The sequence below is a fragment of the Kocuria sp. UBA5001 genome, from assembly GCF_002398425.1.
GTDB classification, from domain to species: domain Bacteria; phylum Actinomycetota; class Actinomycetes; order Actinomycetales; family Micrococcaceae; genus Kocuria; species Kocuria salsicia.
In genome coordinates, this window is sequence record NZ_DGYR01000001.1 from 1 (window position 1) to 48,083 (window position 48,083).

Annotated in this window: 46 protein-coding genes and 2 pseudogenes; 6 read left to right on the forward strand and 42 right to left on the reverse strand. The window is 70.3% G+C overall.

The annotated features are described in order from the left end of the window. Nucleotides 1-60 precede the first annotated feature (60 nt). The 10 genes and pseudogenes from B3G12_RS00005 to infC form a co-directional block, all read right to left on the reverse strand. Nucleotides 61-351 (reverse strand): annotated as a pseudogene (locus B3G12_RS00005) (transcriptional regulator); the annotation flags it as partial. Between the two features lie 239 nt (nucleotides 352-590). Then, complete coding sequence (locus tag B3G12_RS00010) at nucleotides 591-1,199, reverse strand: hypothetical protein (RefSeq protein ID WP_290498478.1); 609 nt, start codon at nucleotides 1,197-1,199, stop codon at nucleotides 591-593. Between the two features lie 39 nt (nucleotides 1,200-1,238). Continuing rightward, a complete protein-coding gene (gene pheT, locus B3G12_RS00015) occupies nucleotides 1,239-3,791 on the reverse strand; it encodes a phenylalanine--tRNA ligase subunit beta (protein WP_290498480.1) in 2,553 nt (850 codons plus the stop codon). Between the two features lie 4 nt (nucleotides 3,792-3,795). Beyond that, nucleotides 3,796-4,854 (reverse strand): phenylalanine--tRNA ligase subunit alpha, encoded by a 1,059-nt coding sequence (gene pheS / locus B3G12_RS00020; protein ID WP_144942235.1) that lies wholly within the window; start codon nucleotides 4,852-4,854, stop codon nucleotides 3,796-3,798. A 182-nt stretch (nucleotides 4,855-5,036) separates the two neighbouring features. Beyond that, the gene (locus tag B3G12_RS00025) at nucleotides 5,037-6,545 is read right to left on the reverse strand and encodes a DHA2 family efflux MFS transporter permease subunit (RefSeq protein WP_414672718.1); all 1,509 of its coding nucleotides are present in this window, start codon (nucleotides 6,543-6,545) and stop codon (nucleotides 5,037-5,039) included. A gap of 287 nt (nucleotides 6,546-6,832) precedes the next feature. After that, a complete protein-coding gene (locus tag B3G12_RS00030) occupies nucleotides 6,833-7,336 on the reverse strand; it encodes an NUDIX domain-containing protein (RefSeq protein WP_290498485.1) in 504 nt (167 codons plus the stop codon). Nucleotides 7,337-7,413: 77 nt separating this feature from the next. Further along, nucleotides 7,414-8,424 (reverse strand): TrmH family RNA methyltransferase, encoded by a 1,011-nt coding sequence (locus tag B3G12_RS00035; protein ID WP_290498487.1) that lies wholly within the window; start codon nucleotides 8,422-8,424, stop codon nucleotides 7,414-7,416. An 8-nt stretch (nucleotides 8,425-8,432) separates the two neighbouring features. Continuing rightward, entirely contained in the window at nucleotides 8,433-8,819 is a 387-nt protein-coding gene (gene rplT, locus B3G12_RS00040) for a 50S ribosomal protein L20 (RefSeq protein WP_055085659.1), read from the reverse strand. Nucleotides 8,820-8,912: 93 nt separating this feature from the next. Then, the gene (gene rpmI, locus B3G12_RS00045; protein WP_144942238.1) at nucleotides 8,913-9,110 is read right to left on the reverse strand and encodes a 50S ribosomal protein L35; all 198 of its coding nucleotides are present in this window, start codon (nucleotides 9,108-9,110) and stop codon (nucleotides 8,913-8,915) included. 117 nt (nucleotides 9,111-9,227) lie between these two features. Then, entirely contained in the window at nucleotides 9,228-10,259 is a 1,032-nt protein-coding gene (gene infC, locus B3G12_RS00050) for a translation initiation factor IF-3 (RefSeq protein WP_290498740.1), read from the reverse strand. A gap of 541 nt (nucleotides 10,260-10,800) precedes the next feature. On the opposite strand from infC, the gene B3G12_RS00055 reads away from it, so the two are divergent. Next, a complete protein-coding gene (locus B3G12_RS00055; RefSeq protein ID WP_290498742.1) occupies nucleotides 10,801-11,121 on the forward strand; it encodes a DUF1844 domain-containing protein in 321 nt (106 codons plus the stop codon). A 93-nt stretch (nucleotides 11,122-11,214) separates the two neighbouring features. On the opposite strand, the gene B3G12_RS00060 is transcribed toward B3G12_RS00055, so the two are convergent. The 7 genes from B3G12_RS00060 to B3G12_RS00090 all read right to left on the reverse strand — a co-directional run bounded on the left by B3G12_RS00060 (nucleotide 11,215) and on the right by B3G12_RS00090 (nucleotide 16,321). Beyond that, on the reverse strand, nucleotides 11,215-12,075 hold the full coding sequence (locus tag B3G12_RS00060; protein ID WP_290498489.1) for an SseB family protein: 861 nt from the start codon (nucleotides 12,073-12,075) through the stop codon (nucleotides 11,215-11,217). Beyond that, entirely contained in the window at nucleotides 12,068-12,817 is a 750-nt protein-coding gene (priA, locus tag B3G12_RS00065) for a bifunctional 1-(5-phosphoribosyl)-5-((5-phosphoribosylamino)methylideneamino)imidazole-4-carboxamide isomerase/phosphoribosylanthranilate isomerase PriA (protein WP_144942242.1), read from the reverse strand. Before priA ends, B3G12_RS00060 begins: the two co-directional genes overlap by 8 nt. Nucleotides 12,818-12,893: 76 nt before the next feature. Next, nucleotides 12,894-13,055, reverse strand: coding sequence for a hypothetical protein (locus tag B3G12_RS00070; protein ID WP_186366700.1), 162 nt, complete (start codon nucleotides 13,053-13,055; stop codon nucleotides 12,894-12,896). Further along, complete coding sequence (hisH, locus tag B3G12_RS00075) at nucleotides 13,052-13,768, reverse strand: imidazole glycerol phosphate synthase subunit HisH (protein ID WP_414672711.1); 717 nt, start codon at nucleotides 13,766-13,768, stop codon at nucleotides 13,052-13,054. Before hisH ends, B3G12_RS00070 begins: the two co-directional genes overlap by 4 nt. Continuing rightward, nucleotides 13,765-14,382 (reverse strand): imidazoleglycerol-phosphate dehydratase HisB, encoded by a 618-nt coding sequence (gene hisB / locus B3G12_RS00080; protein WP_144942244.1) that lies wholly within the window; start codon nucleotides 14,380-14,382, stop codon nucleotides 13,765-13,767. Before hisB ends, hisH begins: the two co-directional genes overlap by 4 nt. Before the next feature lie 207 nt (nucleotides 14,383-14,589). Beyond that, nucleotides 14,590-15,693, reverse strand: coding sequence for a histidinol-phosphate transaminase (locus B3G12_RS00085; RefSeq protein WP_144942245.1), 1,104 nt, complete (start codon nucleotides 15,691-15,693; stop codon nucleotides 14,590-14,592). A 127-nt stretch (nucleotides 15,694-15,820) separates the two neighbouring features. Then, entirely contained in the window at nucleotides 15,821-16,321 is a 501-nt protein-coding gene (locus B3G12_RS00090) for a LysM peptidoglycan-binding domain-containing protein (RefSeq protein WP_244944759.1), read from the reverse strand. Nucleotides 16,322-16,613: 292 nt separating this feature from the next. On the opposite strand from B3G12_RS00090, the gene lexA reads away from it, so the two are divergent. Further along, nucleotides 16,614-17,378 carry a transcriptional repressor LexA gene (gene lexA / locus B3G12_RS00095; RefSeq protein ID WP_144942246.1) on the forward strand — a complete coding sequence of 255 codons (765 nt, stop codon included), beginning with the start codon at nucleotides 16,614-16,616 and terminating at the stop codon, nucleotides 17,376-17,378. Nucleotides 17,379-17,599: 221 nt separating this feature from the next. Here the strand turns inward: lexA and B3G12_RS00100 are convergent, their stop codons facing one another. Continuing rightward, entirely contained in the window at nucleotides 17,600-19,663 is a 2,064-nt protein-coding gene (locus B3G12_RS00100) for an ATP-dependent DNA helicase (protein WP_290498495.1), read from the reverse strand. Continuing rightward, nucleotides 19,660-21,312: a GTPase HflX gene (gene hflX, locus B3G12_RS00105; RefSeq protein ID WP_144942248.1), complete on the reverse strand. Its 1,653-nt coding sequence runs from the start codon at nucleotides 21,310-21,312 to the stop codon at nucleotides 19,660-19,662. The genes B3G12_RS00100 and hflX overlap by 4 nt, the downstream gene beginning before the upstream one ends. A gap of 88 nt (nucleotides 21,313-21,400) precedes the next feature. Between hflX and B3G12_RS00110 the strand changes: the two genes are divergently transcribed. Next, nucleotides 21,401-22,018 carry a class I SAM-dependent methyltransferase gene (locus B3G12_RS00110; RefSeq protein ID WP_144942249.1) on the forward strand — a complete coding sequence of 206 codons (618 nt, stop codon included), beginning with the start codon at nucleotides 21,401-21,403 and terminating at the stop codon, nucleotides 22,016-22,018. Between the two features lie 180 nt (nucleotides 22,019-22,198). Here the strand turns inward: B3G12_RS00110 and dapF are convergent, their stop codons facing one another. The 17 genes from dapF to rpsO form a co-directional block, all read right to left on the reverse strand. Beyond that, a complete protein-coding gene (gene dapF, locus B3G12_RS00115) occupies nucleotides 22,199-23,143 on the reverse strand; it encodes a diaminopimelate epimerase (protein ID WP_144942250.1) in 945 nt (314 codons plus the stop codon). A 5-nt stretch (nucleotides 23,144-23,148) separates the two neighbouring features. Next, nucleotides 23,149-24,096 (reverse strand): tRNA (adenosine(37)-N6)-dimethylallyltransferase MiaA, encoded by a 948-nt coding sequence (miaA, locus tag B3G12_RS00120; RefSeq protein WP_144942443.1) that lies wholly within the window; start codon nucleotides 24,094-24,096, stop codon nucleotides 23,149-23,151. A gap of 39 nt (nucleotides 24,097-24,135) precedes the next feature. After that, nucleotides 24,136-25,674, reverse strand: coding sequence for a tRNA (N6-isopentenyl adenosine(37)-C2)-methylthiotransferase MiaB (gene miaB / locus B3G12_RS00125; protein ID WP_244944785.1), 1,539 nt, complete (start codon nucleotides 25,672-25,674; stop codon nucleotides 24,136-24,138). Nucleotides 25,675-25,804: 130 nt separating this feature from the next. After that, nucleotides 25,805-26,605: a regulatory protein RecX gene (locus B3G12_RS00130; RefSeq protein ID WP_222126489.1), complete on the reverse strand. Its 801-nt coding sequence runs from the start codon at nucleotides 26,603-26,605 to the stop codon at nucleotides 25,805-25,807. Between the two features lie 17 nt (nucleotides 26,606-26,622). After that, the gene (gene recA / locus B3G12_RS00135; RefSeq protein WP_144942251.1) at nucleotides 26,623-27,768 is read right to left on the reverse strand and encodes a recombinase RecA; all 1,146 of its coding nucleotides are present in this window, start codon (nucleotides 27,766-27,768) and stop codon (nucleotides 26,623-26,625) included. A 165-nt stretch (nucleotides 27,769-27,933) separates the two neighbouring features. After that, a complete protein-coding gene (locus B3G12_RS00140) occupies nucleotides 27,934-28,155 on the reverse strand; it encodes a DUF3046 domain-containing protein (RefSeq protein ID WP_144942445.1) in 222 nt (73 codons plus the stop codon). 202 nt (nucleotides 28,156-28,357) lie between these two features. Beyond that, on the reverse strand, nucleotides 28,358-28,783 hold the full coding sequence (locus B3G12_RS00145) for a helix-turn-helix domain-containing protein (RefSeq protein WP_144942252.1): 426 nt from the start codon (nucleotides 28,781-28,783) through the stop codon (nucleotides 28,358-28,360). A gap of 154 nt (nucleotides 28,784-28,937) precedes the next feature. Next, nucleotides 28,938-29,507, reverse strand: a complete 570-nt coding sequence (locus tag B3G12_RS00150) for a CinA family protein (RefSeq protein WP_244944760.1) — start codon at nucleotides 29,505-29,507, stop codon at nucleotides 28,938-28,940. Then, complete coding sequence (pgsA, locus tag B3G12_RS00155) at nucleotides 29,504-30,136, reverse strand: CDP-diacylglycerol--glycerol-3-phosphate 3-phosphatidyltransferase (RefSeq protein ID WP_144942253.1); 633 nt, start codon at nucleotides 30,134-30,136, stop codon at nucleotides 29,504-29,506. The genes B3G12_RS00150 and pgsA overlap by 4 nt, the downstream gene beginning before the upstream one ends. Beyond that, a complete protein-coding gene (locus tag B3G12_RS00160; protein WP_144942254.1) occupies nucleotides 30,133-33,096 on the reverse strand; it encodes an FtsK/SpoIIIE family DNA translocase in 2,964 nt (987 codons plus the stop codon). Before B3G12_RS00160 ends, pgsA begins: the two co-directional genes overlap by 4 nt. 84 nt (nucleotides 33,097-33,180) lie before the next feature. After that, nucleotides 33,181-34,875, reverse strand: coding sequence for a ribonuclease J (locus B3G12_RS00165; protein WP_144942255.1), 1,695 nt, complete (start codon nucleotides 34,873-34,875; stop codon nucleotides 33,181-33,183). A gap of 15 nt (nucleotides 34,876-34,890) precedes the next feature. Next, entirely contained in the window at nucleotides 34,891-35,826 is a 936-nt protein-coding gene (gene dapA / locus B3G12_RS00170; protein WP_144942256.1) for a 4-hydroxy-tetrahydrodipicolinate synthase, read from the reverse strand. A 9-nt stretch (nucleotides 35,827-35,835) separates the two neighbouring features. Next, a complete protein-coding gene (locus B3G12_RS00175) occupies nucleotides 35,836-36,471 on the reverse strand; it encodes a hypothetical protein (protein WP_144942257.1) in 636 nt (211 codons plus the stop codon). Beyond that, nucleotides 36,468-37,226, reverse strand: coding sequence for a 4-hydroxy-tetrahydrodipicolinate reductase (dapB, locus tag B3G12_RS00180; protein ID WP_144942258.1), 759 nt, complete (start codon nucleotides 37,224-37,226; stop codon nucleotides 36,468-36,470). The genes B3G12_RS00175 and dapB overlap by 4 nt, the downstream gene beginning before the upstream one ends. Nucleotides 37,227-37,242: 16 nt before the next feature. Next, nucleotides 37,243-38,646 carry a M16 family metallopeptidase gene (locus tag B3G12_RS00185; protein WP_126874824.1) on the reverse strand — a complete coding sequence of 468 codons (1,404 nt, stop codon included), beginning with the start codon at nucleotides 38,644-38,646 and terminating at the stop codon, nucleotides 37,243-37,245. Nucleotides 38,647-38,667: 21 nt separating this feature from the next. Continuing rightward, nucleotides 38,668-40,923, reverse strand: coding sequence for a polyribonucleotide nucleotidyltransferase (locus B3G12_RS00190; RefSeq protein ID WP_290498506.1), 2,256 nt, complete (start codon nucleotides 40,921-40,923; stop codon nucleotides 38,668-38,670). Between the two features lie 277 nt (nucleotides 40,924-41,200). Then, a complete protein-coding gene (gene rpsO / locus B3G12_RS00195; RefSeq protein ID WP_055083941.1) occupies nucleotides 41,201-41,470 on the reverse strand; it encodes a 30S ribosomal protein S15 in 270 nt (89 codons plus the stop codon). A 192-nt stretch (nucleotides 41,471-41,662) separates the two neighbouring features. Here rpsO and B3G12_RS00200 point away from each other — a divergent pair, with 192 nt between their 5' ends. From B3G12_RS00200 to B3G12_RS00210, 3 genes are all read left to right on the forward strand, one after another. Then, nucleotides 41,663-42,121 (forward strand): S-ribosylhomocysteine lyase, encoded by a 459-nt coding sequence (locus B3G12_RS00200; RefSeq protein ID WP_290498509.1) that lies wholly within the window; start codon nucleotides 41,663-41,665, stop codon nucleotides 42,119-42,121. Further along, a complete protein-coding gene (mtnN, locus tag B3G12_RS00205; RefSeq protein ID WP_260983331.1) occupies nucleotides 42,118-42,855 on the forward strand; it encodes a 5'-methylthioadenosine/S-adenosylhomocysteine nucleosidase in 738 nt (245 codons plus the stop codon). The genes B3G12_RS00200 and mtnN overlap by 4 nt, the downstream gene beginning before the upstream one ends. Nucleotides 42,856-42,992: 137 nt before the next feature. Continuing rightward, entirely contained in the window at nucleotides 42,993-43,865 is an 873-nt protein-coding gene (locus tag B3G12_RS00210) for an aldo/keto reductase (protein ID WP_144942263.1), read from the forward strand. A 26-nt stretch (nucleotides 43,866-43,891) separates the two neighbouring features. Here the strand turns inward: B3G12_RS00210 and B3G12_RS00215 are convergent, their stop codons facing one another. From B3G12_RS00215 to B3G12_RS00240, 6 genes and pseudogenes are all read right to left on the reverse strand, one after another. Beyond that, a complete protein-coding gene (locus B3G12_RS00215; protein ID WP_144942264.1) occupies nucleotides 43,892-44,905 on the reverse strand; it encodes a bifunctional riboflavin kinase/FAD synthetase in 1,014 nt (337 codons plus the stop codon). Nucleotides 44,906-44,950: 45 nt separating this feature from the next. Further along, nucleotides 44,951-45,418 carry a hypothetical protein gene (locus B3G12_RS00220; protein WP_290498512.1) on the reverse strand — a complete coding sequence of 156 codons (468 nt, stop codon included), beginning with the start codon at nucleotides 45,416-45,418 and terminating at the stop codon, nucleotides 44,951-44,953. A 79-nt stretch (nucleotides 45,419-45,497) separates the two neighbouring features. Continuing rightward, entirely contained in the window at nucleotides 45,498-45,869 is a 372-nt protein-coding gene (locus B3G12_RS00225) for a hypothetical protein (protein ID WP_144942266.1), read from the reverse strand. Beyond that, the gene (gene truB / locus B3G12_RS00230) at nucleotides 45,869-46,918 is read right to left on the reverse strand and encodes a tRNA pseudouridine(55) synthase TruB (RefSeq protein ID WP_414672712.1); all 1,050 of its coding nucleotides are present in this window, start codon (nucleotides 46,916-46,918) and stop codon (nucleotides 45,869-45,871) included. The genes B3G12_RS00225 and truB overlap by 1 nt, the downstream gene beginning before the upstream one ends. A gap of 5 nt (nucleotides 46,919-46,923) precedes the next feature. After that, nucleotides 46,924-47,388 (reverse strand): 30S ribosome-binding factor RbfA, encoded by a 465-nt coding sequence (gene rbfA / locus B3G12_RS00235; protein WP_290498517.1) that lies wholly within the window; start codon nucleotides 47,386-47,388, stop codon nucleotides 46,924-46,926. A gap of 200 nt (nucleotides 47,389-47,588) precedes the next feature. Continuing rightward, nucleotides 47,589-48,083 (reverse strand): annotated as a pseudogene (locus B3G12_RS00240) (translation initiation factor IF-2); the annotation flags it as partial.

Consider the following 48,083-nt stretch of genomic DNA (forward strand, 5'->3'; position numbering starts at 1 on the left):
TTAATGACGCGCGACACTAGACCGCGGGTGCGGCCGGGGCGGGGGTGAGGGTGGTCCGTGCTACGGGGTCGCGGTGGGCGGCTGATTGGCTGCAGCGTTGGTCACTGACGGATCGCTGTGCTCGGAGCTCCAGCTGGCGAGGATGCGCAGCTTCTCCAGGTCGGTGTCGGTCCTGCCGGCGTAGACGAACAGGACTTGGTCGGGATCTCCGGGCAGAGTGAGGGCTTCGTAGGTGATATCCAGACGCCCGGCAAGGGGGTGATCGAACCGCTTAGTGCCCCAGGTCCGCTCCACGACGGTGCGCTCGGACCAGCAGGTGCGGAACTCGGGGCTGATCGAGCCAGCTCGTCGACGAAGTCGGCGAGCTGATCATCGTGCGGGTGACGCCCGGCCTCGGCGCGTAGGACCCCGTTACCTTGTGAGCACCCCCGGTGGTCGGAGGTGCTCACAAGGTAACGGGGGCGTTATGGAGCGTCGTCGCTGCGGGCGCCGCAGGTCGCGCAGATACTGGGTCTCCGCCTGGCTCAGCTGCAGTGCTTCAGCGATGGAGAGGATGACACCCTCGGAAGCGCTGGTGAGCCGACCCTGCTCTAGGTGTCTGCCCGCACCCCGCGGTGCACGCGGCGCGCACCCCAGGCCGTGAGGCCGATGCAGAACAGCGCGCCCACCCCGAGTACCGCGGCGCGGATCCGCTGGCCGGTGATCATCGAGTCCGTCACGCCGCTGTCCCCGTAGGAGCCGGGCTCGCCCGTCTCCACAACCGTCAAGTGACCGTTCTGCTCCGCGAGCAGGGCGTCCACTTCCCGCGGAAAGTCGGAGTCCTGCACACCCGTCTGGGTGCCACGGAACGTGATCTGGTCACCCTCGGACTTCTTCACCGGGTCGTTGAGCTGGTTGTCGAACGGATACTCATCCACCAGCTCGTTCTTCGGCATGACCCCGGTGTAGATCCCGTTGTACTCCTTGGTCACGAGGTCGTTCGTGAGGGTCTGGTACGTCCCGGAGACCACCATGGACCGGCCTGCCCAGTCGTCCAGCCGGGAAGCCTTCTCGAACGACAGCGCGGAGCAGATCCCCAGGACCAGGGTCAGCACCGCCCCCGCGAGGACGATGAGCACGATCAGCCATCCGCGCGAGCCGCGCGTTCGCTCCTCCTCCTGCTCGTGGAAGTCGATGAGTTCGGGGGAATCGGGGGACACGGTGCTCCTTGCGCCTTGGCGTTGCTGCGGGGGTGGGGGTCAGCTGCGGATCTCGGCTCCGTGCTCCCTGCGGGCCGCAGCCACCGCGTTCTCACGGGCCTGGGAAGCCTCGTCCGCGGTGAGAGTGCGGTCTGGGGCACGGAAGCGCAGCGCGATGGCCACGGACTTCTTCCCCTGGGGGATCCCGGTGCCCGCGTACACGTCGAAGACCTCGGCGGTCTCGAGCAGCTCGCCGGCACCGCGGCGCACTGTGGCCAGCAGCTCCGCGGCGGGGACGTCCGCGTCCACCACGAGGGCCACGTCCTGGGTGGCCGCGGGATAGCCCGAGATGGTCTCCGCCGTGACGGCCGCGGACTCGTGGTCGAGCAGAGCCGAGAGGTCCAGCTCCACGGCGCACGTTCGCTCAGGCAGGCCCTGGGCGGCCACGAGCTGGGGGTGCAGCTCACCGGCCACACCGATGTCCACACCGTCGGAGGTGCTCAGCCGCGCCGTGCGCCCCGGGTGGAACGCGTGGTGGGAGCCCTGCGCGACCGTCAGCTCCACGCCCACTGCACGCGCCGCGAGCTCGGCGACGTCCAGGGCGTCCTGCCAGTCCAGTGCGCGGGGGGTGACCCACGGACCGGCGGGCGCGTCGTTGCCGGCCAGCACGGCCGCGAGCTTCCGCGGCTGGTCGGGCACGGCCGCATTGAGGCGTTCCAGCTCCTGGTCCCCGGGACGCACGCCCAGCGGGGGCACGGGCTGGGTGTCCGCGACGACGCCGTCGGCCAGGAACACGTGGCCAATCTCGTACAGCGCAAGGTCACGGAAGCCCCGGGAACGGTTGCGCTTGAGGACCTCCACGAGCCCGGGCAGCACGCTCGCCCGCAGCATGGGCTGGGCCTCGCTGATGGGGTTCGCGAGCTTCACGGAGGGCACGTGCTCGCCCGTGGGGCTGGCCCACAGGTCGTTGTCCGCCTGCGAGACGAACGGGTAGCTCAGCACCTCGGTGAGCCCAGCGGCAGCGAGCGTGGTGGCCACGCGTCGTCGGGCGGCCTGCGAGCGCGTGAAGCCGCGGCCGGGAGGAGCCACCGGGAGGCGTTCCGGGATCCGGTCGTAGCCGTCCAGGCGCGCGACCTCCTCGACGAGGTCCTCCTTATCGAGCAGATCCGGGCGCCACGACGGAGGGACCACGGTCCAGCCGTCCGCGGTCTCCGTGACCTCGGCGCCGATGGCCACGAGGCTGCGCTCGACGACCTCCGGAGAGTAGTCCACTCCAACGCGCGCCGCAGGGTAGCCCGCGGGCAGCTCGATCGCGGCGGGGCGGTCCGTGTGGTCCACGTCCGTGACCCGCCCGGTGTCGGTGCCGCCGGCCAGCTCCACGAGGAGGTCGACGACGCGCTGGGCGGCCACCGGAGCAAGCTGCGGGTCCACGCCGCGCTCGTAGCGCTTGGACGCCTCCGAGGGCAGCTTGTGGCGGCGGGCGGTGCGGGCCACCGAGACCTCGTCGAAGCGGGCAGCCTCGACGAGCACTCGGGTGGTGGAGTCCCCCACTTCAGTGCTCGCGCCGCCCATGACCCCGGCGAGTCCCACGGGCCCGGACTCGTCCGTGATCACGAGGTCACCGGCGTCGAGCTCGCGCGCCTTCCCGTCCAGCGTGGTGAGCCTCTCCCCCGCACTGGCGCGGCGGACGGTGATCCCGCCTTGCAGCGTGTCCGCGTCGTAGGTGTGGATGGGCTGCCCGTACTCGAGCATCACGTAGTTGGACACATCCACCGGCAAGCTCACGGAGCGGACGCCCGCAAGCCGCAGGCGCGAGACGAGCCACGGCGGCGTGGGGACGGTCGGGTCGATGCCCTCGACCACCCGGACCGCGAAACGGTTGCAGCCGGCGCGGCCGTGGATGGGAGCGTCGTCGGCAATCGTCACGGGGAAGCCGTCCGCGGTGGGCTTCGGCACGCTCGGCGCGAGCTCCGCCACGGGATCCGTGAACGGTGCGCGCACCGCATGGCAGTACTCGCGGGCGATCCCGCGGATCGAGAACGCGTACCCGCGGTCCGGGGTCACGTTGACCTCCGCCGCCGAGTCGTAGAGACCCAGCAGCTCCAGGGCGTCGGAGCCGATCTCGGGGTCCAGCCCGATCCGCGAGAGCACCAGGATGCCGTCGTGGTCGTCGCCAATGCCGAGCTCGCGCACGGAGGCGATCATGCCTGCCGAGATGTGGCCGTAGGTCTTACGCGCGGAGATCCGGAAGTCGCCCGGCAGCACCGCACCAGGAAGGGCGACGACCACCTTGTCACCCACCGAGAAGTTGTGGGCACCGCAGATGATTCCCTGGACGCCCGAGGGGTCGATGCCCTTGCCCGTCAGCGTCTGCTCATGGCCCTCCGGCACCACGCGCACGGAGCACCAGTTCACGGTCTTGCCGTTGGAGTGGGTCTCCGGCTCCATGGAGAGCACCTGGCCCACCACGATCGGACCGGAGAGGGAGTCGGAGGGACGGTGGACGTCCTCCTCCTCAAGACCCACCTTCACGAGGGTGGCCAGGACGTCCTCCGCGGTCGCGTCCTCGGGAACGGGCGCGTACTCGCGCAGCCATGACAAAGGAACTCGCATTGCTCTAGATCTCCATCCCGAAGTGTTCGCTGAAACGGACGTCGCCCTCGACCATGTCGTGCATGTCCGGGACGTTGTTGCGGAACATCAGGGTCCGCTCGATGCCCATGCCGAACGCGAATCCTGAGTAGCGCTCGGGGTCGATCCCCGCGGCCCGCAGCACGTTGGGGTGCATCATGCCGCAGCCACCCCACTCGATCCACCGCGGTCCGCCCTTGGCGGTGGGGTGCCACACGTCCAGCTCCGCGGAGGGCTCCGTGAAGGGGAAGTAGTTGGGGCGCAGCCGGATCGCTGCCTCCGGGCCGAACATGGTGCGCGCGAAGTGGGTGAGGGTGCCCTTCAGGTCCGCCATCGACAGTCCCTCGTCCACCGCGATGCCCTCCACCTGGTGGAAGACCGGGGTGTGCGTGGCGTCCAGCTCGTCCGTGCGGTAGGTCTTGCCCGGGCACACCACGTACACCGGCAGCTCGCGCTCCAGCAGGGAGCGCATCTGTACCGGCGAGGTGTGGGTGCGCAGCACGAGGTGCGAGGACGGCGGATCCACGAAGAACGTGTCCTGCAGCTGACGTGCGGGGTGGTCCGGTTTGAAGTTCAGGGAGTCGAAGTTGAACCACTCGTGCTCGAGTTCCGGGCCCTCCGCGACCTCCCAGCCCATGCCCACGAAGATGTCCCCGATGTGCTCCATGAGCGTGTTCAGGGGGTGGCGCCCGCCAAGCCGACGACGTCGTGTGGCCGCGGTGACGTCCACCGCCTCCTCCACGAGGATCCGGGCGTCCCGCTCCTCCTCGAGTTCCGTGGTGCGCGCGGCGACCGCCTTGTTGACGCGGCCGCGGGCCTGGCCCACGAGCTTGCCCGCGGCGGCCTTCGCCGACTTGTCGAGCCCGCCGATGGCACGGTTGGCGAGCGCCAGCGGGGACTTCTCCCCCGCGTGGCGCAGCCGGACGGTCTTGAGCTCTGCGAGGTCGGCGGCGGTCTGGATCTCGCTCAGCGCCTGCTCGACGGCGGCGGCGACCCCGGCCTCGTCGGTGGGGTCCACCGCGGCGGACGGTGTGGTCTCGGACATGGCTTCTCGCGTTCCTGCTCTCGCGGACGGGGTGGGCCCGTTCCCGGGTGCTCGGCAGCCGCGGGGTACGGGTGGGGCCCGCCGCCTCGGCGGACGGGCACGGTCAGTCTAGTGGATGCGGGCACCGCCGCCCGCGAGGCCCACGAGCCCGACGACGTCGCCGTCCGGGCCGCCCGCCAGGCTCAGCCCTGCTCGACGCTGCGTCCAGGGCCCTGCGGAGTGGCGTGCGCGGAGCCCTGCCGGGAGCTGTCCCCGGAGCCCCTCCGGGAAACGTGCCCGGTGTGCCAGTGCGGCGGGTGGAAGAACGCCGCGGCGAGCCCGCCCAGGAGCAGCACGGCCACCGGCAGCAGCAGCGACTGCGTCATGGCGAGGGAGAACGCATCCTGCAGCGGTGCCGGAAGACCGCCCGCGGTGCTGGCCGCTCCGAGCTCGCCGGCTCCCGCGCCGGCCGGGAGGTTCGCCGCAAGCCGGGACTGCATCAGCACGGCCACCACGGCCGAGCCGATCGCCGCAGCCACCTGTCGGGTGGCGTTGAAGACACCTGAACCGGCACCGGCCACCTCCGGGCCCAGATCCGCCGTGGCGGTCAGGGACACCGGGGACCAGATCATGGCGCTGCCCAGCCCGATTACGAGCGTCAGCGCCGCGAGCAGCGGCACCGGGGTCCCGGGGCGCAGCGCGAACGCGTAGACCGCCAAGCCGGCCGCCATCACGAGCATCCCGGGCAGGGCGAGACTGCGGGGGGCCACCCGCGTCAGGGCGCGGCCCACGACCGGGGCCAGGAACGCCGAGAGCAGCGACATGGGCGCGTAGCTCAGTGCCGCCACGGTGGGGTTCAGTCCGCGCACCACCTGCAGGTACAGCATCGCCGGGATGATCATGGAGTTCACGGTCAGGCTCACCGCCGCCATCGCGATGTTCGCCAGCGAGAAGTTGCGGTCCCGGAACAGGCCCAGCGGCACCAGGGGCTCGGCGGGGGTGAACCGCTGCCACACCACGAACGCCCCCAGCACGGCGAGCCCCGAGCCGATGAGCAACCACACCGTGATGGGACCCACCACGGTTCCCCAGTCGTAGGTCTCCCCCTCCTGGATGCCGAAGACCACCAGGAACAGGCCCGTTCCGGAGAGCAGCACCCCGGGGACGTCGAACGAGTGGGAGCGCACCGGCAGCTTCGGCAGCCGTGTCCACGCGCGCCACAGGGCGAAGATCCCCACGGGCACGTTGACCCAGAAGATCCAGCGCCACCCCGCGAGGTCCACGAGCACCCCGCCGAGCAGTGGCCCCACCAGCGTGGCCACGCCCGCGGTGGCACCCCAGATCCCAAGGGCAGCACCGCGGCTGCGCGCTGGGAACATCCGCGTGATGATCGTCATGGTCTGCGGCGTCATCAGCGCCGCTCCGAGGCCCTGCACCACGCGCGCGAGTACGAGCCCTGAGATGTCCTGCGACAGGCCGCACCACAGGGACGCGGCCGTGAAGATGCCGAGGCCCCACAGGTACACGGTGCGCGGGCCCACCCGGTCCCCCAGCCGCCCGGTGATCAGCAGCGGCACGGCGTAGGCGAGCAGGTACCCGCTCGTGACCCACAGGACCCCGGAGATGTCGGTGTCCAGCCCGGCGGTGATGGCGGGTATGGCAGTGGAGACGATCGTCGCGTCCACCAGGATCATGAAGAAGCCGAGCACCATGGCCCACAGGGCACCCCACGCCCGGTGGTCGGCCTCCGGGGAGGTCGACGCGGATCCGTCCGCGCCACCACCCGTGGGGGTCGACGACGCCGCACTTGCCACCGTGTTGCCCGCACCGAGACCCCCGGTGGTTCCGGTGTCCCCGGGCCGGTTCTCGGCGGCGACGGTCCCACCAACGGCCTCGGGACCGGTGGCGTTCTGCCTGACGCCGTTCCGTTCCGCGCGGTGCCGGCCGCGCGGCCGGTGCCCCCGGTCCTCGGCACGGTCGGACGAGGGGTCTGTCATGCTCACTCCGTTCGCAGCATCTCCAGCAGCGCCGCCACGATGGGCAGGTCTGCGGGGATCCACGGTAGTCCGAGAATCTGCGCGGGGTCCGCAAGGGGCAGCCATCGCACCTCCAGGTGGTCCCCACTCGGGAACACGGGGGTTCCGGGGCCCGCGTGCACGTCCTGACTCGTGGGCTCATCCTGGTCCGTGGGCGCGCTGACGGGGTCCGGAACCGCAGGCCCCAAGCTCCCGCCGTTGTCCACGACGGCGGTGAAGACGCGCATCACGGCCGTTCCGGCGAGTGGCCAGCCGTCCGGCGCGGGAGGCGTGACCTCGTCCAGGAGGCGGATCCGCAGGTCGAGCTCTTCGCGACATTCCCTCACGAGAGCGTCGAGGGCGGGCTCACCCGGTTCCTGCTTGCCCCCGGGGAACTCCCACAGGCCGCGCAGCTCGGCCGGATAGGCGCGTTGCGCCGCGAGCACGTGGGTCGGCCGACGGGCCGCGTCGAGGAGGGCTGCGCCCACGACGCGTGTGCCACGGCCGGCCGCCCCCGCCGGCCATACTGCCGTGGCGTCCGGGTCCTCTGGATCCGGGGTGCCACTCACGCTGCGGCCCCCGGGAAGGGCCCAGCCGCGGCTCGGCGCTGTGCACGGGCCGAGGCGTAGAGGCAGACGGTGGCGGCGGTGCCCACGTTGAGGGACTCCGCGCGTCCGTGCAGCGGCACGGCGACGGCGGCGTCGGCCAGGCCGCGCTCGTGCGCGCCCAGGCCCTGCGCCTCGTTGCCGAAGAGCCAGGCGGTCGGCTGCTCCAGCTGGACGGGTGAGGCGGACGAGGTCTCGAAGCCGGCGTGGCGCAGCAGCGCGGCGTCCGCCAGCTCGTCGACGGTCGTGTCCGCGCGGCCGTCCGCGGCCAGAACGGTCACTCCGGCGGTGTGCGCCGCGGCGGTGAAGGAGTCGAGGTCCAGTCCCGTGAGCACCGGGACGTGGAAGAGGGAGCCCGCGCTGGAGCGGACGGCCTTGGGGTTGAACGGATCCACGCTACCCGTGGTGAACGCCACGATCTGCGCCCCGGCGGCATCCGCGGCCCGCACCACCGTGCCGGCGTTGCCGGGGTCCTGGACGCGCACGAGGACGCACGTGAGATCGGGGAAGGCGGGGTACGGCGTCGTCGTCCCCTCCGGAAGCCGGCACACGGCCAGCATGCCCTGGGGCGTGACCGCGTCGGTCATCGCGGAGAGCACCTCCGGCGTCACCGCGCGAACGAACACGCCACCGCGGGAGTCGAGCTGCTCGAGGTCTGCGGCAATCCCCGGGTGCCGGGACAGCTCCTCGAGGGTCACGTATACAGCATCGAGGGCGGGAAGCGCAGGCCCAGACCCGCCCGTCTCCTGAGAGCCCGACGGCGAGTGGAACGCAGCTTCGTGGCCCGGAACCGGATCATTGCTCGCCACGAGCGCGAGACGCACGGCCTCACGCACGTTCTGCGGGCCCTCAGCCCGGAAAAGGCCGCGCCTGGAACGCGTCGAGCGCCTGGTCAGCGCGGCCACGTCCTTCACCCGATCGGCTCGGGGATTGGACAGCAGCCGGTTGTCCAGGCGCTCGACGAACGTCACGAGAGTGCTCAGGCGGCGGCGCGCGGCGCGGAGGTGTCCTCCGGCAGGGCGTCCTTGGCCACCTGGACCAGGGCCGCGAAGGCGGTCTCGTCGTTGACGGCCAGCTCGGCCAGCATGCGGCGGTCCACCTCGACCTCAGCGGCCTTCAGGCCCTGGATGAGGCGGTTGTAGGTCAGGCCGTTGGCGCGGGACGCGGCGTTGATGCGCTGGATCCACAGCCGGCGGAAGTCACCCTTCTTCTTCCGGCGGTCGTTGTACGAGTAGGTGTACGAGTGGAGCATCTGCTCCTTGGCCTTGCGGTACAGGCGCGAACGCTGTCCGCGGTAGCCCGACGCCTTCTCGAGGACTTCCCGACGCTTCTTGTGAGCATTGACTGCCCGCTTCACACGTGCCACGTGTGTACTCCTAACGGTTCGGTTCCGGCCCGAGCCGGAACATGTCTACCCGCCGCGCTGCCGCGACGAACTTCTGAGGGGACGAAAGAGGGCCTACTTGCCCAGCATCCGCTTGATGACCTTGGCCTCGCCCGGGGTGGAGACGATCTGATCGCCCGCGAGACGGCGGGTCAGGCGCGAGGACTTGTGCTCCAAGTAGTGGCGGCGGTTCGCCTGCTGGCGCTTGACCTTGCCCGAACCGGTCAGCTTGAAACGCTTCTTCGTCCCACTGTGAGTCTTCATCTTCGGCATGGTGGCCGTCTCCTTCTCCATCGGCCGGTGTTACACACCGGCGGGCCGCGGCACGGGGCCGCGGCCATGCTGATGCCGGGCGATCACACGCCCGACGCTGTCAATCCTTGTGCGGCGCTACTTCTTGGCCGGGCCGGGCTTGCGGGCGCCCGGCTTGGGAGCACCAGGCTTCGGGGCCGCGGGCTTCGCAGCAGCGCTCGGCTTGCTCGCCGCCGGCTTGGCCGACGCGGCGGGCTTTGCAGCGGCGGCAGGCTTCGCCGACGCCGCAGGCTTGCTCGCAGCGGGCTCGGTCTTGGCCTCAGCCGCCGGCTTGGCAGCCTTCTCCTCGGCCGCGGGCTCCACGACGGTCTCCGTCGTCTCGCTCGCCGGCGCCACGGTGGCCTTGACCTCGTCCTCGGCCGCCACGGGGGCGGACTCCACGGGTGCCTCGGGGGCAGCCGTCTGGGGAGCCTCGGTCTGCGCGGCAGGCTTCTCCTCGGCAGGGGCCGACGCCGCCCGGCGCAGTTCCTCGGGGAATGCGTCCCCGATGGACTGGGTCACCGACTCCGCGGAGGAGGTGTCCACACGCTGCCCGCGCTCGTTGTCCGCCTTGGACTTCTCACGCTGCTGCTGCTTGCGGGCCTCGGCACGGGCCTCCGCCTTGTTCTTCAGCGGGCCGATCACCATGACCATGTTGCGGCCGTCCACGCGGGGCGTGGTCTCCACCGCGCCGACGTCCGCGACGTCGTCCGCGAGACGCTGCAGCAAGCGGACACCCATCTCGGGGCGCTGCTGCTCACGGCCGCGGAACTGGATCATGGCCTTGACCTTGTCCCCCGCGGAGAGGAAGCGCTTGGCGTGGCCCACCTTGGTCTCGTAGTCGTGCGTGTCGATCTTCAGACGGAAACGCACTTCCTTGAGCACCGTGTTGGCCTGGTTCTTGCGGGACTCACGGGCCTTGACCGCGGCTTCGTACTTGTACTTGCCGAAGTCCATGAGCTTGGCCACCGGGGGCTTGGCATTCGGGGCGACCTCGACCAGATCGAGATCCGATTCACGGGCCAGCCGCAGGGCGTCCTGGACGCGCACAATGCCGACCTGCTCGCCGCCAGGTCCGACCAGACGGACTTCCGGGACACGGATTCTGTCATTGATACGTGGATCGCTAATGCCAAGCTCCTAGGATTGTGGGTTGTCCCGCTGTCGGGTCCTCGACCGCAACGAAAAAACCTCCGCTGCGGCACGCGCGAGCGGAGGTGAAAACCACACTGTGGACCGATGAGTCGGGCACTCTTCCCGGACTTACCGGGAAGTGCTCGTTCGGTCACGAACCCGAGCACCTGTCGCTCCTCGATCTCTCGTGGAGCAGTCGGTGACGGGTGGGAGTCGCCTCCGCTTGCACACTGTCGTCCATGATAGCGCACCGGCGCCCCTCTCGGCCAGCCTGGGCCGAGAGGGGTGCCGGGAGCGGGCCTGGCTGGACGCGGAGGCGGAGGAGGGCCCGTGGTCGACGTCGGGCGGGCCGTGCGCCGTCGCCGCCCCACTGTCTCCACGGCGGCGCTGTTCTACAGTGGGACGCATGTCCGACGCACCGCGCTCCGAGCGCTACGAATTCACCGACAACCCCGGCACCCCACCCGCCGACCACGAGCACCCCCCCGCCGAGACCCCCGGCCTCCCCGATGACACGGTGGACGCGGTCCAGGGGCAGATGCGCGACATTGCGGAGGTTCCCGCGGTGGAGGTCATCACCACCGCCGCAGTGCACCTCATGAGTGCCGCCGCCGTGAAGTGCGGCCTGGCCGCGGACGAGCACGCCGATGAGCTCAAAGACCTCGACGAGGCGCGCAAGCTCATCACGGCGCTGGCCGGCTTCGTCACGGCCGCCGCTCCGGAGATCGGCTCGCAGCACGCGGGACCCCTGCGTGACGGACTGAAGTCCCTGCAGCTGGCCTTCCGCGAGGCCTCCCCGTTCCCGGACGCGCCGGGCGCGGGCCCGGGCGAGAAGTTCACCGGCCCCGTCTACAGCTGACAACTGCTGCGGTCGCAACGCCGGGCACACCCTGCACGCGAACGGCCCACGACCACGCCGGTCGTGGGCCGTTCTTGCCGTGCGGGCAGCACATCAGGAGATGAGACGAAGCTCCACCGAGTCCACGGCGTCCGCCATGACCTGCTCCGCGGCGAGCCGCTGCTGGTAGCGCTCCACAGCGGCCCGAACCTCGTGCTGGGACATGCCCGCGCGCAGCTGCAGGGTCACGGTCAGTTCCGGGCCCTCGCCCCCGCCCGTGAGAGGGGTGCCGTCCGCGCGGAGCGCGGCGACACCGCGCCCCGGCCCGGCGAGGGCGGCCTGCACACCGTCGATGCCAAGGCCGGCGCGCACCACGGCGTCGTCCACCGCGAAGTCACGGTAGGACGGCGTCCATTCCTGGCCCTGTGCGACCGCCCACAGTGCCGGTCGGCGCACGACGAACGCCGGATCCGTTCCGGGATCGATCACGAGCATCGAGGAACCGTCCTGCACCGCGGACAGTGCTGCGCGGCGGATCTCCACGGCCACGGGACGGGCCTGCGCGTTCCAGGCCTGCAGCGCCGCCGTCGAGGTGAAGACGGGCAGCGCGGCGCGACCGTCCGAGGCCGTGAGGCTCACGAGGGCCATGTCCGCCTCCTTGTCGGAGACCAGCCCGTCCTCGGTGATGTGGGACTGCGAGACCCGCGCCACGATGGGTACGAAGACGCGCGCGGATCCGAGGGCCGCCACGAGGTCCTGCTCACCCAGCCGCCCCTCGCGCCAGGCGGAGAGTGCGCGCTCCAGCCTCGGGTCCGCGGTACCGGGATCCTTGGAGAACTGGTGGGCGTGGCTGGTCCCCTCCCCCAGGTTCCGACCCTCCCAGATCTGTCCACCGGTGTCCGTGGCACCGCCCGCCGACCGCAGCTGGGCGGCGATGTGCGGAGGCAGGGGGCGGGCGTCCGGGGTCTCAGGCACCGGGGCGACCGGCGACTGCGAGGGCCTCGGAGAGCGTGAACCTTCCCGCGTAGAGGGCCTTGCCCACGATGGCTCCCTCGACTCCCGTGGCCACGAGCTCGCGCAGGGCCGCGATGTCCTCGAGCGAGGAGATGCCGCCGGAGGCCACCACGGGCTTGTCGGTGCGCCGCGCCACCTCCGCGAGCAGCTCGGTGTTCGGGCCCCGCAGGGTGCCGTCCTTGGTGACGTCCGTGACCACGTAGCGAGCGCAGCCGTCCGCCTCGAGCCGGTCCAGGACCTCCCAGAGGTCCCCACCGTCACGGGTCCAGCCACGGGCCGCGAGCGTGCTGCCGCGAACGTCCAGACCCACGGCGATCAGGTCCCCGTGCTCCGCGATCACCCGGCGGGTCCACTCCGGGTTCTCCAGGGCCGCGGTGCCGAGGTTGATGCGCGCAGGCCGCAGGGAGAGGACCCGCTCGAGGGACTCGTCGTCCCGGATGCCGCCGGACATCTCGATCTTCAGGTGCAGGTTCTCCGCGACGCGCCGTAGCACCTCGATGTTGTCGCCGCGACCGAACGCGGCGTCCAGGTCCACCAGGTGCAGCCATTCGGCCCCGGCATCCTGCCACGAGCGCGCCGCCTCCAGCGGATCTCCGTATCCCGTCTCGGAACCGGCTTCGCCCTGGACGAGGCGTACGGCCTGCCCTCCCTGGACGTCCACCGCCGGCAGCAGCTCGAGGCGGGGTTCGGTGGTCTCGGTCATGTCTCTCCTCGCGTCAGCGCCGGGTGGCGCGCTCAGGGTGTCGGTGGGTGTCCGGGGGCGTCTGGGCCGTGGGGCCTCACACGCTCACGGACCACGAGTACGCTCCGTAGCCGATGAGTGCCGCGGCGATGACCGCGATCAGGATCACCGACCACAGGGGTTTGCGCTGCTGGTGGAACGAGATGGCGCCTCCCACGAAGAACGCCCCCGCCACGAGCACCAGGAGTGAGGGTGTCACGGGGTGACCTCCGATCCGGTGGCGGGCATGCGCCCCTGCATGCGGCCGGTGCGCGGGAGCGTGGCGAGCCAGTTGCGCAGCAGCGCGAGGCCCGCGCGAGAGGACTTCTCGGGGTGGAACTGGGTGGCACTCAGCGGACCGTTCTCCACCGCGGCCACGAATGGGGTTCCGTGCTTGGCCCACGTGACGGCCGGCGGGGACATCTGCTCGATGCTCTGGTCGAACGCCCAGTCCTGCACCCCGTAGGAGTGCACGAAGTAGAACCTCTCGTCCTCCAGGCCGCGGAACAGCACGGAACCCTCCGGGGGCTGCACCGTGTTCCAGCCCATGTGGGGAACGACGGGAGCAGCCAGCCGCTCGACCGTGCCCGGCCACTGGCCCAGCCCCTCGGACTCGCGTCCATGCTCCACACCGCGTTCGAACATGACCTGCAGCCCCACGCAGATGCCCAGGACCGGGCGGCCCCCGCTGAGACGGCGGTCGATCAGACGCGGCGCGTCCACGGCGCGCAGCCCGGACATGACCGCCTCGAAGGCACCCACGCCCGGGACGAGCAGACCGTCCGCGTCCGCGACGTCGCGCGGGTCCGCGCTGAGCTTCACGCGCGCCCCGGCCGCCTCGAGCGCCCGGACCGCGGAGCGGACGTTGCCCGCCCCGTAGTCCAGCACGACGACGTCGGGGGCGTCACGCACCCCGGTGTCCACCCCGCTCACAGTGACCCCTTCGTGGATGGGATGGAGCCTGCCATGCGCGGATCCAGCTCCACAGCCTCGCGCAGCGCCCGCGCCAGGGCCTTGAACTGGGCCTCGACGATGTGGTGCGGGTCCCGGCCGCGGAGGAGCTCCACGTGCAGGCACAGCTGTGCGTGGTGGGCCAGCGACTCGAAGACGTGACGGGTCATGGACCCGGTGAAGTGCCCGCCGATCAGGTGGTACTGCTGCCCCTCCGGCTCCCCGAGGTGCACCGTGTATGGACGCCCGGAGACGTCCACCACCGCGGAGGCCAGGGCCTCGTCCAGCGGCACGGTGGCCTGCCCGTAACGGCGGATCCCGCGCTTGTTCCCGAGAGCCTCGCGCAGCGCCTCTCCGAGCACGATCGCCGTGTCCTCCACCGTGTGGTGGACGTCGATGTCCGTGTCACCGTGCGCCTGGACGTCCAGGTCGATCAGGGAGTGCTTGGACAGGGCGGTGAGCATGTGGTCGTAGAACGGGACGGTCGTCTCGATCCGCGACGTCCCCGTGCCGTCCAGGTTGACGCTCACGCGCACCGTGGACTCACTCGTCACGCGCTCCACGCTGGCGGTTCGCTGCTTCTCGGCTGCGCTCATGTGCTGCGTTGACTCCTTGGTGTTCGTGTCCCGCGACCCTTCACGGGACCGTTCCATTCTAGGCGGGCCCCCCGACCGGCTGAACCGCGCCGACGGTACTGCGTCGTGGGCCGGATGGACACCGTCCCCTCGTCCAGCACCGGGCCAGTCGCGCCAGGTCAGCCCCAGGTGACTGCTGGCCTCGTGCCGCCCGGCCCGGGCGCCTCGTCAGTGGACGGACAGGTGGTCCTCCACGGCCTCGAGGAACGCGGTAGTCTCTGCCTCCGTGCCGGCCGTGACGCGCAGGTGGCCGGGAATGCCGACGTCGCGCACCAGGACGCCCCGGTCCAAGAGCGCCTGCCACATGTCGTGGGCGTCCCCGTGGCACGCGAAAAAGACGAAGTTGGAGTCCGACTCCGCCGGGGTCAGGCCCATGCGCTTGAGCTCGTCCACGATCCGGTCCCGCTGCATCTTGACGTCCTCCACCGTGGCCAGGAGCGTCTCGTGGTGAGCCAGCGCCGCCAGTGCCGTCGCCTGGGTGACGCTCGAGAGGTGGTAGGGCAGGCGCACGAGCCGCATGGCATCAGCGACCTCGCGGGCCGCTGCGAAGTACCCGAGCCTGGCGCCGGCCAGCGCAAAGGCCTTGCTCATGGTGCGGGTCACGATCAGTCGGGGCCGGCCCTCCAGCAGGGTCAGAGCGGACGGCGTGCCGAAGCGCGCGAACTCTGCGTACGCCTCGTCCACGACCACCACGGTGTTGGCGTCCTCCCCCGCCTCGTACACGGCACGGACCACGTCCAGGCCCAGGGCGGTACCCGTGGGGTTGTTCGGCGAGCACAGGAAGACGACGTCCGGTGCGTGGGTCCGCACCTGCTGCGCGGCCGACTCTGCAGAGAGCGAGAAGTCCTCGGCGCGACTCCCCGCGGTGAACTCCGTGCCGGTACCGAGGGCCAGCAGGGGGTACATGGAGTACGTGGGGACGAAGCTCAACACGGAGCGGCCCTGGCCCCCGAACGCCTGGAGGATCTGCTGCAGGATCTCGTTCGAGCCGTTGGCCGCCCAGAGGTTGTCCTCGGTGAGACCGTGGCCCAGGTAGTTTGCGAGTGCGCGGCGCAGGTCCGTGAAGTCGCGGTCCGGATACCGGTTCAGGGACACGGCCGTCTCGTGCACGCGCCTCGTGATGGCCTCCACGACGTCGTCCGGCACGGGATGCGTGTTCTCGTTCGTGTTCAGCGCGACCGCGACCTGCAGCTGGGGAGCCCCGTACGGGGACATTCCGCGCAGGTCGTCGCGCAGCGGAAGGGAGTCGAGGGGTGCGGCGGGATTGTTCACCGCCCCAGTCTATGAACTTCTCCGGGGAAGTTCTTCGAGGACGTTCTCCATGCGGTTACGAGTTGCCGGCCACCGGGGCAAACCGGCGGCAACTGCTCCGATCCGGGTCCCCGGGCCCCGGAGGGCATCAGCGGGCCGGCACCTCGAGGACCTGTCCGGCCATGAGCGAGGGCGAGGAGAGCCCGTTGAGCTCCGCGATGTCACTCATGACCTCGCGGGTGTCGCGCTGGGGCTCCGAGGAGGCAGCGATCTCCCACAGCGTCTGGTTCGCCTGCACGGTGACGCTGCGGGTGACGGGTTCCGCCACGCTGTCAGTGGAGGCCTTGACGGTGGCCGGGAGGAGGAACACCGCAGCCACCACGAGAAGCGCCGCGGCACCGGTGACGAACGGGAGCCCCATCAGCAGGAAGCGCCCTCGGCGGGTGAGGTGAACGCCGGACCCGGCACTCCCGCTCGCCCCCTCCGGGCGGCGCCCGCGGGCACTCGCTCCGGCTGCGCGCACGGTGCTCGCCCCGCGGGTGGCCGCCGGAGCGGCGACCGTGGCCGCGCGACGGGCGGCGCGGGAGAGGCGGGACACGGGTGCGGCGGCACCGCGACGTAGGGACCTCGGCATGATGAGTGCGGTCACGACAACCTCCTGGTGATCGGGGCGGCGCCACCTCCCGGCGGCGGTGTTCGAATCCTGTACTGCGTTCGTAGAACACACCTTCGAATGACAGGTTTCAGTTCTAGCACGGATGTACGAACACTGTCGAGGCTGTTTTCGAACACATATTTGAATCGCCGGCCTTTCGCGGGTTAAGCTCGAGGTCACACAGCAGTCAGTCGACCCCACATCTCCGACACGCATAAGCGCCCCAGCGCCGCGCCGTCCCCCTGGGACACCACCGCACCGCGTGACACGGCGAAAGGACCCGCACGTGAGCACTTCTTCCCCGGATCGCCGCGCGGCAGAGACCCGCGCGCGTTCGCTCACCCCGCGGCAGGCCAGGATCCTGGCCGCCGTCCAGCGCTCCATCGCCTCACGGGGCTACCCGCCGTCCATGAGGGAGATCGGGGACATCGTGGGTCTGGCCTCCCTCTCCAGCGTCACGCACCAGCTCGGCCAGCTCGAGAAGTGGGGGTACCTCCGCCGCGATCCGCGCCGCCCGCGCGCCATGGAGGTGCTCCGTCCGCTCAGCGCCGAGGAGCTGAACCGCCACCTGGGGGCCGAGCAGGATGCTCCCGAGGCCCGCGGGGAGATGGCCGGCCGTCTTCCGTCCCCGTCCGTCCACACGATCGGAGACCTCCCCTCCGCGGACGAGTCCTCCGCCATGGTCTCCGTACCCCTCGTGGGACGCATCGCCGCCGGTGGGCCCATCACGGCCGAGCAGTCGGTCGAGGACGTCTTCTCCCTCCCGCGTCAGTTCGTGGGTCACGGCCAGCTGTTCATGCTGAAGGTCTCCGGCGACTCCATGATCGACGCCGCCATCTGCGACGGCGACTGGGTGGTCGTCCGCCAGCAGAACTCGGCGGAGAACGGCGACGTCGTGGCTGCCCTGCTCGACGACGAGGCCACTGTCAAGACATTCCGCCAGCGCGACGGGCACACCTGGCTGCTGCCGCAGAACACGCGCTACGAGCCGATCCTCGGCGACCACGCCACAGTGATGGGCAAGGTCGTCTCCGTCTTCCGCGCCCTGTAGTCCGGCCCGGGACCAGCCACCCCACCGCGTCACCGCCACGGGGGCACCTACCCACACGTGGGATCGCAGCAGCATCGGCGCGCAGCCACCCTGCGTCGTCGTCACCCAGACCGCGGTGGCACCCGCGTGCCCTCCAGTGGTTCCGTCAGGGCGAGGCAGCGTCGGCGTTGCCGGTACCCGCCTCGACCCGCCACACAGCCAGGTCCAGCCCGGGGGCTCCGTCAGGAGGCATCGAGGCGCTTCAGCGCGCCGAGCACCGTCTGCCGGTCCGTCGTGCGCCACAGGGGAGGCAGCGAACGGGTCAGGAAGGATCCGTACCGGGCCGTGGCCAGGCGGGAGTCCAGCACGGCGACGACGCCGCGGTCCCCGCTCGAGCGGATCAGCCGACCGGCACCCTGGGCGAGCCGCACCGCGGCGTGGGACGCGGAGACCGTCATGAACCCGTTACCTCCCGCCCGCTCCGTGGCACGCGTGCGCGCGGTGCCCAGCGGATCATCGGGGCGGGGAAACGGGATCCGGTCGATCACCACGAGCCGACAGGAGTGCCCGGGAACGTCGACCCCCTGCCACAAGCTCATGGTGCCGAAGAGACTTGCCGCGGGGTCGTCCGTGAACTCCTTGACGAGCGAGGGCAGGGAGGCGTCCCCCTGGCACAGGATGGGCAGCCCCGTGCGTTCTCGCAGCGCCTCGGCAGCGTCCTCAGCGGCGCGGCGGGAGGAGAAGAGTCCGAGCGCCCCTCCGCCGGACGCCTCGAGGAGTTCCAGCAGCTCGTCGAGCTGCTCGTCCGATACTCCGCGCCCCGGTTTCGCCAGGTGCTTCGCCACGTAGAGGATGCCCTGGCTGCGGTAGTCGAAGGGGCTGCCGACGTCCACGCCGCGCCACTTCGGTGCCCCGGGGCCCTGCAGCCCGAGAGATCCGGCGACGGAGGCGAAGGAGGAGCCCACGGCCAGCGTGGCGGAAGTCAGGACCACTGTGCGACCGTCGAACAGCCCCTCCCGCAGGGGCCCGGCCACGCTGAGGGGTGCAATGTTGAGGGTGGCGGGCTCCCCCGGGCTGGCCCCTTCGTAGCCGGCTCCGGGACTCCACCTGCCCACCCTGGAGATCCACAGGACGTCCCTGGTGGTGTCCGCGCCCAGCATCCGCTCGGCGGTGTCGAGCAGCTCGGAGAGCCGCGATCGCGCGGCGTGCCGCCCGGCGTCCTCTCCCTTGCTCTCCCCCTTGGTCTCGCTCAGCCCCGTGCGGGCGGCGTCCTGGACTCCCCGCACCGCGTAGACCTGCTCCTCGGTGAAACCGCGGGGCAGCAGCCCGGACTGCTCGTCCTCGAAGGCACGGTCGAAGGCCTCGGCGGCGCGCTCAAGCGCTTCGCCGGAGGCGGCCGTGTGCTTGCGCACACCGGTTCCCGCCGCGCGCACGGCCGCCGCGGACAACGACGCCGTCACGGCTCCCGTGACACGGTCGCGCAGCTCGTGCGCCTCGTCCACGATCACGACGTCGTGCTCGGGCAGCACCGCGAGTCCCTCGAAGGCGTTGATCGCGAGCAGCGCGTGGTTGGTGATCACCACGTCCGCCTCTCCCGCCTGGGCCCGCGCCCGCTCGGCAAAGCACTCCTCCACCAGGGGGCACTTGCGCCCCAGGCACTCCTTCGCGGTGACCGAGACCTGGCGCCACGCGGCGTCCGAGACACCGGGCTGGACATCGTCCCGGTCACCGGTCTCGGTGGACCCGACCCACTCCCGCAGCCGCACCACCTGCTGGGCGAGCCCACCAAGGGGACGCTCCGCCCCGGAGCCGGCACCGCCGGTGGCCGTGCCGGGCACGGAGAACAGCGCGGCGTCGTCATCCTCCGGGTAGCCGCCCTCCACCTTGTGCAAGCACGCGTAGTTGGAACGACCCTTGAGCAGGGCCACGGTCGGGCGTTCGTCGAGCTCGTGCTCGAGGGCGTCCAGCAGACGGGGGACGTCGCGGCCGGTGATCTGGGACTGGAGGGCGAGCGTGGCGGTGGCAACGACTACGGGCTTGTCCGCGTTCCGGGCGTGGCGCAACGCCGGCACGAGGTACGCGAGGGACTTGCCCGTGCCCGTGCCGGCCTGCACCAGCAGGTGCCTGCGGGTCTCCAGCGCCTCGGCGACCTTCGCGGCCATGAAGCGCTGCCCTTCCCGCCGCTGGCCTCCCAGGGCGGCGACGGCGGCGTCCAGCAACTCGAGGGCGTCCGCACCCCCGGGCAGGGACTCCGGGCGGACGTCCGAGATGTCCGCCCCGGTCTCGTCGATGAACACGGAGGTCATGCGCCGGCGGGATCCTCCGCGCCCGGGACCAGGTAGGGCTCGAGGTCCGCCACGAGGTCCTCGCGCACCCGCACGTGCAGCCGGGTGCCGTCCTCCGTGTGCTCGGTGCGCAGGATCTCGGCGTCCTGGGCGTGCAGCCGTGAGACGACCTCCCCGTGAACGTAGGGCACCATCAGCTCCAGCTCGTGGTCCGGGCGCGGGATGGCGGCCGCGATCAGGCGCTGCAGCTCCTCGACCCCCTCTCCCGTGCGAGCGGAGACGGCCACCGAGGGGTTCTCGTGGTTGCGCAGACGCGCGAGGACCACGGGATCCGCGACGTCCGCCTTGTTCAGCGCCACGATCTCGGGGATGCTGTTCGCCCCCACGTCCGTGAGAACGTCACGCACTGCCTTGAGCTGGCCCTCGGGGTCCGGGTGAGAGGCGTCCACCACGTGCACGATCACGTCCGCATCCGCTACCTCCTCCAGCGTGGAGCGGAACGCCTCGACCAGCTGCGTGGGCAGCGAGCGCACGAAGCCCACCGTGTCCGCGAGGGTGTAGCCGATACCGTCAGGGGTCTCGGCCTTGCGCACGGTGGGGTCCAGCGTGGCGAACAGCGCGTTCTCCACGAGTACCCCGGCGTCCGTGAGCCGGTTCAGGAGGGAGGACTTCCCCGCGTTGGTGTAGCCGGCGATGGCCACGGAAGGAACGGAATTGCGCTTACGGTTCAACCGCTTGGTCTCGCGGGCCGGCTTCATTCCCGCGATCTCGCGGCGCAACTTGGCCATGCGCTGACGGATGCGACGGCGGTCCAGCTCGATCTTGGTCTCACCGGGGCCGCGGCTGCCGATGCCCTCGCCGGACGCGGCACGGCCACCGGCCTGGCGCGAGAGAGAGTCGCCCCAGCCGCGCAGGCGGGGAAGCATGTACTCGAGCTGCGCGAGCTCGACCTGCGCCTTGCCCTCCTTGGACTTCGCGTGCTGCGCGAAGATGTCCAGGATGAGTCCGGTGCGGTCGATGACCTTGACCTTGACCACGTCCTCCAGAGCACGGCGCTGGGACGGGGCGAGCTCAGCGTCCACGACCACGGTATCCGCTCCCGTGGCGGCCACGACATCCTTGAGCTCGAGTGCCTTGCCCGAGCCGAGGTACGTGCCGGGGTCAGGGTTCACGCGGCGCTGCAGCAGGCCGTCCATGACCTCGGAGCCGGCGGTCTCCGCCAGGGCGGCGAGTTCCCGCAGGGAGTTCTCGGCGTCCGCCAGGGTGCCGCTCGAGAAAACGCCGGCAAGAACCACGCGCTCCAGGCGCAGCTGGCGGTACTCGACCTCGGTGACGTCCTCGAGCTCCGTGGACAACCCCGCGACGCGGCGCAGGGCGTGACGCTCCGCGAGGTCCTGCTGCTCGCCGTCGCCGACGCCGTGGTGCTCGTTCTCCGCGGCCAGCTCTCGGGCGCGCCCCAGGTGCTCGCGGCTGGTGCGGGCCCCGCTCTCTGTCACGGCGACGTCACCGTCGGCCGGATGGGAGCCGGCTGCGGCCAGGGGGGCCTCGGCGCGGCTGCGTGCGCGGGCCAGAACCCTCGAGACGACGTCCTCGAGCTGCGGGCCGGTCAGGTCACCGGGCTGCGCGGAGTCCTGCGGCGCGGCGTCCCGGTGGGTGTGAGATTCAGTCATGTATTCCTGTGTTCGGAAGGGGTGGTCAGTGCTGACAGTCTAGCGCCGGGCACCGACACACCCCGGGCGGGCACTACCATGTGGAGCCATGACCCCCGAGCCCGCCGCGCAGCACTACTTCGTTTCCGACCCGGCCGTGGCACAGAAGCCGCGCCGGATCACAGCGGAGCTGAGGGGACGCACCGTGGAGGTAGGCACCGACGCGGGAGTCTTCTCCCCCGGGGCGCTGGACAAGGGAACGGCGGCACTGCTGCGCAACGTCCCGGATCCCCAGGGGCGATCCTTCCTCGACATCGGTTGCGGCTGGGGCCCACTGACCATCGCGCTGGCCCAGGCCGACCCGGAGGCGAGCGTCACGGCCGTGGACGTCAACGAGCGTAGCCTCGCCCTGACCGCGGCCAACGCGCAGGGACTGGGCCTCACGGGCGTGCAGACCTTCCTTCCCGAGGACGTCCCCGCAGAGCTGACCTTCGACACCATCTGGTCCAACCCGCCCATCCGGGTGGGCAAGGACGCCCTGCACCAGATCCTCTCCCAGTGGCTGCCCCGGCTCGCTCCCGGCGGCACCGCGTGGCTCGTGGTGCAGAAGAACCTCGGCGGGGACACTCTCCAGCGCTGGTTGCGGGAAACCCTGCCGGAGGATTTCCACGTGCGCCGCGCGGCCACGGACAAGGGCTTCCGGATCATTGCGGTGGAAAGGGACTGACCCCGCGCGGCCTGGCCCCACGTGTGCGGTCAGGAGCAGGCGATGGCGCGCAGTGCGTCCGGGCCCTGGCGTGGTCCCGTGCGGGCAGGTGGGTGGGTGGGCAGCAAGTACAGCCACCCACCGGACCGCGGCACGCACGGCCAAGGAACGCCCGGCGACGCCGCGCGGCCACCCCGCGCCTCACACAAGTTCGGCGGTGGCCACCACTCGCACCGGGCCGGCCAGCACCACGTGCTCCGTGCCGTCCGGGGCCGGGACGAAGGTGACCGAGAGCACTCCCCCGGGAACCCGCACGAACCAGCGGTCCGGTGAGTCCTGCCCGCCCCAGAAGCGCGTGGCGGCCGCGGCGGCGCACGCACCCGTGCCGCACGAATAGGTCTCCCCGACCCCGCGCTCGTGCACGCGCATCTCGATGCGGCCCACGGCGTCGTCGTCGTGCTCCAGGGGCACCACGAACTCCACGTTCGTGCCGTCTCCCGGCGCCGGGTCCACGACCGGCGCAGTGTGCAGGTCCAGGGCGTCCAGCTTCTCTCCCTCGGACAGCGCGACGACCGTGTGCGGGTTGCCCATGCTCAGCGAGATCCCCGGGCGCTGGACTGTGAGGCCCGAGACCGAGACCAGACAGTCGGAACCACGCTCACGAGCGGCGTCACCGTGCTCGAAGCTCCAGGGACCCATGTCCACCGCGTACCCGTCCGCGGTGCGCGCGACGCTGCGGACGCCCGCCCGGGTGCCGATCCGAAGCCGGGCTCCGCGTGGCAGGGTGACGAGGCCCTCCCGCACCAGATGGTCCACGAAGACGCGCACGCCGTTGCCGCACATCTGCGCGACCGAGCCGTCCCCGTTGCGGTAGTCCATGAACCACTCGACGTTCGGCGACCGCTCGGCGAGCCGACGGCCCTCCGGCACGTGCTCGGCACGCACGGCACGGATGAGGCCGTCCCCGCCGAGTCCCAGATGCCGGTCGCACACCGCGGCCACCGTGTCCGCAGAGACGTCCAGCGAGCCGTCCAGGTCCGTGAAGACCACGAAGTCGTTGCCCGTGCCGTGCGCCTTGCTGACGCGCACTCCCGCCAGTTCCCGCCAGTGCGCGGCGCCGCCCGTTGCCTCACTTGTTTCCGTCATGCCCGTCATCCTACTGACCGCGCAGCACGGCCCGCGCGGTCCGCGAGCTCGTCCACCCCGCCGGGGGTGGCGGCGTCGAGCCAGTGGACCCGCGAGTCGGCGCCGAACCACGTGCGCTGCCGCTTGGTGAACCGGCGCGTCGCCACCACAGTCTGCTCGCGCGCCTGCTCGAGGTCGAGGGTGCCGTCCAGCACGGCCAGCAGCTGCGGATACCCCAGGGCCCTGCCCGCTGTAGGGCTCTCCCGCAGCCCCCGTGCCTCCAGGGCACGCACCTCCTCAAGCCAGCCGCGCTCGAGCATGACGTCCACACGGCGGGCCAGGCGCTCGGCGAGCACCTCCCGGTCCATGCCCAGGCCCACCTGGACGGTGGGCCGCACGTAGTGCCGACGCGGCATGAAGGACGTGAACGGTCGGCCCGTGAGCTCGTGGACCTCGAGCGCCCGGACCAGCCGCCGCTCGTCCTTGACCCGAGCGGCAGACTCCGGGTCCACGGCGGCCAGCCGTTCCAGCAGGGGTGCCCGCCCGTGCCGGGCCAGCTCCGCCTCGAGACGCGCACGGATGCCGGCGTCAGTGCCGGGGAACTCGATGTCGTCGAGCACCGCGCGGACGTAGAGACCGGAACCTCCCACGAGGACCGGCACGCGGCCCCGGCCGACAATCTCCGTGATGGCACGGCGGGCCTCACGCTGGAACGCGGCGACGGAGGCCTCCTCGTGGATCTCCAGGACGTCCAGCAGATGGTGCGGCACCCCGCCCCGTTCCTCGGGCGGGAGCTTGGCCGTGCCGATGTCCATTCCCCGGTAGAGCTGCAGGGCGTCCGCATTGACGACCTCCCCGTCCAGCCGGTGGGCCAGGGCAATGCCGAGGTCCGACTTCCCTGTGCCGGTGGGACCCACGACGGCTACGAGCGGCGGGCCGTCCGGGCCTCGTCCTGGCGCATCCGGCTGCTTCACGACGTCGGGGCCCGCCTGTCCGTCCACTGCCGGCACGGCTCAGGGTCTCCGCAGGGACGGCATGCCGAGGCCCACTGGCCCCGGTGCCCCGGACGACGAAGGCGCGGCGCAGGACTCGGCCTGCGCCGCCTCCCAGGCGTCCCCACCGCGGGTGCGGCGCAGCTCGTACTCGGAGACGTCACGGGGATCCGCGAGCAGGTGGTAGGCCGCTGCGCTCGTCACGGGGACGCTCACGACGTCCCCCGGCCTCGGCTGGGGTGCGCCCTCCGGCACACTGAAGTGGACCAGGCGCTGGTCACGGCCCCTGCCCGAGAGCCGGTGGGTGCTCTGCGCCTTGCGGCCCGACTGTGCGCTCACGAGGACCTCCGCGCGGGAACCGACCAGCTCACGGTTCAGGCGGGCACTGATCTCGTCCTGCAGCGCCGTGAGACGCTCGAAGCGCTCCTGCACAACGGCCGCGGGCACCTGGTCGGTCATCTCTGCCGCGGGGGTGCCGGGGCGCACCGAGTACTGGAACGTGAATGCCGAGGAGAACTCGGAGGCGGCCACCACGTCCAGCGTGTCCTGGAAGTCCTGCTCCGTCTCCCCGGGGAAGCCCACGATGATGTCCGTGGTGATGGCCGCGCCAGGAATGCTCGCGCGGACACGTTCCAGGATCCCCAGGAACTTCTTCGAGCGGTAGGAGCGGCGCATGTTTTTCAGGATGCGGTCCGAACCGGACTGCAGCGGCATGTGCAGCTGCGGCATCACGTTGGGAGTCTCGACCATGGCGTCGATCACGTCATCCGTGAACGCCGCCGGGTGCGGACTCGTGAACCGCACGCGTTCCAGCCCCTCGATCTCCCCGCACGCGCGCAGCAGCTTGGCGAACGCGCCGCGGTCTCCGAACTCGACGCCGTAGGAGTTCACGTTCTGCCCGAGCAGCGTCACCTCCACCGCACCGGAGTCCACCAGGGCCTGCACCTCGGCAAGGATGTCCCCGGGACGGCGGTCCTTCTCCTTGCCGCGCAGCTGCGGGACGATGCAGAACGTGCACGTGTTGTTGCACCCCACGGAGATCGACACCCATCCGGCGTAGGCCTGCTCGCGCTTGGTGGGAAGCGCAGAGGGGAACGTCTCCAGAGACTCGAGGATCTCCACCTGGGCCTGCTCGTTGTGACGGGCCCGTTGCAGCAGCACCGGCAGAGAGCCGATGTTGTGCGTGCCGAAGACCACGTCCACCCACGGTGCCTTCTCCACGATCGTGGCGCGGTCCTTCTGGGCCAGACAACCGCCCACGGCGATCTGCAGCCGGTCGTTGCGACGCTTCACCGGTGCGAGCTGACCGAGCTGGCCATAGAGCTTGTTGTCCGCGTTCTCCCGCACCGCGCACGTGTTGAAGACGACCAGGTCCGGCTCCCGGCCCACGGCCGGAACGTAGCCGGCGGTCTCCAGCAGACCGGTGATGCGCTCGGAGTCGTGGGCGTTCATCTGGCACCCCAGGGTGCGCACCTCGTAGGTCGGCGCAGCCTCGCGGGCGTCGAACGCTTTGTACGGGGCGGAGGGCTGGAGGGGTTGCGGCTGAACCGACCGGGGCATCTGAGTCACCCCCTCATTTTAGGGATCGGGTCAAATTCTCCCCCGGTGGCGTCAGTCAGCTCCGGCGGTGGCGAGATGCGGGCCAGTAACTGCACCGGGCGTGCCCTCAGCACCTCGGCACCTTAGCGGCTCAGGGGGTGTCCCACACGTCCGCGCCGTCCAGGTCCGGCCGTTCTTCCCCGGCTCCCGCCGATCCGAGGTCCGCCAGCTCCTCCTTCACAACGGCGAACGCGAGCCCCGGTGCGTACCCCTTCCGGCCGAGCATGCTCACCAGCCTGCGGGTGAGCTTCTCGTACTCTTTGCGGTCGCTCGGATCCAGGGTAGCTGGGAGCTTCTTGCGGACGAGTTCGTGGGCGTCCCGGAGCTCGTCCTCGTCCGAGCGCTGGTCCAGGGCCTGCTCCGCGATCTCACCGATGATCCCCCGGTGCGAGAGTTCACGGCGCAGCGCTGACCGGGACAGGCGCCGGGTCTCAGCCCGCGAACGGACGAACATCGCCGCAAAAGCGCGGTCGTCCACGAGGTTGACCTCTTCGAGGCGGTCCAGCACCTCCCCGGCGACGTCGTCCGGGATGTCCTTGTCCGCCAGTTTGTCCTCCAGCTGGCGCCGTGACTTCGCCGATGCCGTCAGCTGACGCAGCACGATCGACCGGGCGCGCTCGCGCACCCCGAGGTCTTCCCCGCCGTGTGCTTCACCGGTGGAGGTTTCTGATCCGCCCTCAGGGACCAGCGCCGGCCCCTCCCCCGGCTCGGCGTGGTGCTGCGCCACGGGAGGAACCGCGAACAGCGCGTGCCCCGAGGAGGCGGGTTCGGGGAGCGCGTTCCCCGACGGGGTGGAGTCGGCCGCGGACCGCGACGCGGACGCCGCCGCCGGGCCACGGCGAGATGCCGTGGCCCGGCGGCGGCGGGCATCGTAGCGTGACGAGTCACTCATGGGTGCGGTCCCTCACCTCAGAAGGCGGGAAGCTCCGTGTCGTCCTTTTGGGGAGCGAAGGGCGCGCCAGGGTCCAGGTCCTGGCCGACGTCCTCCAGTGCGTCCGCATCCTGTGACGCCTCGTCCGGATCCTCGGTGATGCCAAGCTTCACCAGGATCTTGCGCTCGATCTCCTGGGCGAGTTCCGGGTTGTCCTTGAGGAATCGGCGGGAGTTCTCCTTGCCCTGCCCCAGCTGGTCGCCCTCGTAGGTGAACCACGCACCGGACTTCTTGACGATCCCGTGCTCCACCCCCATGTCGATCAGACCGCCCTCGATGGAGATCCCCTGGCCGTAGAGGATGTCGAACTCGGCCTGCTTGAACGGCGGGGCCATCTTATTCTTGACGATCTTGGCGCGCGTGCGGTTGCCCACGGGGTTGGCACCATCCTTGAGCGTCTCGATGCGGCGGACGTCCACGCGTACGGACGCGTAGAACTTCAGCGCCTTGCCACCCGTGGTGGTCTCCGGCGAGCCGAAGAAGACGCCGATCTTCTCGCGCAGCTGGTTGATGAAGATGGCCGTGGTGTTGGTGTGGGACAGCCGCCCCGTGATCTTGCGCAGCGCCTGGGACATGAGGCGGGCCTGCAGACCGACGTGGCTGTCACCCATCTCGCCCTCGATCTCCGCCTTGGGCACGAGGGCCGCCACGGAGTCGATCACGATGATGTCGATGGAACCGGAGCCCACCAGCATGTCCATGATCTCGAGCGCCTGCTCGCCGGTGTCCGGCTGGGAGACCAGCAGGTTGTCCGTGTCCACGCCGAGCTTCTCCGCGTAGGCGGGATCCAGGGCGTGCTCGGCGTCGATGAACGCGGCGATGCCGCCAGCCTTCTGAACGCTGGCGACCGCGTGCAGGGCCACGGTGGTCTTACCGGAGGATTCCGGGCCGTAGATCTCCACGACGCGGCCCCGGGGGAACCCGCCAATGCCCAGCGCGACGTCCAGTGCGATGGATCCGGTGGGGATGGTTTCGATCTTCGTAGCGGGACGGTCACCCAGCCGCATGACCGAGCCCTTACCGTAGTTCTTGTCGATCTGGGAGAGCACGGTGTCCAGTGCCTTCTCACGATCAGAGCCGGCCACCTGAGAGGGTGCGGGTGCACCCTTGGACTTGGCTGCCATGTTTCACCTCTGGTTCTCGGGGGCCGGTGTGGCCCTGATGATGTCTTCGCAGTCCACGGTATAGCGGGGGTCCGACACCCATAAGAGACCGGTGCCGGGTGTGGAGTACGCGCGACCGGGTTCGAATATACCTTCGAATCCGGTGCGGTGCACGTCGGCCCGCCCTCACCGCCGCGGAGGCTGGTCCGGCCCCCACCACCGGGACTGCGGCACCTCCTGCGCGCGGCACACCGCGAACCACACGGTCTTGGGGTCCTCCCCCGCCTCGAGCGCCTCGCTCGCCGTGCGGTCCCCCAGCTCGGACAGCACGAGGTCCCGCGCCAGCACCCTGCAGTAGGCTGCCCCGAACTCGTGGGCCATGAGTTCCCAGAACGCACTCACTCGCATGCTCGTCACCTCCTCCTCGTCGTGGTCTCTTCCCCGCGAACCACCCGGGCACGTGCCCTCGGTCGGCTGACCCTCCCGAATCGCACGGCACGATTCCACGGGCCGGACCCGCACACGACACGGACCCGCCCGAGGGCGGGTCCGTTCGTGTGTTCCCAAGTCCCCTGGCCGGAGGCGAGCACCTCCCGCGCCAGGGGTTCTCTCAACGCGCGCTCGCGGCGCTGCCGCCGCGCAGCTGGCGCATCTCCCGGGTGAACTCCTCCGTCATCTCCGACGGCACGGTGTCCGGGATGAAGTTGCCCTCCGCGTAGGCGAGCCGGTCAGCGACCTCGCGCAGCATCTGGGACATGGGGATCTCCAGGGCCGTGCAGATCGAGGCAAGCAACTCCGAGGACGCTTCCTTCTGGCCGCGCTCCACCTCGCTGAGGTATCCCAGGGAGACGCGGGCGCTGTGCGAGACCTCGCGCAGCGTGCGCCCCTGGCGCTGGCGGACGTTGCGCAACACCTCTCCGATCTCCTGGCGCAGAACGCCCACCTTCATCTCGTGGGTCTCCGCGTGAGTTTCATCGGCCACACCCACGTCCTTCCAACGGACGACACCATTGACAGACACGGGTTGCTTCGTCATGTGAATTGCCTACTCCTCGTACGAACGAACGGGGCCTCTCCGCACCATCCCGGCTGCGGTGGATTCCAGAGAACTTGAGCCCGACTGGCTCAATACTCCGACTGTCATAACGTGCTTGCATGTTCAATTGTTCCCTGCGGCCGCCCGAAAAGCACTATGCGTTGGCTGTGAAAGCAATTTGAGTCGTCAGTATGTCGATCGCACGTGCCACGGTGGCGGCCCGGATACCCGTTCGGTCACCCGTGAGGGTGAGGCGGTGCGAGGAGTCGCCCGTGGGACCGCTGACGCCCACGAACACCGTGCCCACGGGGTGGCCGTCGTGTGGTTCCGGCCCGGCGACGCCGGTGGTCGACACCGCCCAGTCCACACCGAGGGCCTCGCGCGCCCCGCGCGCCATGGCGGCAGCGACGTCCGCGTCCACCGCCCCCACACGCTCCAGCAGCTCGCGGGACACCCCCAGCACATGCTCCTTGACGGCGTGCGAGTAGCTCACCACGGCGCCCTCGAAGCACGACGACGCCCCGGCGACCGTGACGATCTCCGACGCCACCGCACCTCCCGTGAGGGACTCTGCCGTGCCCACCGTGATACCGAGGCGCGTGGCGAGCGTGACCAGCCCCGCGGCGTCGTGCCCGCAGACACTGCTGTCCCGCCCGGACAGGACAGTGTTGTCACCAGCCGCAGCGGCGTCGTTGCCCGGGGCGGACGGCACCGAGCCGCTCACTCGCCCTCTCCCCTGACCGCGCGGTTGCGCAGCTGCACGGCCTTTACGACGTAGTCCACACCGGTGACCACGGTGGCGAGCAGTGCCAGAGCCGTCAGCAGCCACGCGAGCCACAGCCACCACTGGCCCACGAACGGGGCGAGGGGAAGCAGCAGCGCGATCAGGGCCGCGGTCTGCAGCACGGTCTTGGTCTTGCCACCCTTGGACGCCGCCATGACCCCGTAGCGAATCACGACAAAGCGCATGACGGTAATGCCCCACTCGCGCACCAGGATGACGATGGTCACCCACCACCACAGCTCCCCGAGCATCGAGAGCACCACGAACGCCGCTCCCGTGAGCAGCTTGTCCGCGATGGGGTCCGCGATCTTGCCGAAGCTCGTGATGAGGTTGCGGGCACGCGCGATGTCCCCGTCCAGCTTGTCGGTGAGCATCGCCAGCCCGAAGGTCACGACCGCGGCCCACCGCATGGCCATGGAGTCCTCGCCGTGTGTGCCCCCGGCCACCAGGAACCACACGAAGAACGGCACCATCACGATGCGCAGCGCGGTCAGTGCGTTCGGCAGGTTCCAGTTCGAAGCCCTGGGGGCAGGGTCACCCTGGGGCGTTACGTCGTGGTTTGTGGTCATCGTCCCGTCAGCTCCCATGCGTCCTCGGATTCATCGGACCCGTCGTGGTAGTCGTGTGCAACATCGGCAAGCGAGGCCTCGACCGGGTCCTCACCGTAGTCGACCGAGCCGTTCACCGCACCGGCTCCCGCGGTTCCCGCGGCCTCCTGCGCTGTCCCGCCACCGGCCGGCGGCTCCTCCCCGCGGATCAGTGCCAGGGTGGCCGCGAGGTCGTCCGGCTTGACCAGCACGTCCCGGGCCTTGGAGCCCTCGGAGGCGCCGACGACGCCGCGGGACTCCAGCAAATCCATGAGCCGCCCGGCCTTGGCGAAGCCCACGCGCAGCTTGCGCTGCAGCATGGATGTGGAGCCGAACTGCGTGGTGATGATCAGTTCCGCGGCCTGCAGCAGGACGTCGAGATCGTCCCCGATGTCCTCGTCAATGGCCTTCTTGGGTGCCTCCTGCACGACGTCGTCCCGGTAGTGCGCGGACATCTGGGACTTCACGTGCTCCACGACCTTGTGGATTTCGGACTCGGAGACCCACGCGCCCTGCACGCGCATGGGCTTCGAGGCGCCCATGGGCAGGAAGAGGGCGTCTCCCTGGCCGATGAGCTTCTCCGCACCGGGCTGGTCCAGAACCACGCGCGAATCCGTGACCGATGACGTCGCGAAGGCCATGCGGGAGGGCACGTTCGCCTTGATCAGGCCCGTGACCACGTCCACCGAGGGGCGCTGGGTGGCGAGCACCAGGTGGATGCCCGCGGCACGGGCGAGCTGGGTGATGCGCACGATGGCATCCTCGACGTCCCGTGGGGCGACCATCATGAGGTCCGCGAGCTCGTCCACGATCACCAGCAGGTACGGGTAGGGCCGGATGGTCCGCTTGGAGCCGGGCTCCGGTTGGACCTTGCCGTTGCGCACGGCCTTGTTGAAGTCGTCGATGTGCTTGTACCCGAAGTGGGAGAGGTCGTCGTAGCGCGCATCCATCTCCCGCACGACCCACTGCAGGGCCTCGGCGGCCTTTTTGGGGTTCGTGATGATCGGGGTGATCAGGTGCGGCACGCCCTCGTACGCGGTGAGCTCAACGCGCTTGGGATCCACCATGACCAGGCGCACCTCGTCCGGGGTGGAACGCATCAGGATGGAGACGATCATCGAGTTCACGAACGAGGACTTGCCCGCCCCTGTGGCACCAGCCACGAGCATGTGCGGCATCTTGGCCAGGTTCGCGAGCACGAAGCCACCCTCGACGTCCTTGCCCACACCCATGATCATGGGGTGCTCGGACGTGCGGGCCTTCTGCGAGCGCAGCACATCGCCCAGCGCCACGGTCTCGCGGTCCGTGTTCGGGATCTCGATACCGATCGCGGACTTGCCCGGGATGGGCGAGAGGATGCGGACGTCCGCCGAGGCCACGGCGTAGGCGATGTTCTTGGACAGGGCGGTGACGCGCTCCACCTTGGTGCCGGATCCCAGCTCGATCTCGTAGCGGGTGACCGTGGGGCCGCGGGAGAAGCCCGTGACCTCGGCGTCCACCTTGAACTGCTGCAGCACGTTGGTCAGCGCGGCGACCACCTGGTCGTTTGCCTCGGAGCGCTCCTTCGCCGGGGGCCCCTGCACGAGGTCCGCGACCGGAGGCAGGCTGTAGGCGACGTCGCCCTGCAGCTTCAGCTGCTCGGAGCGGGCGGGGATCGGAGTGCTGGGCGTGTGGGTGCGGGTCGCGACGTCGTGGGAGCCTCCGGGCTCGTGGACGTCCGTGGTGTCGTCCAGCGCGGCGAGGGCCGGGGCGTCCGACGCCGCGGCGGTGTCCCCGGCCGGCGCGATGCCCTGCTCCTCGCGCAGCTTCTGGGCCTCGCGCTGGGAGCGGGTGGGCCGCTTCTCACCGGGGCGCAGCGCGGGCTCGGGGCTCGGCACCGAGTCGGTGGACTGGAGGTCCGCGGCGTCCGCGGTCTTGGCCTTCGTGGCGGTGGCGCGGGCCCTCGAAGAGCCGCCCTTGCGGGGAGCGCTCGAGCCCAGGTCGAACACGCTCGTGGCGTGTGCTCCCTTCGCCTCGCGGCGGTTGGCCTCGTCGACCACAGCGCGTTCAAAGGCCTCGTCCCCGTCGTAGCGGTCGAGGTCCTCGCGCTCCCGACGACGCCGCGAGCGCGCCGTGCGGGCGGAACGCGCCGTGCTCGCGGGGTCCAGGTAGGAGCGGTCATGCTGCGGGGCGGAGAGGTCCGTGCTGCGCGGCTCCGTCTGGCCCGTGAGCCTGCGGTAGAGCAGGTGCAGCCGGGGCCCGATCTCCCCCACGGGCGTCGCGGTCATGACGAGCAGCGCCAGCACGGCGAGCGCCACGAGGACCACGAGCGCGCCCCACGGGGTGATGAGAGATGACAGCGGGTCCGCCGCGAGGAAGCCCACGAAGCCCCCGGCGCTCCATACCGCCTCGAAGCCGTCTCCCAGGGAGGGCGAGCCGCCCGCAATGTGGGCGGTTCCCGCTCCGGCGACCGTCAGCGCGAGCAGTCCGATGGCGATGCGGTTGTTGGCCTGGGTGGCCTCGGGGTGGCGGAAGATCCGCACGGCGAAGCAGAAGCAGAAGATGGGCAGCACCAGGGCCATGAACCCGAAAGTCCCGCCCACCACGGCGTGTGCCCAGGACGAGGGAACAGCCACGGCGGCGAAGTCCACGCCGCGCAGGTTCCACCATTCGAGCGCGGCGATCAGCACTGCGAGCACGAGCCACACAAGGGCCCCACCGTCACGGCGCTGCTCGGGGGCGATGTCCGTGCGCAGGGTGCCTACGCGACGTACCGCGGCACCCACCACGTGTCCGACGCCCGACCACGCGTTCACAATCCCCCGCAGGGCACCCGGGGCTGCCGAGGAGGTCTTGGCCGTGCCGCGGGCCGGGGTCTTCCTGCCATTCTTGGGGGATCCCGAGGACTTCGCGGACCGGGTGGCGGTCTTCGCGGAGCGCGCGGGGGAAGTTCGTGACGCCATGCTTCCAGGGTACCCGGACGGACAGCGGCCCGCCCGGAGTGCATGTCGGGCGGGCCGCTGGAGCTGGGTGGTGGGGCCGTGGGCTCAGGCCTCGACGACCACCGGGACGATCATGGGCTTGCGGCGCAGCTTTCGCGAGACCCAGGAGCCCACCGTTCGGCGCACGATCTGCTGGAGCTGGTGGGAGGTGTGGTTCTTCCCGCTCTCCCCCAATGCCTCCTCCAGCGCGGCGGCGATCTTCGGACGGATCTCGTTGAAGACCTTGTCCTCCTCCGCGACGCCGCGGGCGTGGATGTCCGGGCCGGAGACAATCTTGCCGGTGTCCCGGTTCACCACCGTGACCACAGAGATGAAGCCCTCTTCACCCAGCGTCATGCGGTCCTTGAGGTCGGCCTCGGTGATCTCTCCCACCGAGGAGCCGTCCACGTAGATGAACCCGCACTCCACCTGACCGGTGATCTTGGAGGCCCCGTTGTGCATGTCCACCACGGTGCCGTTCTCCGCGAGGATTACGCGGTCCTCCGGGACACCGGTCTCCTTGGCGAGGTCACCGTTGGCAATCAGGTGGCGGACCTCACCGTGAACGGGCATGACGTACTCGGGCTCCACGATGTTGTAGCAGTACAGCAGCTCGCCCGCCCCGGCGTGGCCTGAGACGTGCACCTTCGCGTTGCCCTTGTGCACCACGTGGGCCCCCAGGCGCATGAGCCCGTTGATCACGCGGAACACAGAGTTCTCGTTGCCCGGGATCAGGGACGAGGCCAGGATGACGGTGTCGCCCTCGTTGACCTGTACCTTGTGGTCCCCGTTGGCCATGCGGGACAGCGCGGCCATGGGCTCGCCCTGGGAACCCGTGCACATGATGACCAGCTTGTCGTCCGGGTAGTCCGCGACCTTCTTCTGGTCCACGAGCACGTTCGGCGGGACGTCCAGGTAGCCGAGCTTCTCTGCGATCGTCATGTTGCGGATCATGGAGCGGCCCATCAGGGCCACCTTGCGACCGTTGGCCACCGCGGCGTCGAGCACCTGCTGGACACGGTGCACGTGCGAGGAGAAGGAAGCCACGATCACTCGCTGCTTGGCGCGGGAGACCACGTCCGTGAGGACGGGGCCGATGGCCTTCTCCGACGCGATGAATCCGGGGACCTCAGCGTTGGTCGAGTCGGTGAGGAACAGGTCCACACCCTCCTCGCCGAGCCGCGCGAAGTGACGCAGGTCCGTGATGCGCCCGTCGAGGGGCAGCTGGTCCATCTTGAAGTCGCCCGTGTGCAGCACCGTCCCGGCCTTGGTGCGCAGGAACACGGCCAAGGCGTCCGGGATGGAGTGGTTCACCGCGACGAACTCGCACTCGAACTCGCCCAGCTTCTCCACCTGCCCCTCGCGCACGGCCATGGTGAAGGGCTTGATGCGGTGCTCCTGCAGCTTGGCCTCGATCAGCGCGAGAGTCAGCTGCGAGCCCAGGATGGGAATGTCCGGGCGCCGCTTGAGCAGGTACGGGACGGCGCCGATGTGGTCCTCGTGGCCGTGCGTGAGCACGATCGCCACGATGTCGTCCAGGCGGTCCCGGAGGTAGTTGATGTCCGGCAGGATCAGGTCAACACCGGGCTGCGTCTCCTCGGGGAAGAGCACGCCGCAGTCGACCACGAGCAGCTGCCCGTTGATCTCGAACACGGTCATGTTCCGGCCGACCTCGCCGAGCCCGCCCAGCGGAATGACACGCAGGGTGTCCTTCGCCAGTGCGGGGGGCTTGACAAGGTCAGCGGTGTTCCATTGGGTCATGAGACCCCTTTCGTCTCAGTCGGTCAAAGTGTTCGCAGCCACCGACGTGCTCAGATCCGCACGGATCTGCTCCAGCTCGGCCTGCGTGGGTGCCACGTGCGGAAGCCGCACCGTGTTGTTCGGCAGGCGACCCTGCCACTGAAGAATGGTCTTGGCGGCCACCGCACCCGGCACGCGGGTCATCGTGGCGCGCACGAGCGGGAGCAGCTCTTCGTTGATCTGCCGAGCGGTTTCGAGGTCCGATCCCAGGGCCGCGTCCACCAGGCGTCGGTAGCGGGGGGTGTCCACGTGAGTGGTCACGCCGACGAGCCCGGCGGCACCGAGCGCGATCCACGGCAGGGTGAGACCGTCGTCGCCCGAGTAGAAGACGAGGTCCGTCTCCGCCATTACGCGCGCGGCGGCCATGAAGTCCGCCTTGGCGTCCTTGACGGCGACGATGTTGGGGTGCGAGGCGAGCGCGATCATGGTCTCGGGCTCGATCGGCACACCGGAGCGGCCCGGGATGTCGTAGATCATGATCGGCGTGTCCACCGAGTCCGCGAGGGAGCGGAAGTGGGCCTCGATCCCGGCCTGCGTGGGCTTGTTGTAGTACGGGGTGACCACGAGCAGCCCGTCCATCCCGATCTTCTGGGCCTCCAGGCACAGGTACCGGGAGTGCTCGGTGTCGTTGGAACCGGTGCCCCCGAGCAGGGGAACGCGCGATCCCACGGCTTCCTTGACGGCCCGGAAGACCGAGAGGTTCTCCTCGTCGGTCATCGTGGAGTACTCGCCGGTGGTGCCGCAGACCACCAGACCGTCGCAGCCGCCGTCCACGAGCTCCTCCGCCAGGCGCGCCGTGCTCTCGAGGTCTACGGCGCCGTCCTCGTGGAAGACGGTGATCATTGCGGTGAGCAGGGTCCCGAACATGGGCGCGGGGCGGTCGGTCGGCACAGGGGTGCTGTGTTCAGTCATGGTCACAGGTTACCGCCCAGAGCCGACGAGCACCGCCTCGGGGTCTGCCCCGCCGTGCAGGGCGATGGCTGTGCGCATCGCACCGCGCGCGCGACGACCGTCGCCGCTGGCCGAGTAGGCCAGGCTCAGTCGGTACCAGCCGCCCCAGTCCTGGGGACGTGCCTCAACCTCACGGCGGACGACGTCGAACCGCTCGTCCGCGGCCTCGCGCACGTAGCGCCCCGAGGGTGTTCGCGGCAGGTCGTCCGCGGGAAGCTCACCCCTGGCCGCGAGCTCGCGTCCGAGGCGCTGCGTGCGGGCGCCAAAGACGATCTCGCGCACCATCGCCCACGCCCCCACCGCGGGGATCACGAGCATGGCCACCCCGAGCAGCTTTGCGATCCACCCGTCGCTGTCGAGCAGCAGCACGGCCCGATGGAAGGAGAGCCCCAGGTAGAGGGTGAGCAGTGCCACCATCAGCGCCGCGAGGATCCGGCCCCTGGACCCGACCTCGAGCACTGTGAAGACTCCCGCGAGGGCGAGCATCGCGATCAGCCACGTCTTGGACCCCGCGGAGACGGGAAGCAGCAGCACCGTGAGCACGAGCAGCGCAATCACGGCGGCGCTCCACCAGCGCAACCCTCCCCGGCGGCCCGCGGAGTTCACAGGCCCAAGTCCATGTAGCCGTCGAGGCCCACGGTGAGACCGGGGTGCTCCGCGACCGAGCGCACGCCCAGGAGCACGCCGGTCATGAACGAGACGCGGTCGAACGAGTCGTGGCGCAGCGTCAGCTGCTCACCGGTGTTGCCGAGCAGGGTCTCCTGGTGCGCCACAAGTCCCTGCAGTCGCACGGAGTGGACGTGCACGCCTGCCACGTCCGCACCGCGCGCACCGAACGGATCCGACTCCGTCGCGTCCGGGGACGATCCTCGCCCCGCGCGCTCGCGGGAGCGGGCGACGAGTTCGGCCGTTCGGCTTGCGGTGCCCGACGGCGCGTCGAGCTTGCGCGGGTGGTGCAGCTCCACGATTTCCACGGACTCGAAGAACGCCGCTGCCAGCTCGGAGAACTTCATGGCGAGCACCGCACCCACGGCGAAGTTCGGGGCGATCAGCACACCTGTGCCCGACGCCTCCGCGAGCTGCTCCCGCAGCTGCGCCAAGGCATCGTCGTCCCAACCCGTGGTGCCCACGACGGCGTGGAGACCATGGGCCACGGCGAAGCGCACGTTCTCCCGCGTGGCGCTCGGAACCGTGAGGTCCACGACCACCTGTGCCCCGGCGTCCACGATCTCCTGGAGGTCGTCCCCGCGGCCGAGCGCAGCCACGAGCTCCAGGTCCGGTGCATCCTCGACGGCGCGCACCGCCTCGGAGCCCATGCGCCCGTTTCGGCCCAGTACGGCAACCTTGATCCGGTCGTTCATGTCCCTACCACCTTTCTCAGTCCTGCGATTCCGACGCGCCCGGGCCGACCACGGTGCGCACCGTGGCGTCCTGCCCCAGCTGCGCCGCGAGCTGCTGCACGTCCTGGGACGTGACGGCGCGGATCCGGCGCAGCGACTCGTCCACGTCCATGAAGTACCCGGTCTTCAGCTCCGCCGAACCCAGCCGGGACATCCGGGAACCTGTGTCCTCCAGCGCGAGCACCGTGGCCCCGCTGACCTGGCCCTCGACCTTCGCGAGCTCCGCGGCGTCCATGCCGTCCTGGGCCAGACGGTCCAGCTCTTCCCGCATGAGCCGGCTCACCTGCTCCACCCGCTCCCGCGTGCACCCGGCGTACATGCCGAAGAACCCGGCGTCCGAGTACGAGCCGGAGAACGAGAACGTGGAGTACGCCAGGCCCTTCTGCTCGCGGATCGTGTGGAACAGCCGTGAGGACATTCCCCCTCCCAGCGCCGCGTTGAGCACGGTCATGGTGAAGCGGCGCCCGTCCCCCACGGGCAGCCCGGAGCCGCCCAGGACCACGTGCGCCTGCTCCACCGGTCGTTCGAACGTGTGCGTGCCCACCAGGGGCCTGGGCTGCGCCACCAGGGTGCGACGCCGCGCACCGGCCGCCGCGGGCTCGTCCGGGTCCCAGCCCGCACGCACCAGCGACTCCCGCACCAGCCGCACCACGTTCTCGTGCTCCAGCCCGCCTGCCACCGTGACCACGAGGTTCTCAGGACGGTAGGCCCCGCGGTAGTGGCGCCACACGGCGTCGCGCGTGACACTGCGGATCTCCTCCGGCGTGCCGGCGATCGGCCGCGCGAGCGCGGAGCCGTGGAGCACCTCGGCGTTGAACTGCTCGAACGCGAAGTCCATGGGGTCGTCGCGGTCCATGGCGATCTCCTCGAGGATCACACCGCGCTCGCGGTCGAACTCCTCGGGGTCGAGCACCGCCCCGGTGAACATGTCTGCCAGGACGTCCACCGCCATGGGCAGCTGGTCGGACAGCACCCGTGCGTGGTAGCACGTGTGCTCGTGGGATGTGAATGCGTTGGACTCCCCACCCACCCGGTCGAACGCCTCCGCGATCTCCAGGGCGCTGCGTCGGGACGTGCCCTTGAACAGCAGGTGCTCCAGGAAGTGGGTGGAGCCGAGCATGCCCGGGGCCTCGTCCCGCGAGCCCAGGCTCACCCAGAAGCCCACGGACACCGAGCGCTGCCCGGGCATCCGCTCTGTCAGCACACGGGTGCCGCACGGCAGAACCGTACGGGTGATCACGTCACCCTCGGCGTCGTCGTGCACCACGTGCGTGAAGCCGCGGCCGGGGTCCGGGGTTGGGGATGCCCGAAGGCGGGCGTCCGCGCCGGAGTCGAGCTCCGACGGGTCGCCCGCCTTCAGGGGTAGGTCGACGACAGTCATCGAGTACCGGAGGCCCCCCGCTCAGTTCTCGTCGTCGGTGTCGGCCGGTGCGTCGGAACCGGCGACGACGGGCGAGAGCGAGAGCTTGCCGCGGTCGTCCACCTTGGTGATCTCCACTTGGACCTTCTGGCCCACGGCCAGGACGTCGTCCACCTCGTTGACGCGCCTGTCGTCGTTGAGCTTGCGCATCTCGGAGATGTGCAGCAGACCGTCCTTGCCCGGGGTCAGGGAGATGAACGCACCGAAGGTGGTGGTCTTCACGACCGTGCCCAGGTAGCGCTCCCCCACCTCGGGGACCTGCGGGTTAGCGATCGCGTTGATCGCGGAACGCGCGGCCTCCGCGGACGGACCATCGGTGGCCCCGATGTACACCGTGCCGTCGTCCTCGATGGAGATGTCCGTGCCGGTGTCCTCCTGGATCTGGTTGATCATCTTGCCCTTGGGGCCGATGACCTCGCCGATCTTGGAGACGGGGACCGTCACCGAGATCACGCGCGGCGCGAACTCACTCATCTCGTCCGGGGCGTCGATCGCGGACGTCAGCACGTCCAGGATGTACAGCCGGGCCTCACGGGCCTGGGTCAGCGCGGACGCGAGCACGGAGGCGGGGATGCCGTCGAGCTTGGTGTCCAGCTGGATGGCCGTGACGAACTCCGAGGTGCCAGCCACCTTGAAGTCCATGTCGCCGAGCGCGTCCTCCGCACCCAGGATGTCGGTCAGGGCCGCGTACTGGACTTCGCCGTCCACGGTGTCGGAGACCAGACCCATGGCGATGCCCGCCACCGGGGCGCGCAGCGGCACACCGGCGTTGAACAGCGACAGCGTGGCGGCGCAGACCGAGCCCATGGAGGTGGAGCCGTTGGAGCCCAGTGCCTCCGAGACCTGGCGGATCGCGTACGGGAACTCCTCGCGCGTGGGCAGCACGGGGGTGATCGCGCGCTCGGCGAGGGCGCCGTGGCCGATCTCGCGGCGCTTGGGCGAACCCACTCGACCGGTCTCGCCCGTGGAGTACGGCGGGAAGTTGTAGTGGTGGATGTAGCGCTTGTGCTTCACCGGGGACAGCGAGTCGATCTGCTGCTCCAGCTTGAGCATGTTCAGCGTGGTGACACCCAGGATCTGGGTCTCGCCGCGCTCGAACAGTGCGGAGCCGTGCACTCGCGGCAGCACGTCCACCTCGGCGCTGAGCTCACGGATGTCCGTGAGGCCGCGGCCGTCGATGCGCACGCCGTCCTTCAGGATCCGCTGGCGCACGGTCTGCTTGGTGAGCGCCTGGTAGGCGCCGTTGATCTCGTCCGCGCGGCCCTCGAAGGCCTTGCCCTCGCCGGCGAGCTCCGCCAGGGTGTCCCGGTGCAGCTCGTCGGTGGCGGCCTCGCGCTCCTGCTTGCCGGCGATCGAGTAGACCTGCGCCATGCGCTCGCCCACGAAGTTCTTCACGGCCTCGGCGGCGTCGTCGCCGAAGCCCCCGAAGCGCGGCAGCTCCATCTCGGGCTTCTTGTTGCGGGCCGCGAGGTCCGCCTGCGCGTCGCACAGGGCCTTGATGAACGGCTTGGAGGCCTCGAGGCCCTCGGCCACGAGCTCCTCGGTGGGGGCGACGGCCCCCTGGCCCTTGACGAGCTCCCACGCGTTGTCGGTGGCCTCCGCCTCGACCATCATGATCGCGACGTCCTCACCGCCGTCCTTGGTGGTCACCACGCGGCCGGCGACCGCCATGTCGAACACGGCGTTCTCCAGCTGGGAGTGCTTGGGGAACGCGATCCACTGGTGGCCGCCGTTCTCCTCGGCCATCAGTGCCATGCGCACACCGCCCACCGGACCCTGGAAGGGCATGCCGGACAGCGTGGTGGACATGGACGCGGCGTTGATCGCCACGGTGTCGTAGATCTCGTCCGGCGCGATGGACATGACCGTGACGACAACCTGCACCTCGTTGCGCAGGCCCTTGCCGAACGCGGGGCGCAGCGGGCGGTCGATCAGACGGCACGTGAGGATCGCGTCCGTGGACGGACGGCCCTCGCGGCGGAAGAAGGAACCGGGGATGCGGCCGGCGGCGTACATCCGCTCCTCCACGTCCACGGTCAGCGGGAAGAAGTCGAAGCCCTCCCGGGGGTGCTTGCCCACGGCCGTGGCCGAGAGCATCGAGGTCTCCTCGTCGATGTAGACCATGGCGGAGCCGGCGGCCTGACGGGCGAGACGCCCGGTTTCGAAGCGCACGACGCGCTTTCCGTAGGAGCCGTTGTCGATCACGGCTTCTGCACTCTGGATCTCGGGACCCTCCAAGGGTCACCTCCTGTTTCCTAGGTGGTACGCGCCCCGCGCGACACACCGGTCTTCGATCGAGGCGCTCGCAGCGCGGTGCGTTGCGAAGGCCACTGTCGAGGACCGCGACATGCTGCGCGGACGCGAGGGAGTTTTCGTGGTGCGGGTGCGGTCCCGGGGTTCCGGGTGCGTCCCAGTGGGGGCCACCGTGAGGTGGCCCGTGGCAGTGCTCGTCACGAGCAGAGCCGGGGGTGGTGGTTCCCCGCCCTCGGGGAGCGCGGGGAACCTCCGGGTCACATCACTTGCGCAGGCCGAGGCGCTCAATGAGCGCACGGTAGCGGGCGATGTCGGTGCGACGCAGGTAATCGAGCATGCGACGGCGGCGACCCACGAGGCCCATGAGGCCACGACGGGTGTGGTGGTCGTGCTTGTGCGTCTTCAGGTGCTCGGTCAGATCGGAGATCCGGCGAGACAGCACGGCAATCTGCACCTCCGGCGAACCGGTGTCACCCTCGTGCGTTGCGTACTCGGTGATGATCTGGTTCTTGATTGCGGCATCAAGTGCCATGGGTAACTCCTCGAGTTAGTACCGTGTCCGCCCGGTGCGTGAGATTCCCGCCCGGGGTCCGGGGCTCGCCCCGGGGCCCGACCACCACGGACCGCAGTCAGACCATTTTCTAGTTTAGCGGACGAGTCAAGCCGGCGCGTCCGCCCCGGTGCGCTCGCTGTGCGTGTCCGCCGGAGCTGGAAGAATGGCCGCATGCAGAAGATGAACGTCGAATCATTCAACCTGGACCACCGCACCGTGGCGGCACCCTACGTGCGGATCGCGGACCGCAAGCAGCTGCCGGGCGGTGACACGCTCGTGAAGTACGACGTCCGGTTCACCCAGCCCAACCAGGGCCACCTGGAGATGCCCGCCGTGCACTCCATCGAGCACCTCACGGCGGAGCACATGCGCAACCACACGGACGCGCTGATCGACTTCTCCCCCATGGGCTGCCAGACCGGTTTCTACGCGCTGATGCTCGGTGTGGAGACCGAGGAGTTCGAGCGGCTGCTGGAGCTCACCTTCCGGGACATCCTGGACGCCACGGAGGTCCCCGCCGCGAACGAGGTGCAGTGCGGATGGGGTCGGAACCACAGCCTGAGCGCGGCGCAGGACGCCGTGCGAGGCTTCCTGGCCGAGCGCGCCCACTGGGACGAGGTCACGCGGTGAGCGACGACGCCGCATCTTTCGCCGCGTGCGTCGGCGCCCCCGCGGTGTTCGTCGCCATGCCCGAGGAGGCCGCCCCGTTCCTGGACGCCGCGACTGCCAGGTGCACCGCGCCCCAGCCGATCGGCACGGCCGAGACGTACGCGCTGGAGCTCGACGGGCGCCCGGTGCTCCTGGTGCGCACCGGGATCGGGCTGGTCAACGCGGCGTCGGCCCTCAGCGCGGTGCTCGAGCTCTTCGACCCCGCCGTGGTGGTCTCCGCCGGTTCGTGCGGCGGGCTGCGCTCGGACGTGAACGTGGGCGACCTCGTGCTCGGCACCGGGTTCCGTTACACGGACGCGGACGCCACCGCCTTCGGCTACGCGCCGGGCCAGGTTCCGGGCATGCCGGCGTCGTACCCGGCGTCTGAGGAACTCGTGGCCGCCGCGAGCGCGCTGCCCGCACCCGAGGGACGCGTTCTGTGGCGCGGCGAGATGCTCTCCGGGGGGTCCTTCGTGACGGCGCAGAACGTGGGCGCCGCCCGCGAGACGTTCCCCGCGGCGCTGAGCACGGACATGGAAACCACCGCGCTCGCACAGGTGTGCCACACGCGGGGCCGTGAGTTTACGGCGCTGCGCAGCGTGTCGGACCTGTGCGGTCCGGCCGCCGGGCAGCAGTTCCACATGGAACTCGACGTCGTGGCGCGCACCAGCGCGGACGCCGTCCTGCACCTGCTGCGGAGCCTGCCCACCGCGTGAGACCGCGAGGCCCGTCAGCAGGTCCCGTCGGTTGGGACGGCGCGAGGTGCGCCGGAGTGTGCGACGGGAGCGTGACCAGCCCCGCGGGATACCCTGCGGTGAGGGCCCACTGTGATGTCAAGGAGAACGAGGAAGAGATGAGCGACGAGAAGACCAAGGACCTCAAGGACGCCGCCCCGGACGTCCCCTGGCACGTGCTTCGGGACGGCAAGCGGATCCCCCAGCTGGGTTTCGGCACCTACCCGATGGACGACGCCGAGGCGGAGACGCTGATCCCGGAGGCTGTCTGGCGCGGGTACCGGTTGATCGACACCGCCGTGAACTACGGCAACGAACGCGGAGTGGGCCAGGGCGTCCGCTACAGCCACATGCCCAGGGAGGAGCTCTTCCTCACGTCCAAGCTGCCGGGCCGGGACCACGGCACGGACTCCGTGCGCCGGTCGCTGGAGGGCACCCTCGAGCGGCTCGGAACCGACTACCTGGACCTCTACCTCATCCACTGGCCCAACCCGGTCCAGGACCGATACGTGCAGACGTGGCAGACCATGCTCGAGGCGCGTGAGGAGGGACTGGTGCGTTCCGTGGGCGTGTCCAACTTCCTGCCCGAGCACCTGCAGCGCCTCGAGCGCGAGTCCGGTGAGATGCCCGTGGTGAACCAGGTGGAGCTGCACCCCCAGTACCAGCAGGAGGCGCTGCGCCGCTTCCACGAGGAGCACCGGATCCTCACCGAGGCGTGGTCCCCGCTGGGCCGCAAGACGGACCTCTTGCAGAGCGAGTGGCTCGAGGAGATCGCCCGCAAGCACGGTCGCAGCCCCGCCCAGGTGGTGCTGCGCTGGCACGTGCAGTCCGGCATCGTGCCGATCCCCAAGTCCTCGAACACGCAGCGCATGGCGGAGAACATCGACGTGTTCGACTGGGAGCTCACCGACGCGCAGATGGAGCGGCTGCGCATGATGCACACCGGGATCAGCGGGTCAGGCTTCGATCCCTCGGTGCACGAGGAGATGTGACCCGGTCGTGAGCGGGGCCGCGGGACTCAGTCCGTTCCGCGGCCCTCTGCGCGCAGGATCTCCCGCGAGCGGCTGACGTCCTCGCGCATCTGCGCGACGAGGGCGTCGACGCCCCGGTAGGCCACCATGCCGCGAAGACGTTCCACGAACTCGACGACCACCGTGGAGCCGTAGAGGTTGAAGTCCTCCACCGTCTCCTCCGGGCGGTCGATTACGTGGGCCTCCACCTGGCGGGAGACACCGTCGAACGTGGGGTTGGAGCCGACCGAGATGGCCGTGGGCCACCGGGTGCCCTCCTCGTCCACGAGCCAGCCGGCGTAGACACCGTCCGCCGGGATGAACCCCGACGCGTCGGGCGCAAGGTTGGCGGTGGGGAAACCGAGTTCGCGTCCCCTCGCGGCGCCGTGGACCACTTCCCCGCGCATGCGGTGGGGTCGTCCGAGCAGCTGCGCGGCCCCACGCACGTCACCGGCGTCAAGGCATGAGCGCACCCAGGTGGAGGAGCAGCGGCGCTCGGCGCGGCGGTCCGCTGGCTGCTCCTGCGGGTCCTCCTCGTCCGGCACGGTGCCACGGACGTCGTCCACGACCACGACCTCGAAGCCGTGTTCCCGGCCGAGCTCGGTGATCGCCCTGAGATCTCCGGTGTTGTCCCGCCCAAGCCGAACGTCCGAGCCGATGACCAGGCACACCGCACCCAGGGGCTTGACGAGGTAGTCGACCACGAACTGCTGCGGGGTCAGCTCGGAAAACTCGAGGCTGTAGGGCAGCACGAGGACGGCGTCCACACCGGTCTCCTCGAGGGCGTCCAGCTTGTCCTCCGGGCCCATGATCAGACCGGGGTGCGAATCGGGCCTGTGCACGAGGGCCGGGTGAGGATCGAAGGTCACGACCACCGAGCGCGCGTGGTGGGACCGGGCGACGTCGAGCAGGCGCGCGAAGACTCGCTGGTGTCCGCGGTGGACACCGTCGAAGTTCCCGATCGTCACCACGGAGGGACCGAAACCGGGGGTGACTTCGTCCAGGCTTCTCCAGCGAATCACAGTTCTCCTCGTCGTTCGTCGAGTGCGGGGCGCACCGTCTAGAGCCTACCGCTCACCGCGGGAGGGCCGCGTCATCCACAGCCACGCGAGGCCCACCACGGGCAGCACGAGCGGCACGTAGCCGTACCCCGCTCCGAAGTCGGACCACACGCTTGCCTTGGGGAACAGCTGCGGTTCGAACATGCTGAGCGCTCCCACGCCCAGGACACCCAGGAGCTCCGCACCCACGGCCCACGTGGCCACTGCGTGCCAGCCGGGACCGGTCTTCGTCAGCGCCACGGTGGCGAGAACGTAGATCGCCGCGGACAGTGTGGAGAGCAGGATGGCCACGGGTGCCATGCTGAACTCGGTGGCCAGCTGGTACAGCGATCGCACACCGGCGGAGAGCGAGAAGATCCCGTACACGACAATCAGCACGTGCCCGAAGCCGGAACTCTTGCGGTCGGTGCGCCGGGTGTGCATCGAACCGCCGAAACGCTTCTGCAGCGTGGAGTGGGAGGACTCGGGGTCCATGGCCGTCCTTTCGTCACGCGGGCGCCGGCCGGCGCCACCGGGGTCAGTGGGGTCAGTGGGGTCGATGGGGTCGATGGGGTCACTGGTAGTACCAGATGAAGTTCATGCGGTAGACCATCACGACCACCACGGGCCCCGCGGCCCCCAGGATCAGCGTGGACCACCGGGAGCGCTCCACGAGAGACCACACGAAGGTTCCCGCCGGGATGAGCAGCGCGGTGAGCAGGTAGCCCCAGTACTCGAGCACGCTGCCGGAGGCGGGCGGGCCGAGCACGGGAAGCAGCAAGGAACCGATCGCGTAGGCGAGCAGGAAACCCTCGAGGAGCAGCACGGAGCCCTGCGAGTAGTCGTCCGGTACGCGTCCGCGCAGGGCCTGCACCACGCACACCAGGCACGAGAGCGCGCCGAGCACCGCGGAGGCCCAGAACCAGCCGTCGTAGCCCCACAGCATCAGGACTTCCCCTCTGAGCCGGGTTCGTTGTTTGTGGAGACCTCGGCGGGATCCGTGAAGGTCACGCCCGCTGCGATGCCGAGCACCGACGTCGCGTAGCGCTTCTCGCCCCGGCCCCGCTCCTCGGCCAGCGCCACCAGGGTTCCGTCCGGGGCAAAGCAGGCGACGACACCATCACCCGAGTCCCCGGAGACGGCCAGGGTTTTCCCCTCGGCGGCGATCCTGCGCCCGTGTGAGAGGTCGGTGGCCTGTACCGCGCTCAGCTCGCGCACGGGGAAGAGGCCGCGTGCCGCGATGTCCAGGGGCACCGTGCTCACCGTGCCCCCGGAGCGGACCTGCTCGGTGAGCTCCTCGAGGGTGTGGGCCTGCTCGAGCGTGAAGGAGCCCACACGCGTGCGGCGCAGCGCCATGAGGTGCCCACCCACCCCGAGCGCCTCGCCCAGGTCCCGTGCCAGGGCGCGGATGTACGTGCCGGAGGTGCAGGTCACCGTGGCAGTGAGGTCCACCGCCGCGGCGTCCGTCGGCCGGGTGACGGTGTGCACCGTGAACTCCCGCACGGTGACGGGACGCGCCGCGAGCTCCACGTCCTCGCCCCTGCGGACCCGGGCGTAGGAGCGCTCGCCGTTGACCTTGATGGCGCTCACAGACGAGGGGACCTGCTGGATCTCACCGGTCAGCTTCCCCACCGCAGCGCGGACCTGCTCCTCCGTGAGGGCCTCGAGCCGCTCTGGCGGGGCCTGGCGCACGACGTCACCCTCGGCGTCGTCGGTGACCGTGGCCGCCCCCAGGCGGATGGTGGTCTCGTAGGTCTTGTCCGCGCCCGTGACGTAGGTGAGCAGCTTGGTGGCCCTCTCGACCCCGAGCACGAGTACGCCCGACGCCGCGGGGTCCAGCGTGCCCGCGTGGCCCACCTTCCGCGTGCCCGCCAGGCGGCGCATCCGTGAGACCACGTCGTGGGAGGTCCAGCCGAGCGGCTTGTCCACGACGACGAGCCCAGCCACCCTCGGGAGAGAGGGTGCCGGGCTCGGAACGTCTTCTCGCGCGGTCACCGGGTTCAGTCCTGCGACCGGCTCTCGGGGGCGACGTCGCCCTGCGCCTCGTCCTCGGAGGTGCGGTAGGCGTCCTCCCCCGCGGCGTACTGTGCACCCACGGCCTGCTCGGCCACGCGGGCGTCCTGCTCCCGGGCGGTGCGCAGCAGCGACTCCAGCCTCGCGGCGTCGGCAGGGATCTCGTCCGCCACGAAGGTCAGCGTGGGCGTGAGGCGAGCCGTGATGTTCTTGCCGACCTCCGCGCGCAGGATGCCCTTCGCGGACTCCAGGGCCCGGGCGGTCTCCTCGCGCTGCGTCTCGTCCCCGTACACGGTGTAGTACACGGTGGCGTGCTGGAGGTCGTTGGTGACGCGGGCGTCCGTGACCGTCACGAAACCGACCCGCGGGTCCTTGATGCGGCGTTCGAGTGCCTGGGCCACGATCACCTTGATGCGATCGGCCAGGCGGGCGGCGCGTGCGGCGTCGGCCATGGTGGTGCTCCTCGTCCTCGGGCGACGCCGCGGCGTCGCACAGTCGTGGGGTGGCCTCGCCAGGGCGGGGCCCACCCGGAACGGTCCGCCCGTGAGGCACGGACCGCGGGACGCGGCCGGGCACCCGGTCACCCGGGCACCCGGCCGCGCGGTTCCGCCCGCCCCCGGACCGGCAGGTCGGGGACGGGAGGGACGACCTGTCAGTCGCGCGGCTTCTCGCGCATCTCCCAGGTCTCGATGATGTCACCCTCGTGGATGTCGTTGAAGGAGCCGAGTCCGATACCGCACTCGTAGCCCTCACGCACCTCGGTGGCGTCATCCTTGAAACGGCGCAGCGAGTCGATGGTGAGGTTGTCCTGCACCACGTTGCCGTCGCGCACCAGGCGGGCCTTGCCGTTGCGGCGCACAACACCCTTGGTGACGTAGGCACCGGCGATGTTGCCCCACTTGGAGGAGCGGAACACCTCGCGGACCTCGGCGGTGCCGAGCTCCACCTCCTCGTACTCCGGCTTCAGCATGCCCTTCAGCGCGCTTTCGACGTCGTCGATCGCGTTGTAGATGACGGAGTAGAACTTCATCTCCACGCCTTCGCGCTCGGCGAGGTCCGTGACGCGCTCCGCGGGACGGACGTTGAAGCCGATGATCACGGCGTTGTCCACCGTGGCCAGGTTCACGTCGTTCTGCGTGATGGCGCC

Bases quoted from the DNA above. Each gene is read 5' to 3' on its own strand.
- pheT (WP_290498480.1), bottom strand. From the start codon at position 3,791: ATGCGAGTTCCTTTGTCATGGCTGCGCGAGTACGCGCCCGTTCCCGAG.
- pheS (WP_144942235.1), bottom strand. From the start codon at position 4,854: ATGTCCGAGACCACACCGTCCGCCGCGGTGGACCCCACCGACGAGGCC.
- B3G12_RS00025 (WP_414672718.1), bottom strand. From the start codon at position 6,545: ATGGTGCTCGGCTTCTTCATGATCCTGGTGGACGCGACGATCGTCTCC.
- rpmI (WP_144942238.1), bottom strand. From the start codon at position 9,110: ATGCCGAAGATGAAGACTCACAGTGGGACGAAGAAGCGTTTCAAGCTG.
- B3G12_RS00055 (WP_290498742.1), top strand. From the start codon at position 10,801: ATGCGCGACATTGCGGAGGTTCCCGCGGTGGAGGTCATCACCACCGCC.
- priA (WP_144942242.1), bottom strand. From the start codon at position 12,817: ATGACCGAGACCACCGAACCCCGCCTCGAGCTGCTGCCGGCGGTGGAC.
- hisB (WP_144942244.1), bottom strand. From the start codon at position 14,382: ATGAGCGCAGCCGAGAAGCAGCGAACCGCCAGCGTGGAGCGCGTGACG.
- B3G12_RS00100 (WP_290498495.1), bottom strand. From the start codon at position 19,663: ATGACCTCCGTGTTCATCGACGAGACCGGGGCGGACATCTCGGACGTC.
- hflX (WP_144942248.1), bottom strand. From the start codon at position 21,312: ATGACTGAATCTCACACCCACCGGGACGCCGCGCCGCAGGACTCCGCG.
- B3G12_RS00110 (WP_144942249.1), top strand. From the start codon at position 21,401: ATGACCCCCGAGCCCGCCGCGCAGCACTACTTCGTTTCCGACCCGGCC.
- dapF (WP_144942250.1), bottom strand. From the start codon at position 23,143: ATGACGGAAACAAGTGAGGCAACGGGCGGCGCCGCGCACTGGCGGGAA.
- miaB (WP_244944785.1), bottom strand. From the start codon at position 25,674: ATGCCCCGGTCGGTTCAGCCGCAACCCCTCCAGCCCTCCGCCCCGTAC.
- B3G12_RS00130 (WP_222126489.1), bottom strand. From the start codon at position 26,605: ATGAGTGACTCGTCACGCTACGATGCCCGCCGCCGCCGGGCCACGGCA.
- recA (WP_144942251.1), bottom strand. From the start codon at position 27,768: ATGGCAGCCAAGTCCAAGGGTGCACCCGCACCCTCTCAGGTGGCCGGC.
- B3G12_RS00140 (WP_144942445.1), bottom strand. From the start codon at position 28,155: ATGCGAGTGAGTGCGTTCTGGGAACTCATGGCCCACGAGTTCGGGGCA.
- B3G12_RS00145 (WP_144942252.1), bottom strand. From the start codon at position 28,783: ATGACGAAGCAACCCGTGTCTGTCAATGGTGTCGTCCGTTGGAAGGAC.
- pgsA (WP_144942253.1), bottom strand. From the start codon at position 30,136: ATGACCACAAACCACGACGTAACGCCCCAGGGTGACCCTGCCCCCAGG.
- B3G12_RS00160 (WP_144942254.1), bottom strand. From the start codon at position 33,096: ATGGCGTCACGAACTTCCCCCGCGCGCTCCGCGAAGACCGCCACCCGG.
- B3G12_RS00165 (WP_144942255.1), bottom strand. From the start codon at position 34,875: ATGACCCAATGGAACACCGCTGACCTTGTCAAGCCCCCCGCACTGGCG.
- dapA (WP_144942256.1), bottom strand. From the start codon at position 35,826: ATGACTGAACACAGCACCCCTGTGCCGACCGACCGCCCCGCGCCCATG.
- dapB (WP_144942258.1), bottom strand. From the start codon at position 37,226: ATGAACGACCGGATCAAGGTTGCCGTACTGGGCCGAAACGGGCGCATG.
- B3G12_RS00185 (WP_126874824.1), bottom strand. From the start codon at position 38,646: ATGACTGTCGTCGACCTACCCCTGAAGGCGGGCGACCCGTCGGAGCTC.
- rpsO (WP_055083941.1), bottom strand. From the start codon at position 41,470: ATGGCACTTGATGCCGCAATCAAGAACCAGATCATCACCGAGTACGCA.
- B3G12_RS00200 (WP_290498509.1), top strand. From the start codon at position 41,663: ATGCAGAAGATGAACGTCGAATCATTCAACCTGGACCACCGCACCGTG.
- B3G12_RS00210 (WP_144942263.1), top strand. From the start codon at position 42,993: ATGAGCGACGAGAAGACCAAGGACCTCAAGGACGCCGCCCCGGACGTC.
- B3G12_RS00220 (WP_290498512.1), bottom strand. From the start codon at position 45,418: ATGGACCCCGAGTCCTCCCACTCCACGCTGCAGAAGCGTTTCGGCGGT.
- B3G12_RS00225 (WP_144942266.1), bottom strand. From the start codon at position 45,869: ATGCTGTGGGGCTACGACGGCTGGTTCTGGGCCTCCGCGGTGCTCGGC.
- rbfA (WP_290498517.1), bottom strand. From the start codon at position 47,388: ATGGCCGACGCCGCACGCGCCGCCCGCCTGGCCGATCGCATCAAGGTG.